This window comes from Streptomyces sp. NBC_00344 (assembly GCF_036088315.1).
Lineage (GTDB): Bacteria > Actinomycetota > Actinomycetes > Streptomycetales > Streptomycetaceae > Streptomyces.
Genome location: NZ_CP107996.1, coordinates 4,750,743 through 4,808,413, shown reverse-complemented (window position 1 = coordinate 4,808,413; position 57,671 = coordinate 4,750,743). Strand labels below are relative to the sequence as shown.

50 protein-coding genes (1 of these 50 only partly in view) are annotated in these 57,671 nt (G+C 70.2%); 16 read left to right on the top strand and 34 right to left on the bottom strand.

Features of this window, described 5'->3' with window-relative positions; translation table 11 throughout:
- Together OHS16_RS21620 and leuA are read right to left on the bottom strand one after the other, a co-directional pair.
- A protein-coding gene (locus tag OHS16_RS21620; RefSeq protein WP_328538880.1) for a TerB family tellurite resistance protein crosses the window boundary here: on the bottom strand, positions 1–273 show its beginning. Its footprint begins 423 nt before the window's first position; 273 of the gene's 696 nt are visible here — the first part of the coding sequence; its start codon is at positions 271–273; its stop codon lies beyond the left edge, outside the window.
- Positions 274–519: 246 nt separating this feature from the next.
- The gene (leuA, locus tag OHS16_RS21615) at positions 520–2,277 is read right to left on the bottom strand and encodes a 2-isopropylmalate synthase (protein ID WP_328538879.1); all 1,758 of its coding nucleotides are present in this window, start codon (positions 2,275–2,277) and stop codon (positions 520–522) included.
- A gap of 297 nt (positions 2,278–2,574) precedes the next feature.
- Between leuA and OHS16_RS21610 the strand changes: the two genes are divergently transcribed.
- Both OHS16_RS21610 and OHS16_RS21605 read left to right on the top strand, forming a co-directional pair.
- On the top strand, positions 2,575–3,615 hold the full coding sequence (locus tag OHS16_RS21610) for a M4 family metallopeptidase (protein WP_328538878.1): 1,041 nt from the start codon (positions 2,575–2,577) through the stop codon (positions 3,613–3,615).
- Between the two features lie 27 nt (positions 3,616–3,642).
- On the top strand, positions 3,643–3,909 hold the full coding sequence (locus tag OHS16_RS21605) for a protealysin inhibitor emfourin (protein WP_328538877.1): 267 nt from the start codon (positions 3,643–3,645) through the stop codon (positions 3,907–3,909).
- 69 nt (positions 3,910–3,978) lie between these two features.
- Here the strand turns inward: OHS16_RS21605 and era are convergent, their stop codons facing one another.
- Positions 3,979–4,929 (bottom strand): GTPase Era, encoded by a 951-nt coding sequence (gene era / locus OHS16_RS21600; RefSeq protein ID WP_328538876.1) that lies wholly within the window; start codon positions 4,927–4,929, stop codon positions 3,979–3,981.
- 157 nt (positions 4,930–5,086) lie between these two features.
- On the opposite strand from era, the gene OHS16_RS21595 reads away from it, so the two are divergent.
- Complete coding sequence (locus OHS16_RS21595) at positions 5,087–6,409, top strand: ammonium transporter (RefSeq protein ID WP_443042661.1); 1,323 nt, start codon at positions 5,087–5,089, stop codon at positions 6,407–6,409.
- Positions 6,406–6,744 carry a P-II family nitrogen regulator gene (locus OHS16_RS21590; protein WP_328538875.1) on the top strand — a complete coding sequence of 113 codons (339 nt, stop codon included), beginning with the start codon at positions 6,406–6,408 and terminating at the stop codon, positions 6,742–6,744. The genes OHS16_RS21595 and OHS16_RS21590 overlap by 4 nt, the downstream gene beginning before the upstream one ends.
- A 212-nt stretch (positions 6,745–6,956) precedes the next feature.
- Here the strand turns inward: OHS16_RS21590 and OHS16_RS21585 are convergent, their stop codons facing one another.
- On the bottom strand, positions 6,957–7,310 hold the full coding sequence (locus tag OHS16_RS21585) for a cytidine deaminase (RefSeq protein ID WP_328538874.1): 354 nt from the start codon (positions 7,308–7,310) through the stop codon (positions 6,957–6,959).
- 37 nt (positions 7,311–7,347) lie between these two features.
- Entirely contained in the window at positions 7,348–8,253 is a 906-nt protein-coding gene (locus OHS16_RS21580; RefSeq protein WP_328538873.1) for a helix-turn-helix transcriptional regulator, read from the bottom strand.
- An 84-nt stretch (positions 8,254–8,337) separates the two neighbouring features.
- Between OHS16_RS21580 and OHS16_RS21575 the strand changes: the two genes are divergently transcribed.
- Positions 8,338–9,804: an MFS transporter gene (locus tag OHS16_RS21575; protein WP_443042660.1), complete on the top strand. Its 1,467-nt coding sequence runs from the start codon at positions 8,338–8,340 to the stop codon at positions 9,802–9,804.
- Between the two features lie 132 nt (positions 9,805–9,936).
- On the opposite strand, the gene OHS16_RS21570 is transcribed toward OHS16_RS21575, so the two are convergent.
- The 8 genes from OHS16_RS21570 to OHS16_RS21535 all read right to left on the bottom strand — a co-directional run bounded on the left by OHS16_RS21570 (position 9,937) and on the right by OHS16_RS21535 (position 18,359).
- Positions 9,937–11,175 (bottom strand): PP2C family protein-serine/threonine phosphatase, encoded by a 1,239-nt coding sequence (locus OHS16_RS21570; RefSeq protein ID WP_328538871.1) that lies wholly within the window; start codon positions 11,173–11,175, stop codon positions 9,937–9,939.
- Between the two features lie 437 nt (positions 11,176–11,612).
- Entirely contained in the window at positions 11,613–11,966 is a 354-nt protein-coding gene (locus tag OHS16_RS21565; RefSeq protein WP_328538870.1) for an MmcQ/YjbR family DNA-binding protein, read from the bottom strand.
- On the bottom strand, positions 11,963–13,252 hold the full coding sequence (locus OHS16_RS21560; protein ID WP_328538869.1) for a hemolysin family protein: 1,290 nt from the start codon (positions 13,250–13,252) through the stop codon (positions 11,963–11,965). The genes OHS16_RS21565 and OHS16_RS21560 overlap by 4 nt, the downstream gene beginning before the upstream one ends.
- On the bottom strand, positions 13,249–13,746 hold the full coding sequence (gene ybeY / locus OHS16_RS21555; protein ID WP_328538868.1) for an rRNA maturation RNase YbeY: 498 nt from the start codon (positions 13,744–13,746) through the stop codon (positions 13,249–13,251). The genes OHS16_RS21560 and ybeY overlap by 4 nt, the downstream gene beginning before the upstream one ends.
- Before the next feature lie 27 nt (positions 13,747–13,773).
- Positions 13,774–14,781: a PhoH family protein gene (locus OHS16_RS21550; protein WP_328538867.1), complete on the bottom strand. Its 1,008-nt coding sequence runs from the start codon at positions 14,779–14,781 to the stop codon at positions 13,774–13,776.
- Between the two features lie 127 nt (positions 14,782–14,908).
- The gene (locus tag OHS16_RS21545; protein ID WP_328538866.1) at positions 14,909–15,997 is read right to left on the bottom strand and encodes a carbohydrate kinase family protein; all 1,089 of its coding nucleotides are present in this window, start codon (positions 15,995–15,997) and stop codon (positions 14,909–14,911) included.
- 62 nt (positions 15,998–16,059) lie between these two features.
- Positions 16,060–17,409 (bottom strand): glucarate dehydratase family protein, encoded by a 1,350-nt coding sequence (locus OHS16_RS21540; RefSeq protein WP_328538865.1) that lies wholly within the window; start codon positions 17,407–17,409, stop codon positions 16,060–16,062.
- On the bottom strand, positions 17,406–18,359 hold the full coding sequence (locus OHS16_RS21535) for a 5-dehydro-4-deoxyglucarate dehydratase (protein WP_328538864.1): 954 nt from the start codon (positions 18,357–18,359) through the stop codon (positions 17,406–17,408). Before OHS16_RS21535 ends, OHS16_RS21540 begins: the two co-directional genes overlap by 4 nt.
- Before the next feature lie 68 nt (positions 18,360–18,427).
- Here OHS16_RS21535 and OHS16_RS21530 point away from each other — a divergent pair, with 68 nt between their 5' ends.
- Positions 18,428–19,210, top strand: a complete 783-nt coding sequence (locus OHS16_RS21530) for an IclR family transcriptional regulator (RefSeq protein ID WP_328538863.1) — start codon at positions 18,428–18,430, stop codon at positions 19,208–19,210.
- A 10-nt stretch (positions 19,211–19,220) separates the two neighbouring features.
- On the opposite strand, the gene OHS16_RS21525 is transcribed toward OHS16_RS21530, so the two are convergent.
- The 9 genes from OHS16_RS21525 to hrcA form a co-directional block, all read right to left on the bottom strand.
- The gene (locus tag OHS16_RS21525; protein WP_328538862.1) at positions 19,221–20,261 is read right to left on the bottom strand and encodes an adenosine deaminase; all 1,041 of its coding nucleotides are present in this window, start codon (positions 20,259–20,261) and stop codon (positions 19,221–19,223) included.
- 29 nt (positions 20,262–20,290) lie between these two features.
- On the bottom strand, positions 20,291–21,211 hold the full coding sequence (locus OHS16_RS21520; protein ID WP_328538861.1) for a ribonuclease Z: 921 nt from the start codon (positions 21,209–21,211) through the stop codon (positions 20,291–20,293).
- Between the two features lie 5 nt (positions 21,212–21,216).
- Positions 21,217–21,576, bottom strand: a complete 360-nt coding sequence (locus OHS16_RS21515; protein WP_328538860.1) for a histidine triad nucleotide-binding protein — start codon at positions 21,574–21,576, stop codon at positions 21,217–21,219.
- A gap of 113 nt (positions 21,577–21,689) precedes the next feature.
- Positions 21,690–24,932 carry a S41 family peptidase gene (locus tag OHS16_RS21510; protein ID WP_328538859.1) on the bottom strand — a complete coding sequence of 1,081 codons (3,243 nt, stop codon included), beginning with the start codon at positions 24,930–24,932 and terminating at the stop codon, positions 21,690–21,692.
- A gap of 244 nt (positions 24,933–25,176) precedes the next feature.
- Positions 25,177–25,692 carry a hypothetical protein gene (locus OHS16_RS21505; protein ID WP_328538858.1) on the bottom strand — a complete coding sequence of 172 codons (516 nt, stop codon included), beginning with the start codon at positions 25,690–25,692 and terminating at the stop codon, positions 25,177–25,179.
- 228 nt (positions 25,693–25,920) lie between these two features.
- Positions 25,921–26,679: a 16S rRNA (uracil(1498)-N(3))-methyltransferase gene (locus tag OHS16_RS21500; protein WP_328538857.1), complete on the bottom strand. Its 759-nt coding sequence runs from the start codon at positions 26,677–26,679 to the stop codon at positions 25,921–25,923.
- A complete protein-coding gene (locus OHS16_RS21495; protein ID WP_328538856.1) occupies positions 26,676–27,749 on the bottom strand; it encodes a nitronate monooxygenase in 1,074 nt (357 codons plus the stop codon). Before OHS16_RS21495 ends, OHS16_RS21500 begins: the two co-directional genes overlap by 4 nt.
- Positions 27,750–27,816: 67 nt before the next feature.
- Positions 27,817–28,953, bottom strand: a complete 1,137-nt coding sequence (gene dnaJ, locus OHS16_RS21490; RefSeq protein ID WP_328538855.1) for a molecular chaperone DnaJ — start codon at positions 28,951–28,953, stop codon at positions 27,817–27,819.
- A complete protein-coding gene (gene hrcA, locus OHS16_RS21485; protein WP_328538854.1) occupies positions 28,954–29,964 on the bottom strand; it encodes a heat-inducible transcriptional repressor HrcA in 1,011 nt (336 codons plus the stop codon). It lies immediately after the preceding gene.
- Positions 29,965–30,126: 162 nt separating this feature from the next.
- Between hrcA and OHS16_RS21480 the strand changes: the two genes are divergently transcribed.
- Positions 30,127–30,855, top strand: coding sequence for an MBL fold metallo-hydrolase (locus tag OHS16_RS21480; RefSeq protein WP_328538853.1), 729 nt, complete (start codon positions 30,127–30,129; stop codon positions 30,853–30,855).
- Positions 30,856–30,865: 10 nt separating this feature from the next.
- Positions 30,866–31,681 (top strand): DUF3097 domain-containing protein, encoded by an 816-nt coding sequence (locus tag OHS16_RS21475; protein WP_328538852.1) that lies wholly within the window; start codon positions 30,866–30,868, stop codon positions 31,679–31,681.
- A gap of 141 nt (positions 31,682–31,822) precedes the next feature.
- Here the strand turns inward: OHS16_RS21475 and hemW are convergent, their stop codons facing one another.
- The 3 genes from hemW to lepA all read right to left on the bottom strand — a co-directional run bounded on the left by hemW (position 31,823) and on the right by lepA (position 37,177).
- Entirely contained in the window at positions 31,823–33,055 is a 1,233-nt protein-coding gene (gene hemW / locus OHS16_RS21470) for a radical SAM family heme chaperone HemW (RefSeq protein ID WP_328538851.1), read from the bottom strand.
- A gap of 123 nt (positions 33,056–33,178) precedes the next feature.
- Positions 33,179–35,059, bottom strand: a complete 1,881-nt coding sequence (locus OHS16_RS21465; RefSeq protein WP_328538850.1) for an AMP-dependent synthetase/ligase — start codon at positions 35,057–35,059, stop codon at positions 33,179–33,181.
- 243 nt (positions 35,060–35,302) lie between these two features.
- Positions 35,303–37,177: a translation elongation factor 4 gene (lepA, locus tag OHS16_RS21460; RefSeq protein ID WP_328538849.1), complete on the bottom strand. Its 1,875-nt coding sequence runs from the start codon at positions 37,175–37,177 to the stop codon at positions 35,303–35,305.
- A 229-nt stretch (positions 37,178–37,406) separates the two neighbouring features.
- Here lepA and rpsT point away from each other — a divergent pair, with 229 nt between their 5' ends.
- Positions 37,407–37,673 (top strand): 30S ribosomal protein S20, encoded by a 267-nt coding sequence (rpsT, locus tag OHS16_RS21455; RefSeq protein ID WP_328538848.1) that lies wholly within the window; start codon positions 37,407–37,409, stop codon positions 37,671–37,673.
- Positions 37,674–37,879: 206 nt separating this feature from the next.
- On the opposite strand, the gene OHS16_RS21450 is transcribed toward rpsT, so the two are convergent.
- From OHS16_RS21450 to OHS16_RS21435, 4 genes are all read right to left on the bottom strand, one after another.
- Positions 37,880–38,707, bottom strand: a complete 828-nt coding sequence (locus tag OHS16_RS21450; RefSeq protein WP_328538847.1) for a 4'-phosphopantetheinyl transferase family protein — start codon at positions 38,705–38,707, stop codon at positions 37,880–37,882.
- Positions 38,708–38,712: 5 nt separating this feature from the next.
- Positions 38,713–40,452, bottom strand: coding sequence for an acyl-CoA dehydrogenase (locus OHS16_RS21445; RefSeq protein WP_328538846.1), 1,740 nt, complete (start codon positions 40,450–40,452; stop codon positions 38,713–38,715).
- A 4-nt stretch (positions 40,453–40,456) separates the two neighbouring features.
- Positions 40,457–42,202 (bottom strand): fatty acyl-AMP ligase, encoded by a 1,746-nt coding sequence (locus OHS16_RS21440; protein ID WP_328538845.1) that lies wholly within the window; start codon positions 42,200–42,202, stop codon positions 40,457–40,459.
- Positions 42,203–42,304: 102 nt separating this feature from the next.
- Positions 42,305–42,538 (bottom strand): DUF6059 family protein, encoded by a 234-nt coding sequence (locus tag OHS16_RS21435; protein WP_328538844.1) that lies wholly within the window; start codon positions 42,536–42,538, stop codon positions 42,305–42,307.
- Positions 42,539–42,925: 387 nt separating this feature from the next.
- Between OHS16_RS21435 and OHS16_RS21430 the strand changes: the two genes are divergently transcribed.
- Positions 42,926–43,540 (top strand): response regulator transcription factor, encoded by a 615-nt coding sequence (locus OHS16_RS21430; protein ID WP_328538843.1) that lies wholly within the window; start codon positions 42,926–42,928, stop codon positions 43,538–43,540.
- 99 nt (positions 43,541–43,639) lie between these two features.
- Here the strand turns inward: OHS16_RS21430 and OHS16_RS21425 are convergent, their stop codons facing one another.
- The 5 genes from OHS16_RS21425 to OHS16_RS21405 form a co-directional block, all read right to left on the bottom strand.
- The gene (locus OHS16_RS21425) at positions 43,640–45,892 is read right to left on the bottom strand and encodes a sensor histidine kinase (protein ID WP_328538842.1); all 2,253 of its coding nucleotides are present in this window, start codon (positions 45,890–45,892) and stop codon (positions 43,640–43,642) included.
- 160 nt (positions 45,893–46,052) lie between these two features.
- Positions 46,053–48,428, bottom strand: a complete 2,376-nt coding sequence (locus OHS16_RS21420; protein WP_328538841.1) for a sensor histidine kinase — start codon at positions 48,426–48,428, stop codon at positions 46,053–46,055.
- A 91-nt stretch (positions 48,429–48,519) separates the two neighbouring features.
- Positions 48,520–49,164, bottom strand: a complete 645-nt coding sequence (locus OHS16_RS21415; RefSeq protein ID WP_328538840.1) for a hypothetical protein — start codon at positions 49,162–49,164, stop codon at positions 48,520–48,522.
- 50 nt (positions 49,165–49,214) lie between these two features.
- Entirely contained in the window at positions 49,215–51,494 is a 2,280-nt protein-coding gene (locus tag OHS16_RS21410; protein WP_328538839.1) for a TOMM precursor leader peptide-binding protein, read from the bottom strand.
- On the bottom strand, positions 51,494–51,667 hold the full coding sequence (locus tag OHS16_RS21405; protein ID WP_328538838.1) for a hypothetical protein: 174 nt from the start codon (positions 51,665–51,667) through the stop codon (positions 51,494–51,496). Before OHS16_RS21405 ends, OHS16_RS21410 begins: the two co-directional genes overlap by 1 nt.
- A 273-nt stretch (positions 51,668–51,940) precedes the next feature.
- On the opposite strand from OHS16_RS21405, the gene OHS16_RS21400 reads away from it, so the two are divergent.
- The 6 genes from OHS16_RS21400 to OHS16_RS21375 all read left to right on the top strand — a co-directional run bounded on the left by OHS16_RS21400 (position 51,941) and on the right by OHS16_RS21375 (position 57,413).
- Positions 51,941–52,759 carry an AfsR/SARP family transcriptional regulator gene (locus OHS16_RS21400; protein ID WP_328538837.1) on the top strand — a complete coding sequence of 273 codons (819 nt, stop codon included), beginning with the start codon at positions 51,941–51,943 and terminating at the stop codon, positions 52,757–52,759.
- A gap of 152 nt (positions 52,760–52,911) precedes the next feature.
- A complete protein-coding gene (locus OHS16_RS21395; RefSeq protein ID WP_328538836.1) occupies positions 52,912–53,682 on the top strand; it encodes a cyclase family protein in 771 nt (256 codons plus the stop codon).
- On the top strand, positions 53,679–54,524 hold the full coding sequence (locus OHS16_RS21390) for a thioesterase II family protein (RefSeq protein ID WP_328538835.1): 846 nt from the start codon (positions 53,679–53,681) through the stop codon (positions 54,522–54,524). The genes OHS16_RS21395 and OHS16_RS21390 overlap by 4 nt, the downstream gene beginning before the upstream one ends.
- Positions 54,525–54,584: 60 nt before the next feature.
- Positions 54,585–55,856 (top strand): beta-ketoacyl-[acyl-carrier-protein] synthase family protein, encoded by a 1,272-nt coding sequence (locus OHS16_RS21385; protein WP_328538834.1) that lies wholly within the window; start codon positions 54,585–54,587, stop codon positions 55,854–55,856.
- Positions 55,853–57,100 (top strand): ketosynthase chain-length factor, encoded by a 1,248-nt coding sequence (locus OHS16_RS21380; RefSeq protein ID WP_328538833.1) that lies wholly within the window; start codon positions 55,853–55,855, stop codon positions 57,098–57,100. The genes OHS16_RS21385 and OHS16_RS21380 overlap by 4 nt, the downstream gene beginning before the upstream one ends.
- A gap of 55 nt (positions 57,101–57,155) precedes the next feature.
- Positions 57,156–57,413 (top strand): acyl carrier protein, encoded by a 258-nt coding sequence (locus tag OHS16_RS21375; RefSeq protein WP_328538832.1) that lies wholly within the window; start codon positions 57,156–57,158, stop codon positions 57,411–57,413.
- Positions 57,414–57,671 lie beyond the last annotated feature (258 nt).

Below are 57,671 nucleotides of genomic sequence, written 5' to 3'. Positions count from 1 at the left end.
CATGGCGGAGAAGCGGGTGGTGGTGGGGTGGTCGAGCGCCTCGGTGGTGAACCGGGTCTCGCAGGCGGCGCATTCGATCACCGGCCCGGTGCGGCCGCGTGCCAGCAGCGGGAGGCCCAGGACGGTGAGACGGCGACGTCCGGTGCGCCGGAGGTAGTTGCGGTCCCCTCCGCAGTCCGCGCAGAAGAACTCGCCGTCGCCGACGGTCTCCCAGGAGGTGCGGACGGCCCAGATGATCGACTTCTTGCCGCTTCGTCCTCGGCTTGGCAGCACGGTTCACCTCCGTAACCCCTCGGCAACGTTGCCGCGTGGACGTGATGTTAGCCACATTGATGATGTGACGTCAGCCCCTGGCCGGAGAAGACTCGGCCCCGGCCACCGCCCGAGGTGGCAGGGGCCGGGAAAAGTGCCAGGTCAGAAGGGAATTACGGGGTCAGGATCAGCCGGAGCATGTAATCGGTCACGTACGTGCGGTGATGACCGTGATCACGACCCCGGTCCGGGGCCGTGATCGCGCGGTCAGCGGGCGGCCCGGTTGACCGCGGAGACGACCGCCTTCAGCGAGGCGCGCGTGGTGTTGGCGTCGATGCCGATACCCCACATCACCTTTCCGTCGATCGCGCACTCGATGTAGGAGGCGGCCAGCGCGCTGGCACCCTCGCTCATCGTGTGCTCCTGGTAGTCCAGCAGCCGCGCGTCCACACCGGTCGCCGACAGCGCGGCGAAGAAGGCGGAGATCGGACCGTTGCCCGTGCCGGTCAGCGCGGTCTCCACACCGTCGACGACCGCCTCGACCGTCAGGGTGTCCCTGCCGTCCGTGTCGGTGGTCGTCTGTCCGGAGCGCAGCTGGATACGGCCCCACCGGGTTCCCGAGTCGCCGGGGCTCGGCAGATACTCGTCCTGGAAGATCGACCAGATGTCCTGCGGGGTGACCTCGCCGCCCTCGGCGTCGGTCTTCGCCTGAATGATCTTGGAGAACTCGATCTGCATGCGACGCGGCAGGTCCAGCTTGTGGTCGTTCTTCAGGACGTAGGCGATTCCGCCCTTGCCGGACTGCGAGTTGACCCGGATGACAGCCTCGTAGGAGCGGCCCACGTCCTTGGGGTCGATCGGCAGGTAGGGGACGGCCCATTCGATGTCGTCGACCGTGCGGCCCTGAGCCCCGGCTTCGGCCTCCATCGCGTCGAAGCCCTTCTTGATGGCGTCCTGGTGGGAGCCGGAGAAGGACGTGTAGACCAGATCGCCCGCGTAGGGGTGGCGGGGGTGGATCTCCATCTGATTGCAGTACTCGGCGGTCCTGCGCACATCGTCGATCTGCGAGAAGTCGATCTGCGGGTCGACGCCCTGGCTGAACAGATTCATGCCCAGCGTCACCAGGTCGACATTGCCGGTGCGTTCGCCCTGCCCGAACAGGCAGCCCTCGATACGGTCGGCGCCCGCCATGATGGCCAGTTCGGCGGCGGCGACGGCCGTGCCGCGGTCGTTGTGCGGGTGGACGGACAGGCAGACGTACTCGCGACGGGACAGGTTGCGCGACATCCACTCGAAGCGGTCCGCGTGCGTGGACGGTGTGGAACGCTCCACGGTGGCAGGCAGGTTGAGGATGATCTCGCGGCCGGCCTCGGGCTGCCATACGTCCATGACGGCTTCACAGACCTCCAGCGCGAAGTCCAGCTCGGTGTCGGTGAAGATCTCCGGGCTGTACTGGTAGCCGAAGGTCGTCTCGGGGCCCAGGATCTTCTCGGCGTACTCGACCACCAGACGGGTGCCGTCCACGGCGATCTGCTTGATGTCGTCCTTGGAGCCGCGGAAGACCACCCGGCGGAAGGTCGGCGCCGTGGCGTTGTAGAGGTGAACACTCGCCCGGTGCGCGCCGCGCAGCGACTCGACGGTCCGCTCGATCAGGTCCTCACGGGCCTGGGTCAGGACGGAGATCGTCACGTCCTCGGGGATCGCGCCCTCTTCCTCGATGATGGAGCGCACGAAGTTGAAGTCGGTGTCGCCGGATGCGGGGAAACCGACCTCGATCTCCTTGTAGCCCATCCTCACCAGCAGGTCGAACATCTCGCGCTTACGGGCCGGCGACATGGGGTCGATCAGGGCCTGGTTGCCGTCACGCAGGTCGGTGGACAGCCACCGCGGCGCCTTGGTGATCCGGCTGTCGGGCCAGGTGCGGTCCGGGATCTCCACTGCCTCGTACGGGCGGTACTTGTGGACCGGCATCCCGGACGGCTGCTGGGTCTGGGTGGCATTGGTGATCGGCGTCGGATTCGACATCTGCGCAGGGCTCCTCGGGTGTCCAGCGGTGGGACGGCCGACTGTGTCGCTGCAGCACCAGACTCCGCGGGGAGGGGGTCGGCCTACGACTACAGGCCCTCGCCGCGGCAGCTAAGGAGAAGCAGCCCGAAACGCATGATGAACGGCAGCCTAGCCCAGCGGTGCCCGGAATGCCGCCGCCGTATCAGTATGCGGGATGCACAGCAGGTAACGGCCAAACGATGACCCATCACTCGTTTTCGGCAATTCAGGTAGCAACCAGTGACAGAGCGACGACACAGTGCCACATTGCACACCATGAACGCGCATCCTGTCTTCTGCACGATCGTGCCGCCCCACATCCTCGACAAGCTGGCCCGCGCCGACGATCCGGCGCTCGCCGAACCGGCCCGCCGCACCCTGCGCGCCGACTCCGCCCACCGCACCCGCCGGCTGACCGCGACCCTCGCCGCACCCGGCACCCCCCGTGACACTCCCCGGCGCACCGTCTACGACGCCCGGCACCGCACCACGCTGCCCGGCCACAAGGTGCGCGGCGAGGGTGACGACGCCGGAAAGGACGCGACCGTCAACCGCGCGTACGCCGGGCTCGGCGCCACCTTCGAGCTCTACCTGAAGGCCTTCGGACGGCACTCGATCGACGACAACGGCCTGCCGCTCGACGCGAGCGTCCACTACGACGAGAAGTACAACAACGCCTTCTGGGACGGCACGCAGATGGTCTTCGGGGACGGCGACGGCGAGATCTTTCTCGACTTCACCATCCCGGTGGACGTCATCGGCCACGAACTCACCCACGGGGTCACCCAGTACACCGCGAATCTCACCTACTCCGGTCAGTCCGGCGCGCTCAACGAGTCGGTTTCGGACGTCTTCGGGTCCCTCATCAAGCAGTACGCCCTGGGACAGACCGCGGACCAGGCGGACTGGCTGATCGGCGCCGGGCTGCTGGCGTCCGGCGTCTCCGGGGTCGCGCTGCGCTCGATGAAGGCCCCGGGGACCGCGTACGACGACGACGTGCTCGGCAAGGACCCGCAGCCGGCGACGATGAGCGGCTACGTCACCACTGACGACGACAACGGCGGTGTCCACCTCAACTCGGGCATCCCCAACCATGCCTTCTACCTGCTGGCCCGGGAGCTCGGCGGCAAGGCGTGGGAGCGGGCGGGGCACGTCTGGTACGACACGCTGACCGGCGGCGATCTGCCCGCCGAAGCGAGCTTCTCGGACTTCGCCCGGCTGACCGTGGCCGCCGCGACGGCCCGCTTCGGCGGCGGCGCGGAGCAGGAAGCGGTCGTGAAGGCGTGGTCGCAGGTCGGTGTCCCGACAGGCGCGTAGCAAACCGACGACGGGTAGAAGGTTCCCATGCGTATCGAGGTAAGCCGCACGGGAGGATTCGCCGGTATCGCGCGGCGGGCAGAGGTGGACACCTCTGCCCGGCCCGACGCGGACGAGTGGCACGTCCTGGCCGAACAGGCGCTCACCACCGGCCAGGACGCGCCACCCGCCGGGGTACCGGACGGCTTCCACTACCGGATCACGGTGGACGGCCGGACGGTCCACTGCGCGGATCCGCACCTCAGCGACGCGCAGCGGGCACTGATCTCGCGGGTGCTGAAAGAAGGTGCCTGAGCCCACGACGCCCGTGCCGGGCGGGCGCCCGTGCCCGGCACGGGCCGCCGTTCGCGTCCGGCTGCGGACTCAGAAGCCCAGCTTGCGCAACTGCTTCGGGTCGCGCTGCCAGTCCTTGGCGACCTTGACATGCAGGTCGAGGAAGACCGGCGTGCCCAGCAGGGCCTCGATCTGCTTGCGGGACTTCATGCCGACATCCTTCAGGCGGGCGCCCTTGGGGCCGATGATGATGCCCTTCTGGCTGGGCCGCTCGATGTAGACGTTCGCGTGGATGTCGAGCAGCGGCCGGTCCGCCGGGCGGTTCTCCCGCGGCAGCATCTCCTCGACCACAACGGCGATGGAGTGCGGCAGTTCGTCCCTCACGCCCTCCAGCGCGGCCTCCCGGATCAGCTCCGCGACCATCACCATTTCGGGCTCGTCGGTGAGGTCGCCCTCCGGGTAGAGGGGCGGGCTGAGCGGGAGCAGCGGCGCGATGAGGTCGGCCAGCAGCGACACCTGCTTGTCGCCGACGGCGGAGACCGGGATGATCTCGGCCCATTCGAAGCCGAGCTCCGCGGCGAGCTGATCGATCGCGATGAGCTGCTCGGCGAGCTGCTTGCCGTCGACCAGGTCGGTCTTGGTGATGACCGCGATCTTCGGCGTCTTTTTGATTCCGGCGAGCTCCTTGGCGATGAACTTGTCACCGGGGCCGAGCTTCTGGTCGGCGGGCACGCAGAAGCCGATGACGTCGACCTCGGCCCAGGTCGTGCGGACGACGTCGTTGAGGCGCTCACCGAGCAGGGTGCGCGGCTTGTGCAGCCCCGGTGTGTCCACCAGGATCAGCTGCGCGTCGGGGCGGTGCACGATGCCGCGCACCGTGTGGCGTGTGGTCTGCGGACGGCTGGAGGTGATGGCCACCTTCTTGCCGACGAGAGCGTTCGTAAGAGTGGACTTGCCCGCATTGGGGCGGCCGACGAAGCAGGCGAAACCGGCCCGGTGGGAGGCTTCGGAAGACTGGGTGTGAACGCTCATGGCGCCCATTCTCCCCGATCGGCCGGGACCCGCCGACCAGACGGCCCGCAGTGAGTTCCCGGTAACCCGCCCGCAACACGAAATCTGGACGAAACATGCGTGCAGCCACCCGGAAACGCGGAGCGGCGACCCTCTATCGGACCGTACTGGGAGAGGTGACCCCCCTGTGACGCATGCAACGGCTGCGACACCCCTGACCACCCTGGCGGCCGGTATCGACACCGGCGACACCGCCTGGCTGCTCGCCGCGACCGCGCTGGTGCTGCTGATGACGCCGGGCCTCGCGCTGTTCTACGGCGGCATGGTCCGCACCAAGAGCGTGCTGAACATGCTGATGATGAGCTTCGTCTCTATCGCGCTGGTGACCGTGGTGTGGCTGGTGGCCGGCTACTCGCTCGTCTTCGGCGGCGACGCCTTCGCCGGACTGATCGGTGGCCTCAGCCACCTCGGTATGGCCGGAATCGGCCCCTCCGACGTCCAGGGCACCGTCCCGACGCTGCTGTTCGCGACGTTCCAGCTCACTTTCGCGATCATCACGGCCGCGCTGATCAGCGGGGCGATCGCGGACCGGGCGCGGTTCGGAGCCTGGCTGATCTTCGTCCCGGTGTGGACGCTGCTCGTATACATTCCCGTCGCGCACTGGGTGTGGGGGCCCGGCGGCTGGATCGCGGCGGATCTCAAGGCGCTGGACTTCGCCGGCGGGATGCCGGTCGAGATCTGCTCCGGAGCCTCCGGGCTCGCCCTGTGTCTGGTGCTCGGGCCACGGCTCGGCTTCAAGAAGGACGCCATGCGGCCGCACAACATGCCGATGGTGGTGATGGGCGCCGGGCTGCTCTGGTTCGGCTGGTTCGGCTTCAACGCGGGCTCCGCGCTCGGCGCCAACGGCCTGGCGGCCGCGGCCTTCCTCAACACGCTAGCCGCGGGCTGCACCGGCCTGCTGGGCTGGCTCTTCGTCGAGCAGCGCAGGGACGGCCACCCGACCACGCTGGGGGCGGCATCGGGCGCGGTGGCCGGCCTGGTGGCGATCACTCCGTCCTGCGGCTCGGTCGGGCTGATCGGGGCACTGGTGGTCGGACTCGTCGCCGGGGTGCTCTGCTCGTACGCCGTCGGATGGAAGTTCAGGCTCAACTACGACGACTCGCTCGATGTCGTCGGGGTGCACCTGGTCGGGGGCATCGTCGGCACGATACTCATCGGTCTCTTCGCGACCTCCGCCATGACCGGCGGCGCCGAAGGACTGCTGTACGGGGGCGGTTTCGGCCAGCTCGGCCGGCAGGCGGTCGGCGTGGTGGCCGTCGGGGTGTACGCCTTCGCCGTGACCTACGGCATCGGCAAGGCGATCGACCGGCTGGCCGGCTTCCGGGTGGAGGAGGAGCACGAGTATCAGGGCCTGGATCTGACGGTGCACGCCGAGAGCGCCTACGATCACGGCGTGCTGGGACACGGTGCCCCGCTCTCCGCCTCCGCAACGCAGAAGGTCAAGCCATGAAGCTGGTCACCGCAGTCGTCAAGCCGCACAAGCTGGACGAGGTGAAAACCGCCCTCCAGGAACTCGGAGTCAACGGACTCACCGTCACCGAGGCAAGCGGTTACGGGCGCCAGCGCGGGCACACCGAGGTCTACCGGGGCGCCGAGTACCGGATCGACCTCGTGCCGAAGGTCCGTATCGAGGTCGTGGTCGACGACGCCGAGGCCGACGCGGTCATCGACGCCGTGGTGGATGCGGCGCACACCGGGAAGATCGGGGACGGCAAGGTCTGGGCCGTGCCGGTGGAGACGATGGTCCGGGTCCGGACGGGTGAGCGCGGCCGCGACGCGCTCTGAGACGGGTCCACCGGCGGTCCACGAGCCTGTTGTCCGCAGGGCCCGTTGTCCCAGAGGCCCGTTGTTCCTGGGCCCTCGCTGTTCCAAGGGCCCGCTGCCGGGCCGGCCTGCCGATGACCGGGCCGTGAAGACAACGGCCGCCGCATGGCTGAGGGCGGTGCGCGGCGATCGGCCGCGCACCGCCCTCAGCCATCAGCACGTACGACCGGTGGTCAGCCCGCGGTCACCGTGGACCGCAGAGTGCCGTCGGGGCCCGCGAGCAGGACCGGTGTCTCCGGGCCGCCCAGGTCCCTCACCGCGGCGCGGTCCTCGTCCGCCGCCTCGGCGGCCTCACCGACCACGGCTGCCGCCTCCAGGGACTGCGCACCGCTCGCCACCGCCATCGCGACGGCGGTGCGAAGCGCGGAGAGCTTCAGCGATTCGAGGGCCACGGTGCCCGCGACATAGGTGCGCCCGGTCTCGTCCCGTACGGCGGCGCCCTCGGGCACCCCGTTGCGTGCCCGGGCGCTGCGCGCCAAGGTGATGATCTTGCGGTCCTCTGCGTCGAGGTCGGTGTTGTCGCTCATGCGCCGAGCATAGGGCGGGCCGGCCGGCCGATGACGGTCAGCCTGCGACCGGATACATCGACCCTCTGCGGCCCTCCGGCGAGGCCAGCCACTGGAGCCTCGACTCCGTGCCGGTGTCGGGCAGCGGCGTGTGCAGCACGATCGCCAGGTCCGGGCGGGCGGGCACTCTCAGCTGAGTGGACTCCACATGCAGCGTGCCGACCACCGGGTGCTCCAGCTGCTTCTGGATCTGGCCGCCCGGTGCGATGTCCCGGCGTTCCCACAACTCGGCGAATTCGGGGCTGAGTTCCTTTGCCTCGTCAACCACGGCCTGGAAGCCCTCGTCGTCCGGGCACTCCGAACAGGCGGACCGGAACTGCGCGACCACCTGGTGGGCGATGGCTTCCCACTGGCGGTTGCGGGACCGGTAGACGGGATCGGTGAAGAAGGCGATCAGGCAGTTCTGCACGATGTCGGGGCGCATGGCCAGCACCATCGCCGCCGCGTCGTTGTAGAGGACCGTGTTCCAGTACCGGTCCATGATGTGCGCGGGGAAGGGCATCCAGGCGTCGATCAGCCGCTGCAGCCCGTCGCACATGTTCACGTCCGCCGGGTCGACCTCGGCCGGGGGCGGGTTGAGACCTGCCAGCACATACAGATGACGGCGCTCGACGCTGCTCAGCCTCAGTACCCGTCCCACCGAGTCGAGCACCTGCGGCGACACGGTGATGTCCCGGCCCTGTTCGAGCCACTGGTACCAGGAGACCCCGACGCCGGCGAGGACGGCGACCTCCTCACGGCGCAGCCCCGGGGTGCGGCGCCGGGCTCCGCCGTCCGGCAGTCCGGCCTCGGCCGGGGTGATCCGGGCGCGCCGGCTCATCAGGAACTCCCTGAGCTCACTGAGCCGGTGTGGTTTGGTGCCGGGCCTGAACCCCTCCGGCTTGATCTCCGTCGGACTCGCCACGCCATCCCCCTGTACGGCTGCCTGGTGGTGCGGCCACCAGCATAAGTTGCCGCTCCCCACGATTGCTCCCGAAGCACGAGGCTCATGGGCATGGCGACAGACACCGCATCAACCCGCATCACGACCCCCGACCCCGCCCCGCACACCGCTCCCGAGCGGCTCTCCAGCCGGGCCAGGCTCGTTCTGTTCGTGCTGTGCGCCGCCCAGTTCATGGTGGCGCTCGACTTCTCCGTACTGAACGTGGCACTGCCGGCCCTCGGCAGGGATCTCGGCATGAGCCAGGCAGGCCTGCAATGGGCCGTCACCGCCTTCGCCCTGCCGTCCGGTGGCTTCCTGCTCCTCTTCGGCCGGATCGCCGACCTGTTCGGACGGCGCAGGCTGTTCCTCGGCGGACTCGCGGTCTTCGGCGCCGCCTCACTGATCGCCACCTGCGCCTGGAACCAGGAGGCCTTCCTGGCCGGGCGGGCGCTGCAGGGGCTCGGCGCCGCGGTCATCGTGCCGACCGGGATGTCCCTGCTGACCACCACCTTCCCCGAAGGCCCGCTGCGTGACCGGGCGCTGGGAATCAGCGGCACGCTGCTCTCGCTGGGCTTCACCGCCGGCATGGTGCTGGGCGGCGTGCTGACCGACACGCTGGGCTGGCGGTCCACCATGGGGCTGCTCGGCGCGGCGTCGGTCATCGTGCTGGCGCTGGCGCCGGGACTGCTGACCGAGTCGCTCCCCCACGGCCGCAAGGGCATGGGAGGTGCCCCCGTCCCCGAGCGGCCGCGTCTCGACGTGCCGGGTGCCGTCGCCGTCACCGGTGGTCTGCTCGCTCTGATCTACGCCCTGTCGACGGCGGCGCAGAGCGGCTTCGGCCACGCGGACGTCCTCGTCACTCTGGTCCTCGGTGTCGTCCTGCTGGCTGCCTTCGTGGTCATCGAGTCCCGCTCCGCCGTCCCGCTGGTGTCGCTGCCGATGCTGAAGCGGCGCACGGTCGCGTGGGGCAACCTGGGCGGCCTTGTCACCTTCTCGATGATGTCGACCGTCATCTTCGTGCTGACCCTGTACTTCCAGGAGGTGCTGAACCTCTCCAGCCTCGAAACGGGACTGATCTTCGGCGTCCAGGGCGTGGCTTCGGCCTTCGCCGGTGCCTTCGCCCCCAAGGTCATCGGCAGGTTCGGCGCACACCGGGTGCTGGTCGGCTCCCTGCTCGTGCAGGGCCTGTTCATCGGCTCGATGGCCGGCATCGGCGCCCACTCGGGTGTCTGGCTCGCGACGATCGGCGTCTCGACCGCCAGCATGGCTCACCTGGGCGCGATCATCTCGTACGGACTGACCGTCACATCAGGTGTCCCGGACGACGAACAGGGCCTGGCCACCGGCCTGGTCACCACCACGCAGCAGGTCGGCATCACCATCGGTATTCCGCTGCTGGGTGTACTGGCCACCACCCAGTCCACCCTCTTCGGTGGGGTGCGGACGGTGCTCGGTATCGACGCGGCGATCGTGATCGGAGCCGCACTGCTGGTCGCTGCCGGCCTGGGAACGCGCGGAGAGAACCGCAGTTGACGAGGGCGAGCGGGGCCACAGGCCGTATCCGGTGCACACCGGATACGGCCTCAGGCCGTTCGTCGCCCCGCCCGGAGCGACGGTCCCCGCCCCCGCTGGCGCTGACTCAGGACCGGCACTCCGCGGCCCTGGTCACGGCCGCGGCTTCGTGCGGCCGCCTGAGGCTTGCTGAGTGTCCGCGCCGGAGCTGACGTGTCGCTCGGTCTCCCGGGGGCCGTGCCAGTCCAGGCACATCACGGTGGCATCATCGTCGAGCCGGCCGCCGGCGGCCTCCAGGACTGCGGACGTCAGCGCCAGTGAGGTCTCCCGCGGGTGCAGGTCCCGGGTGCGCTCCAGCAGGGCGGGCAGATCGACCTTCTCCGCATGACGTTCGAGCATGCCGTCGGTGAACATGAGCAGACGGTCGCCCGGGCGCAGATCGAGGTCCTGAATGCGATAGGGGTGGGGCGCGGGCAAGGCCAGCCCGAAGGGATGGTCCACCTCGCAGGTGATCGCCTCCACAGCCCCCTCGCGCATGCGCAGCGGCCAGGGGTGGCCGGCGTTGACGAGCTGGGCCTGCCCGGTGTCGAGGTTGATGCGCAGCAGCTGTCCGGTGGCGTGACCGCGGCCGTGGTCGGCCAGGGCCTGGTCGGCTCGGCGGGCTTGCTCGGCCAGGTCGGCTCCTGCGCGGCGGGCGCCGCGCAGGGCGCCCACCAAGACCGTGGCGGCCAGGGCGGCGTCGATGTGATGTCCCATGGGGTCGGTCACCGACAGGTGCAGGGTGCCGCGGTCCATGGCGTAGTCGAAGGTGTCGCCGCTGAGGTCTTCGGAGGGCTCCAGGCTCCCGCACAGCGTGAACTGTGCGGCCTCGCACGAGAGCGACAGGGGCAGCAGCTGGTACTGGATTTCTGCAGCCAGGGTGGGAGGCCTGGAGCGTTTGCCCCAGGTGTAGAGGTCGGTGAAGCGCCCGTTGGCGATCACGATGTAGGCCAGGATGTGGGCGGCTTCCCCGATCTCGTCGAGGACGTCCGCTCCGACTTCGGTCGGCAGGAGCAATTCCAGCAGACCGATGGCGTCCCCCCGGTTGGTGACCGGAACGATCACACGCTGTTCCTGGCCGATCGCCTCCTGATACAGCCGCTGGGTACGGATCACATGCTCGTAGACAGTGCCGAACAGGGGGATCCGCTCCGTTTCGCGCCCGCCGTCCACGGCGCCGGCTGTGGACAGCCGCGCCACAGCCTTTCCTGTCAGGTCCACGATGAGGAAAGAGACCTTCGTCGCCTTGAAACGCAACCGCAGATCCTCTGCGACCACGTCGACGGCCTCCACGGGCGCTGCCGTCTCCGCTGCCGTCAGCAACCGGGCGAGTTCGCTGTGCCCACGACGCACGACCCGCTCCCTTCCCCACCCCTTCCCCACCAGTCTGGGGACCCTCACGGTGGCCGTCAATCTGTGGCAGCCACGGTGGGGAACGCGGTCACTCCATGCGTTCGCAGAAATGCGCAGTCGGAGAGATCACGGTCCTCCGCCGGAACCGGTCCGGCCTTCCCTGATCTTCACGCCCGCGACCTGCGCACCCGGGGCGGCGCTGTCCCGCAGATCGCCCGCGAGCTCGTCATTCCCTCGGGCAGGAACAAGCGGGTGGGAACAAGGGGCGAGCACCCCTCGGCCGCCACCGTCCACCGCCTCCTCGCCGGAGACGACAACGCCGACGAGTGAGCCGGGGCGCCACTCAGGGCTTCAAGATCACCTCATCGCCCCTTTGCCGCGCACCTCGGTCGGACCCCGGCAGCGGGCCCGGAACAGGTGCGGCCGGGGCCGGGGGGTCAGGGCCGGTCGAGGCGAAGCCGTTCGGCCTTCGGCAGCCCCGCCACCACCAGGTCGTACGAGTCCTCGATGAGTTCACGGACCAGCCGGTCGGGCACCTGGCCGACCGTCACCGTGTTCCAGTGGCGCTTGTTGAGATGCCAGCCGGGAACGATCGCCCGGTGGGCGGCGCGCAACCGCACCGCCTCGTCCGGATCGCACTTGAGGGAGACCGTGAGGGGGTCGCCGTCCAGATGGGTCAGCGCGAAGACCTTGCCGCACACCTTGAACACCGAGACCTCGGGGTTGAAAGGGAATTCCTCGGTGGCGGCGTTGAACTCCAGGCAGAAGGATCTGAGTTCCTGCGGTGTCACTCCGCTGTCTCCTCTGCCGGAACCGGCTCGGCCAGCACGGTGACGATCTTGTTGCGGCGGCCGGCCGGGGACTCGGCGGTGAGCCGCAGCCGCCGTCCGTCCGGAAGATCGACCACCGCGGACGCCCCGGCGATCGGGACCCTGCCCAGCGCCTTGGCCAGCAGGCCGCCCACCGTCTCCACGTCCTCGTCGTCGAACTCGTCGAGGCCGTAGAGCTCACCCAGATCGTCGATGTCCAACCGGGCGGTGACCCGGAAGCGCCCCTCGCCCAGCTCCTCGACCTGGGGCAGCTCACGGTCGTACTCGTCGGTGATCTCGCCGACGATCTCCTCGAGAATGTCCTCGATGGTGACGATGCCCGCGGTGCCGCCGTACTCGTCGATGACGACGGCGACGTGGTTGCGGTCCTGCTGCATCTCACGCAGCAGATCCCCGGCGTTCTTGGTGTCGGGCACGAACACCGCCGAGCGCATGGCGGTGGAGACCAGATCGCTCTCCGCTTCCCGGCTGATGTGTGTCTTCCTGACCAGGTCCTTGAGATAGACGATGCCGACGATGTCGTCCTCGTTCTCACCGGTCACCGGGATCCTGGAGAAGCCCGAACGCAGCGCCAGAGTGGTGGCCTGACGGATCGTCTTGGAGCGTTCGATGCAGACCAGGTCGGTGCGCGGGACCATCACCTCGCGTACGAGAGTGTCGCCCAGCTCGAAGACGGAGTGCACCATCCGGCGCTCGTCGTCCTCGATGAGGGACTCCTGCTCGGCAAGATCGACCATCGCGCGCAGTTCGGCCTCGGAGGCGAACGGCCCCTTCCGGAAGCCCTTTCCGGGAGTGAGCGCGTTGCCGATGAGGATCAGCAACTGCGGCACCGGGCCCATCACCCGGGCAAGCGGCAGCAGCACATAGGCCGCCGCCGTCGCGGTGTTGAGCGGGTGCTGGCGGCCGATGGTGCGCGGCGAGACACCCACCGCGACATAGCTGACGAGGACCATCACACCGATGGCCAGGGCCAGGGCCTGCCAGGTCTCGGTGATCTCCCGCAGACAGACATAGGTGACCAGGGAGCCGGCGGCCATCTCGCAGGCGACCCGGACCAGCAGCGCCAGGTTGAGATAGCGGGTCGGGTCGGCGGCGATCTGCGCCAGCTTCTCGCTGCCGCGCCGCCCGGAGCGGGCGGCCTCGGCGGCGCGGAAGGTCGACGTACGGGCGATGCCCGCCTCGGCGCTCGCCGCCAGCCAGGCGATGACGACCAGGGCGACCGCGCCGACGATCAGCTGTGCGCTCATGAAACGGTCGGCGCCGGGGAAGGACCTGTCAGCCCCTTCTCCGTCCGCCAGCCGTCGACGATGGCTGCCTGGAGACCGAACATCTCGGCCTTCTCGTCGGGCTCCTCGTGGTCGTATCCGAGCAGATGCAGCACTCCGTGGACGGTGAGGAGCTGGAGCTCCTCGTCCATGGAGTGCTGGGTCGGGGCTTCCTCGCCCTGCTGCTTGGCGACCTCGGGACAGAGCACGATGTCACCGAGGAGCCCCTGCGGGGGCTCCTCGTCGTCCTTGGCCGGCGGACGCAGCTCGTCCATCGGGAAGGACATCACATCGGTCGGACCCGGCAGGTCCATCCACTGGATGTGCAGCTGCTCCATGGCGGCGGTGTCCACCACGATCACCGAGAGCTCGGAGAGCGGGTGGATCCGCATCCGGGCGAGGGCATGGCGGGCGATGTCGAGGATCGCCTGCTCGTCGACCTCGGTTCCGGACTCGTTGTTGACGTCGATCGACATGGTGCGCGGTGACTCTTTCAGTTCATGTCACAGCCTGTGTTGGCTGTCGTGCTTCTCGTACGCGTCGACGATACGGCCGACGAGCTTGTGCCGGACGACATCCTGGGAGGTGAGCCGGGAGAAGTGCACATCGTCGATGTTCTCCAGGATGTCCTGGACCTGGCGCAGACCGCTCTTGGTTCCGTTCGGCAGGTCGACCTGGGTGACATCGCCGGTGACGACGATCTTGGAGTCGAAGCCGAGCCTGGTGAGGAACATCTTCATCTGCTCGGCGCTGGTGTTCTGCGCCTCGTCGAGAATGATGAACGCGTCATTCAGCGTGCGACCGCGCATGTAGGCCAGCGGCGCCACCTCGATCGTCCCGGCCGCCATCAGCCGCGGGATCGAGTCCGGGTCCAGCATGTCGTGGAGTGCGTCGTAGAGCGGGCGCAGATACGGATCGATCTTGTCGAAGAGCGTGCCCGGAAGAAACCCGAGCCGCTCGCCCGCCTCGACCGCGGGCCTGGTCAGGATGATCCGGCTGACCTGCTTGGACTGCAGGGCCTGCACTGCCTTGGCCATGGCGAGATAGGTCTTGCCGGTGCCCGCGGGACCGATGCCGAACACGATGGTGTTCTTGTCGATGGCGTCGACATACCGCTTCTGGTTGAGCGTCTTGGGGCGGATGGTGCGACCGCGGCTGGAGAGGATGTTCTGGGTGAGTACCTCGGCGGGTGTCTCGCCCCCGGGTTCCCCATCGCCGCTCTCGCTTGTCCGGAGCATGGCGATCGAGCGTTCCACTGCGTCCTCCGTCATCGGCTGCCCGGTGCGGAGCACCAGCATCATCTCGTCGAACAGGCGCTGGATCAGGGCGACATCCGCCGCCCCTCCCGTGGCACTGATCTCATTGCCCCGGACATGGATGTCGGCCGCCGGGAACGCCGCTTCGATCACGCGCAGCAACGAGTCGCCCGACCCGAGGAGCATCACCATGGGGTGTGCGGCCGGAATCCTGATCTGGGCACGTGCCTGCGGCTGTGTGGGTGACTGAGTCATGGGCCGGCCCTCGGGCCTGCGCATACCTCCCGTTGCAGGGCCGTCGCTGCTCGACAACCTCTGGACCACCAGCCTACGGCTCCGCACTGACAACGCCGAGAGGTTTTAGCCCACCGTGCGTGCCGTTTCACGGCGCGCGGAAGCCGATCGTCGGTACGGCCCTGCGCAGGGGCCAGGACCGGGCCGCCGCGGGCAGCAGGTCCTCGAGGAAGGCGTAGCGGCGCAGCGCTGCCAGGTCCTGCCCTTCACAGGTCCGCACCTGCTGCCACCAGGCGGCCACCTCGGCCCAGCCGGGCGCCGACAGCGAGCCGCCGAACTCCTGCACCGACAGCGCCGCGGTCAGTCCGGCGAACGCGAGGCGGTCGGCGAGCGGCCAGCCCGCCAGCGTGCCGGTCACGAAGCCGGCGACGAAGACGTCGCCGGCGCCCGTGGGGTCGAGCGCCTCGACGGCGATGGCGGGCACCGATGCGGCCTCGCCGGTCGAGCCGTCCACCGCGTAGGCACCTTCCGCGCCCAGCGTGACCACCGCGAGCGGCACCATCTCGGCCAGGGCGTGCGCCGCGGCGCGCGGGCAGTCGGTGCGGGTGTAGCGCATCGCCTCCTCGGCATTGGGCAGAAAGGCCTCGCAGTGCCGCAGGTCGGGCAGGGCCGCCAGATCCCAGCGTCCGGTCTCGTCCCAGCCGACGTCGGCGAAGACCTTCGTGCCGCGGCTCGCGGCGCTGGCGACCCACTCCTCCCGGCTGCCGGGGCCGAGCGATGCCACCGCCGCCCTGGCCCGGGGCGGGCAGTTGGGATAGCTCCCGGCGGGCGGCGGGGCCTGGTGGCCGTGCGAGACCATGGTCCGCTCGCCCTCGTACGCCATCGACACGGTGACCGGCGAGTGCCAGCCGGGCACCGTGTGGGACCGCGAGAGGTCGATCTGTTCGCCCTGCTCCAGGGCGTCCCAGCAGTATTCGCCGTAGTGATCGTCGCCGAAGGCGGCGGCGAGCGAGGTGCGCAGTCCGAGCCGGGCCAGCGCGGTGGCCATGTTGGCCACCCCGCCGGGGCTCGATCCCATGCCGCGCGCCCAGGACTCGGTACCGCGTACCGGGGCGCTGTCCAGTCCGGTGAAGATGATGTCCAGAAAGACCGTGCCGGTGAGGAAGACGTCGCACTCGGGGTCCTGGGGGGCGCGCAGCCCGTCCAGCGGGTCGAGAGTCTTGTTGTCGTAGACCACCCTGCGCTCCCCGGTTGCGGTGCAATCAGGCCAGTCTGCCCGATCCCTCGCCCCGGCCGCTGTCACCAGCGCGGCAGAACCGGCCCCGTCCAGTCCTCGTACCCTGTGCCCTTGCGCATGGCGGCCGCGTCGTCACGGTCGCGCATGGTGCCGTCGTCGTCGAGCCAGCGGCGGTGCAGAGCGGCGAGTTTCTCGCGGTCGAGTTCGACGCCGAGGCCCGGGGCCCCGGAGACCGGGAGGCGGCCGTCCGTGAAGACATGACGGGCGGTGATCACGTCGTCCGTCTGCCACGGGTAGTGGCTGTCGCAGGCGTAGTCCAGGTTGGGCACGGTGGCGGCCACATGGGTCATCGCGGCGAGGCTGATACCCATATGGGTGTTGGAGTGCATGGAGAGTCCGACACCGAAGGTGCGGCAGATCGCGGCCAGTTCACGGGTGGCGTGCAGTCCGCCCCAGTAGTGGTGGTCGGAGAGAACGACCTGGACCGCGTCGGTGAGGAATGCCTCACGGATCTCCGGGACCGTCGTCACACACATGTTGGTGGCGAGGAGGACGCCCTCCTGCCGTCCGCCGGCCCCCCTGCTCCCCGCGCCTTTGACGGCCGCCGAGACCTCGGCCATGTTCGCCGTGCCGGAGGTCGGGTCCTCCAGGTATTCGAGCACGTCGGCCAGTTCGGCCGCGACCTTCAGCGAGGTCTCGGGGGACCAGCCGCCGTTGGGGTCGAGCCGCAGCGGGTGGCCCGGGAAGGCCTCGGCCAGGGCCTTGATCGCTGCGATCTCCTCGGCCGGCGGGAAGACCCCGCCCTTGAGCTTGAAGGAGGTGAAGCCGTAGTCGTCCACGAAGCGCCGCGCCTGCGCGACGATGCCGGCAGGGTCCACGGCCTCTCCCCAGGAGTCCCGCTCCCCCGCACCGTCCGGGTGTTCGGCCCAGCGGTAGAAGAGATACGCGCTGTACTCGACGGTGTCGCGCACCTTTCCGCCGAGCAGCGCGTGCACCGGAAGCCCCTGGACCTTGCCCAGCGCGTCGAGGCAGGCCACCTCGAAGGCCGAGAAGACGGACAGCCGCAGTTTGTCGGCGGTCTGGATACCCCGCAGGCCCCCCACGTCGACCGCGTCCTCGACCCGCGCCTCGTCGATGCCGACCTGCTGGGCGAGGGCGGCCAGGCCGTTGAAGTCGGCGATGGAGTGCCCGGGCAGCAGCTCCGCGTACGGGCGTGCGATGTCCAGGTACTTGGTGTCGCCGTAGGTTTCACCGATGCCGGTGACCCCGTCCTCGGTGACGATCTCGACGACCAGCCGGGGGGTGTACGGCTGGTGCACACCGTGCACATTGAGCAGCGGCGGGTCCGAGATCAGCACCGGCGTGAGCCGGACTTCGGCGATCGTCAGGTTCCTGGAGGGCTTCTGCGTCATCGGGTGGCTCCTGCGAGGTCGAGTCCGGTGTTGAGCAGCGCGTCGAGGGCCGCGAGGTCGTCGCGTCCCGGGTCGGTCAGCGGCGCGCGCACCGGCCCCACCTGATGGCCGCGCAGCCGTGCCGCGGCCTTGACCAGGGACACCGCGTAGCCGGGGACCCGGTCGCGGAGCTCGACCAGCGGCACGTAGAAGCCGCGCAGCAGGGTGTCGATCCGGTCGTGATCGCCCTTGGCGAGGGCCGTGAAGAAGGCCCCGGCGATCTCGGGTGCGAAGGCGTGGACGGCGGAGGAGTAGGCGGGAACGCCGACGGTGGCGTAGGCGCGTGCCTGGATCTCGGCGGTGGACGCGCCGTTGAAGAACAGGAAGCCCTCGGGCGCCGCGAGCGTCAGCCGCTGGAGCCGGTCGAGGTCGCTGTGCCCGTCCTTGAGTCCGACGACCCCGGGGATCGCGGCGATGCGGCGCAGTGAACCGGCGGTGAAGGTGACCTGGCCGCGCTGGTAGGCGATGAGCGGCAGCCGGGTCCTGGCGGCGATCTGCTCCAGCTGCGCGACCAGTCCGTCCTGCGGTGCGGCGACGAGATAGTGCGGCAGGACGAGCACGGCGTCGGCGCCCGCCTCCTCCGCGATCCGCGCGAATCTGACGGCCTGGGCCCAGCCGTAGCCGATGCCGGCGACCACCGGGACGCGCCCGTCGGCCGCCTCGACCGTGGCCGTGACGACCCGGCGGTACTCGTCCTCGTCGAGCGAGAAGAACTCGCCGGTGCCGCAGGCCGGGAAGACAGCGCCGGGGGCGGCCGCCAGCTGGGTCTCCAGATAGCTCCGGTAGCCGTCGACGTCGAGTTCGCCTTCGGCCGTGAAGCTGGTCAGCGGGAAGGAGAGGACCCCGCGGGCCATGCCCGTCCTGAGCCGGTCCACCGCGACTGTCTCCGTATGTAGATGCTGTCTACGCATGAAGATGGACATTAGATAGATGAACGCCGGGCGTCAAGAGTGCCCGCGCGACGTCTTAGGATCTGCGCATGCCAGAGACCGGAGGGGTACGCGAGGTGAAGTCGGCGGGTCGCACCGTCGAGCTGCTCGAAGTGCTGGCCGCACGGGGCGACCGGCCGGCCAGGCTGCTCGAACTCGCCGAGGAGCTGGGCGTGCCCCGCAGCTCCATGTACGCGCTGCTGCAGACCCTCATCGACCGCGGCTGGGTCCGTACCGATGCGACCGGATCGCTCTACGGTATCGGCATCCGCGCCCTGCTGACCGGCACCAGCTATCTCGACACCGATCCCCGGGTGCGGGTGGCGAAGCCGTATCTGGACGAGGCGTCAGCGGCGCTGGGCGAAACCATCCACATGGGCCGGTTCGACCGCGGTGACATCGTCTACCTCGCCACCCGCGAGTCGCACGAGTATGTGCGTACCCTCAGCCGCGTCGGCCGCAGGCTGCCCGCGCACGTCGGCGCGCTGGGCAAGGCCCTGCTCGCCGAACGGGACGAGAGCGCGCTGCCGGACGGCGATCTCGAACGCTTCACCCCGAACACCCTCCCCGACCGGGCGTCGCTCGCCGCCGATCTGCTGCGGGTGCGCGAGCGGGGTTACTCGATCGACCGCGAGGAGGGGGTCTCCGGCATCGTCGGCTTCGGCTTCGTGCTGCGTTACGACCGTCCCGCTGTCGACGCGATCAGCTGCTCGGTGCCGGTCGCCCGGATGACGGACGAGCACGAGCGGCAGATCGTCGCGACGATGCGCGAGGTAAGGGAGAAGATCGAGACGGCGGTTCCAGCGCTGCCGGGCGCGCCCGACTGGCGCTGAGCCGCCGCGGTCAGCCCAGGTCGAGATCGGCGTCGAAGTCGTACTCCTCCACCTCGGCCAGGTAACGCGCCCTGCGGTCCTCGTCGTCGTCCAGGAAGGCGGCCAGGAAGGAATTGCGGGCCAGGGTCCGCAGCTCCTCGCGGCCGAGCCCCAGCGCCTCGTGCACGGCGTGGAAGGTGTCGCCCGCATAGCCGCCGAAATACGCCGGGTCGTCGGAGTTGACGGTGCAGAGCAGCCCGGCGTCCATCATCCGCCGCAGCGGGTGCTCCTCCAGGGTGTCCACCGCACGGAGCCTCACGTTCGACAGCGGGCACAGCGTCAGCGGCACCCTGTCCCGCACCAGCCGCTCCACCAGCGCCGGGTCCTCGATCGACCGCAGGCCGTGGTCGATGCGCTCCACCCCGAGGATGTCCAGCGCCTCCCAGACGTACGCGGGCGGCCCCTCCTCGCCCGCGTGCGCGACCTTGCGCAGCCCGAGCGCACCGGCCGCCTCGTACACCTCACGGAATTTCGACGGCGGGTGCCCGACCTCGGCCGAGTCGAGACCGACCGCCGCGATCCGGTGCAGATGCGGCTGGGCGGCCTCCAGCGTCCGCAGCGCCGAGTCGGCCGAGCTGTCCCGCAGGAAGCACATGATGAGCCGGGTGGAGATTCCGTGCCGCTCCTCGCTGCGCTCGAGCGCCCGCGAGATCCCCTCCGCCACCGTCGCGAACTCCACCCCGCGTGCCGAGTGCGCCTGCGGGTCGAAGAAGATCTCCGCGTGGCGTACCCCCTGGGCGGCCGCGCGCGCCAGATAGGCGTCGGTGAGCTCCTCGAAGTCCTCGGCGGTGCGCAGCACGGCCATCAGCCCGTAGTACAGGTCGAGGAACGACTGCAGATCGCTGAAGAGATAGGCCTTGCGCAGCGATTCGGTGTCCGGGTAGGGCAGCTCGACGCCGTTGCGGGCGGCGAGTGCGAAGGCGAGCTCGGGTTCCAGCGTGCCTTCGATGTGCAGATGGAGTTCGGCCTTGGGCAGGCGGTGCACAGGAAGGCGGTCAGGGAGGTGGTGCATGGGGGGATCTCGCTCAGCTCGATGAGGGTTCAGGTTGCGGGGATGTGCCGGGTGGGGACGGGGACACGCATGAGATCGGCGGCGATGGTCAGCTCCCCGTCGAATCCGGCGGCGCGCGCCTGCCGCCCGAATTCATCGGGGTCGGGGTACCGCTGGGAGAAGTGGGTCAGTACGAGATGCCGGACGCCCGCGTCCCGCGCCACCCGGGCCGCCTGGCCGGCGGTCAGATGGCCGTGGTCGGCGGCCAGCTGTTCGTCCTCGTCGAGGAAGGTCGACTCGATGACCAGCAGATCGCAGCCCTCGGCGAGACGGTACACACCGTCGCACAGCCGGGTGTCCATGACGAACGCGAACCGCTGCCCGCGCCGCACTTCACTGACCTGGTCGAGGGTGACGCCGTCGGCCTCGCCCTCCCGCTGGAGCCGGCCGATGGCCGGCCCGGTCACCGAGTGCGCGGCCAGTTTCTCGGGCAGCATCCGCCGCGCGTCGGGTTCGGTCAGCCGGTAGCCGTACGCCTCGACGGGGTGCGAGAGCCGGTGCGCCTCCAGGGTGTATCCAGAGGTCTCGGCCAGCACCCCGCCGTCGCCGGTGGCCGGCAGCTGCGCCAGCTCGGCCGTCTCCCGGTACGCGGTGGCGTGACGCAGCCGGTCGAAGAAGTGCTGTCCGCTCGACGGGTAGTGGGCGGTGATCCGGTGCGGGACCCGGTCCAGACTGATCCGCTGGATCACCCCGGCCAGGCCCAGCGAGTGATCGCCGTGAAAGTGCGTCACACAGATCCGGTTGATGTCGTGCGCGGCGACGCCGGCGTGCAGCATCTGGCGCTGGGTGCCCTCGCCCGGATCGAAGAGGATGCCCTCGCCGTCCCACCGCAGCAGATACCCGTTGTGGTTGCGGTGCCGGGTGGGCACCTGGCTCGCGGTCCCCAGCACCACCAGTTCGCGTACGGACAACGCAGCTATCCGGGGGGCCAGTTGAGACCGCGGCCGCCCAGCACATGGGCGTGCGCGTGGAACACCGTCTGACCGGCACCCGACCCCGTGTTGAAGACGACGCGGTAGCCCGTGCCGTCCACCTTCTCGTCCGCGGCGACCCGGCCTGCCTCCTCCAGCACGTCCGCGGCGATCCGCGGTTCGGCGGCGGCGAGGGAGGCCGCGTCCGGGTAGTGCACCCGGGGAATCACCAGGACGTGCGAGGGGGCCTGGGGATTTATGTCGCGGAAGGCCACGGTCGTTTCGCTCTCGCGGACGACGGTCGCCGGGATGTCCCCCGAGACGATCTTGCAGAACAGGCAGTCGGACTGCGGTTCTCCCGCCATGCGGCGACTCCTCGGTGGTCGTGTTGATCAGTACGTGCCCATGCTAGCCGGGAGGCCGGTGGCGGCACGGAGGGCTCGGGGGGGCGTCACCAGGCCGCACCCCCCGGCCGGGGTTACGGCAGCGGGGGCGGGGTCTTCGCCGGGTTCTCCGCCAGCGCCGCGAGTGCGATCCGGATCGCCTCGTCCAACTGGGGGTCCCGCCCCGCCGCATGGTCCTGCGGCGCCTGCGCCACTTCGACATCCGGGTCCACACCGTGGTTCTCGACACCCCAGCCGTAGCCCTCGAGCCAGAAGGCGTACTTGGGCTGGGTCACCAGCGTCCCGTCGACGAGGCGGTACCGGCTGTCGATGCCGACGACGCCGCCCCAGGTCCGGGTGCCCACCACGGGGCCGATGCCCAGCGCCTTGATCGCGGCGTTGACGATGTCCCCGTCCGAACCCGAGAACTCGTTGGCCACGGCGACCACGGGGCCTCGCGGCGCGTCTCCCGGGTAGCTGTACGGGGTCATACCGCGCGGGAGGTCCCAGCCCACGATCCGGCGGGCCAGCTTCTCCACGACCAGCTGCGAGGTATGACCGCCGCGGTTCTCCCGGACGTCCACCACCAAGCCGTCCCTGGCCACCTCCACCCGCAGATCACGGTGCAGCTGGGCCCATCCGTTGCCGACCATGTCGGGGACGTGCAGATAGCCGATGCGGCCACCGGAGTGTTCATGGACGTACGCCCGTCGTCCGGCCACCCAGTCGTGATAGCGCAGCGGCTCCTCGTCACCCGTCGGGACGACCACCACATGGCGCGGGTCACCGCCGTCGACCGGTGCGACCGTGAGCTCGACCGGCCTGTCCGCCGAGCCGGTGAGCAGCGGTCCCGGGCCGGCGACCGGGTCGACGGGCCGGCCGTCGACGGCCAGGACCGCGTCTCCGGCGCGCATCGCCACCCCGGGCGCGCCGAGCGGGGCCCGCGCACGCGGATCGGATGTCTCCGCGGGAAGGATCCGGTCGATGTGCCAACGGCCGTCGGAGCCTCGGGAGATGTCCGCGCCCAGCAGCCCCTGGCGGGCCGAATCGTCGCGCCAGCCGGCCGGCGGTGTCACGTAGGCGTGCGAGGTACCCAGCTCGCCCTGCACCTCCCACAGCAGGTCGACCAGGTCGTCATGGGTGGCGATGCGCTCCAGGATCGGCCGGTAGCGGGCCAGCACCCCGTCCCAGTCGATGCCCCCCATGTCCGGCAGCCAGAAGTTGTCACGTGCGATGCGGCCGTTCTCGTCGTACATCTGCCGCCATTCGGCCGCCGGGTCGAGGGTGCGGCGGATACGGGCGAGGTCGACGGTGATGCTGCTGTCGGAGTCCTCGTCGTCGGAGGACGGGGCCCGGCTGTCGGACGGGACGACGCGCAGCGAGCCCTCCGTCTGCAGCACCAGCCGTTTGCCGTCGCCGCTCACCTCGAAGTGATCGGCGTCGGACGCGATCTCCTCGCTGCGCAGCTTCTCCAGGTCGTACCGCTCCAGCACCGTGCGCGGCCAGGGTGCGTCAGGGGTGGCCCTGGTCGTGCCCAGGACTCCGCGCAGCGGATGGCGCAGCCAGAGCAGGCCGTCCTTGGCGGCACGCAGCGTGGAGTAGCTCGCCGCCTCCACGGGCAGCGGCACGATCCGGTCGGCGAGCCCTTCGAGGTCGATACGGGTGACCGGCAGTGCGCTGGGTGCGTCGTGCTCGTCGGCGTCCCTGTCCTTCTCGGCGGCACGGCCGTGGCGCTGCGGGCCGAACGGCGAAGGCGTGGTGGCGGCGAGCGTCAGCAGATGCGGACGGCAGGCGCCGATGAACGCCAGGTCGAAGACGTGTGCGTCATAGATCGGGTCGAAGGCCCGCTCGGAGAGGAAGGCGAGGTGCTTGCCGTCGGTGGTGAACGCGGGCTGGAAGTCCCGGAAGCGCAGCGGTGTCGCCTCGGCGACGGAGAGGTCCGCGAGGTGCGCGAGCTTCAGCTGACGCAGCGGCTGCGGACCGGGGTGCGACCAGGCGAGCCAGGCCGAGTCGGGAGAGAAGACCAGCCCCGATGCGTCGCCGTCAGCACTGCGGTCGACCTCGTGCACGTCGCCGGACTCCCGCTCGACGATCAGCACCCGCCCGTCGTGCGCGGCGACCGCGAAGCGGCTGCCGTCGGGGGCGGCCGCCAGACTCAGGACCCGGCCGATACGTCCCTGGGCGAGTCGGCGGGGCGCGGCTTCCGGGGCGGCGCCGGTGGCGGGCGCGCACTCCAGGGCGTCCTCGCCCTCGGCGTCGGTGACCCAGACGACGTGCTCGGTGCCCTCGGACCTGAAGGTGCGCGGCAGCCGGGCGCGTACCCCCGGCTCGGTGGCCAGCGCGCGTGCCGGGCCCTCCCGGTGGGTGACCCAGTGGACGGCACCCCTGGACTCGACGGCGCTGCCCCGGCCCGTGCGGTCCGGGGACACCGCACCGATGCGGTGCACGCCGCTCACGGGGTGCGGCTGCAGATCGGCCCGCTGTCCGCCGGGCCTGATGTCCAGCCGGCGCGGCTCGGCCCCCTCGAGGTCGTCGACGATCCACAGCTCACCCGCGGATGCGTACACCACACGGGCCCCGTCGGTGGCCGCCTGGCGGGCGTAGAACCCGTCAACTCCGCTGTGGCGGCGCAGATCCGAGCCGTCCGGGCGGGACGAGTACAGCGCGCCGACCCGCTCGTGGTCGGAGAGGAATGCCACCCTCCCCGGCGCCGTCCCCCGCGCTCCGGCGTCCGATGCGTCCTCCCCCACCCACATCGGGCACTCGATGTTCCCTTCGATGTCCTGGTGGAGCCGTACGAAGTCGCCCCCGGCCTCCCCGGTCCACAACTTGCCCGCGGTGCCGCCCCGGTAGCGCTTCCAGTGGGCGGCCTCGCGCCCCATGGTGGCCGAGAGCAGCAGCACCCGCCCGCCGGGCCCGTACGCGAGGGAGCCGACAGGGCCGTACGGCAGGGTCCTCGCCGGACCTCCGTCGACCGGCACGGCCCGCGCCCAGCTGCGGCGCAACGAGGCCTGGCCGTAGGTGCTGATGGCCAGCACCTCGCCCTCCGGCGTCCAGCCGCGGACGGATGTCCTGGCGTCACCCCAGTAGGTCAGGCGCTTCGAAGGGCCGCCATCGGCCGGCGCGAGATGCACTTCGGGCGCCCCGTCCCGGGTGGACGTCCAGGCCACCCACCGGCCGTCGGGAGATATCCGTGGATGGTCGACGGGCCGGTTGTCGGCGCTGACACGCCAGGCGCGGCCGCCGCCGAGCGGGGCCATCCAGACGTCGTCCTCTGCGGTGAAGGCAATCAATTCGCCCTGGATATGCGGAAACCGGAGATAAGCAGGCTGCGTCACATGGATCACCCTAAGGGCTGTCCGTAGTCCCTGGTGGATTACGTACGGCGCCGGATGCGGTGCATCGCAAGGCGGCGGAACATCCGCATACGTGGCGTATTCGGGTGCTCCCGATGCGGCGGGACGGCGTCGCTGCCGTCCTGCGCCCGCCACGGACGACGGGACAGCCCTCAGGCCGTCATCCGGCCGTCGGAGCCGGAGTTGCGGTTCTCCCGGGAGCGCCCCCGGCCGGCCGGGCGGGTGGTCACTTGCCCGGGTACTGCGTCACCGTCACCGTGACGGTGACCGTCGGCCGGGCCCCGCCTCCTGTGCCCGGCGGGTTCGCCCCGCTGCTCGTCGGGGCGGCGTCGCAGTTGCCCAGAAGTGTTGCCCGGAAGGCGAGTTCGCCACCTACCCGGCCCGTCAGGTCCCCACGCACACACCGGCCGTCGACCGCCTTGGTCACCTTGCCCTTGACGGTGATGTCCTTGCCGTTCTTCGTCCTGCCCTGGCAGTCGACCTTCGCCACACTCCGCGCGGAGGCGGACGGCGAGGGCGTCACCCTGGTGTGCCCGTAGTCGGCCTTCCCGTCGTCGGCGGTACAGCTCAGCCACTGGACCCCCACACCGTGGTGTTCCAGGGCGCTCGTCGCGGTGCGGTCGGTCGTGTAGGCGACCGAAGCGGTGTCCAGTCCGCCGACCGGGTCGCAGGCGGTGACGCCGGCGACAGCCGCGGCAGCGGCGGCGGCCGCGAAAACCGGCCCGTAGTGTGCTCGTCTCATTGCCCCCATGAAGGGCAGGGTCCCACCGGCGCGGGTGAGCCGGTAGGTGTCTTGCGGCCACATCACCCGGGTGGGCGAGGGGAAAACAGCCGCGTTCCTCCGTAACGCCCGGCTCCCGGGGGCGCTATGGGCGACCTTCGCCCCGTCGCGACACCCGGCACGCACTCCCGCTGCCCGCTCATCAATGGACGGACAACGCCCGCCTGCGCACCGGGGGCGCGAAGTGCACTACCCCCAGCGCCCGGTACGCCCCAGCAGGAGCGCTGCCGCTGCGGTCCCCGCGGTGGATGTCCTGAGCACACTCGCGCCCAGCCGGCTGGTCCTCGCCCCCGCATCCGCGAAGACCGCCAGTTCCTCCGGGGACACTCCCCCTTCGGGGCCGACGACCAGCACGATCTCCCCCGCGGAAGGCAGCTCCACCGCGGCCAGTGGGGCGCTCCCGTAGTCCCGGTCCTCGTGCAGGACAGCGGCGAAGTCCGCTTCGGCCAGAAGTGCGGCAACCTGTTTGGTGCTCGCCGCGTCCGCGACCTCGGGGAAGCGCGTCCGGCGCGACTGCTTGCCGGACTCCCTGGCCGTACTGCGCCATTTGGCAAGGGACTTGGCGCCCCGCTCGCCCCGCCACTGGGTGATGCAGCGGGCGGCCTGCCAGGGCACGATCGTGTCGACGCCGGTCTCCGTCATCGTCTCGACCGCGACCTCGCCGCGGTCCCCCTTGGGGAGTGCCTGGACGACGGTGATCCTCGGCACGGGCGGCGGCTCCTCGTGCCGGGTGCCGAGTTCCACGACCAGACGGTCCTTGCCCTCGGCCGCCAGGACCACGCAGTCCGCCCACCGGCCGCGGCCGTCGGTCAGCACGATGTCCTCGCCCGCCCGCAGCCTCTTCACGGACACCGCGTGCCTGCCCTCGGGGCCCTGCAGTACGAAGGTGCCGCCGGGGCCCGGTCCGGCACTGCCGAGGTCCTCCGCGACGAAGACAGGGGCGGTCACGGCCTGCCCCGCTCCGCCGACGCGGCGCGCGCCGCCTCCAGTTCGGCGACCAGCACGTCGACCAGCCGGCCGGCCGGCAGGTCACGGGCCAGCCGGTGCCCCTGTCCGGCCCACAGCGCCATGCCCTGGGCATCGCCCACCCCGGCCGCGGCCTTGCGCAGTCCCGCGGTGAGGTGGTGCACCTGCGGATAGGCGGCGGGCGCGTACGGACCGTGCTCGCGCATGAAACGGTTGACCAGCCCCCGGGCCGGGCGGCCGGAGAACGCCCGGGTGAGCGCCGTCCGCACGAACAGCGGATTGGTCAGTGCCTGCTTGTGCAGCACATGGGCTCCGGACTCGGGGCACGCCACGAACGCGGTGCCGAGCTGCGCCGCGTCCGCGCCCGCCGCGAGCACCGCGGCGACCTGGGAGCCGCGCATCAGGCCCCCGGTCGCGATGACGGGCAGCTGAACGGTCTCCCGCACCAGGGTGATCAGTGCGAGCAGCCCGATCCCCGTCCCGTCGGTCTGCGGGTCGTCGCGGTGGGTGCCCTGGTGCCCGCCGGCCTCCACACCCTGGACGCAGACAGCGTCGGCACCGCACCACTGGGCGGCCTGGGCCTCTTCGGGGGTGGTGACGGTGACAATCGTGAAGGTGTTGACCCGGTCGAAGGCGTCGAGGACATCGCGCGACGGGCATCCGAAGGTGAAGGAGACAACCGGTACGGGGTCGTCCAGCAGTATGGCGAGCTTGGCCTCGTAACCGTCGTCCGAGCTGCCGAGCGCGTCCCCGAGCGAGGTTTCGTACCAGGTCGCCTCACCGGCGAGCTGATGGCCGTAGACCTCGACGGCGGAGGGGTCGGCGCTCTCCGGCTGCGGCATGAAGAGATTCACCCCGAAGGGCAGTCCGGTGAGACCGCGCAGCTGTTTGATCTCCTCGTACATGCCGTCGGCGGTCTTGTACCCGGCGGCGAGAAATCCGAGGCCGCCCGCCTCGCTGACGGCCGCGGCGAGCTGCGGGCCCGAAGCACCGCCCGCCATGGGGGCCTGCACGATCGGATACCGGCAGAGATCGGCGAGTGCGGAGGACATGACTGCATCGTGTCACGTCCTCCGCACCGTATCGAACCGATGTCCCGCGGTCCGCGGGACCGGACGGCTACCGCCCGTTGAACGCGTCCTTCAGCCGGGAGAACAGGCCCTGCTGACCCGGCTGGAACTGCCCGGTGGGCCGTTCCTCGCCGCGCAGCTTGGCGAACTCCCGCAGTATCCGCTCCTGCTCGGGGTCGAGCTTCGACGGGGTCAGCACCTCGACGTGCACGATCAGGTCACCCCGGCCGCCACCACGCAGATGCGTGATGCCGCGCTGGTGCATCGGAATCGACTGGCCGGACTGGGTGCCCGGCCGGATGTCGACCTCCTCCAGTGCGTCCAGCGTCTCCAGCGGCACCTTGGTGCCGAGAGCGGCTGCCGTCATGGGAACGGTCACCGTGCAGTGCAGATCGTCTCCGCGCCGCTGGAAGACCGCGTGCGGCAACTCGTGGATCTCGACGTAGAGATCGCCGGCGGGACCGCCGCCCGGGCCGACCTCGCCCTCACCCGCGAGCTGGATCCGGGTGCCGTTGTCGACCCCGGCCGGGATCTTGACCGTGAGCGTGCGGCGGGAGCGGATGCGACCGTCGCCCGCGCACTCCGGGCAGGGAGTCGGCACGACCGTGCCGAAACCCTGGCACTGCGGGCACGGCCGCGATGTCATGACCTGGCCCAGGAAGGACCGGGTGACCTGCGAGACCTCGCCGCGGCCGCGGCACATGTCGCAGGTCTGCGCCGACGTACCGGGGGCCGCGCCCTCACCGCTGCAGGTCGTGCAGACCACAGCGGTGTCGACCTGGATGTCCTTGGTGGTGCCGAAGGCCGACTCGTTGAGGTCGATCTCCAGTCGGATCATCGCGTCCTGGCCGCGCCGCGTCCTGGACCTCGGCCCACGCTGGGACGCCGTTCCGAAGAAGGCGTCCATGATGTCCGAGAAGTTCCCGAAGCCGCCCGCGCCGAAGCCGCCGGCGCCACCGCCGCCGGCCTGTGACAGCGGGTCGCCGCCGAGGTCGTAGACCTGCTTCTTCTGCGGGTCCGACAACACCTCGTAAGCGGCGTTGATCTCCTTGAAGCGTTCCTGCGTCTTGGGATCGGGATTCACGTCCGGGTGGAGCTCGCGCGCCAGCCGCCGGAATGCCTTCTTGATCTCGTCCTGGGAAGCGTCGCGGCGCACGCCGAGAACGGCGTAGTAGTCCGTGGCCACTTACGACTCCGCCAGGATCTGTCCGACGTAACGTGCCACTGCGCGTACCGCTCCCATCGTTCCGGGGTAGTCCATGCGGGTCGGTCCGACCACGCCGAGTTTGGCGACTGCCTCGTCGCCCGAACCGTAGCCGACGGCGACGACCGATGTGGACGTCAGTCCTTCGTGGGCGTTCTCATGCCCGATGCTCACGGTCATGCCCGAGTCCTCCCCGAGCAGTTTGAGGAGCACGACCTGCTCCTCGAGTGCTTCCAGCACCGGCCTGATGGTCAGCGGGAAGTCATGTCCGAAGCGGGTCAGATTGGCGGTTCCGCCGATCATCAGCCGCTCCTCCGTCTCCTCGACCAGGGTTTCCAGCAGGGTCGAGAGGACGGTCGTGACAGTCCCCCTGTCCTCCTGGTCGAAGGACTCGGGAAGATCCTGCACCAGTTGGGGCACATCTGCGAAACGGCGCCCCACCACCCGGCTGTTCAGCCGGGCCCTGAGGTCCGCCAGCGACGTGTCACCGAAAGGCGCCGGACAGTCGATCATGCGTTGCTCAACCCGTCCGGTGTCCGTGATCAGCACCAGCATCAACCGGGCGGGGGCAAGTGAGAGCAATTCCACGTGCCGGACCGTGGAACGGGTCAGCGACGGGTACTGCACGACGGCGACCTGCCGGGTCAGCTGGGCCAGCAGCCGCACCGTCCGGCCCACCACGTCGTCGAGGTCGACCGCGCCGTCCATGAAGTTCTGGATGGCGCGCCGCTCGGGCGACGAGAGGGGCTTGACGCCCGCGAGCCGGTCCACGAACAGCCGGTAGCCCTTGTCCGTCGGGATGCGCCCTGCGCTGGTGTGGGGCTGGGCGATGAAGCCCTCGTCCTCCAGGGCGGCCATGTCGTTGCGGATGGTGGCCGGCGAGACGCCGAGCCGGTGCCGCTCGGTGAGCGCCTTGGAACCGACCGGCTCCTCGGTGCCCACGTAGTCCTGGACGATGGCGCGCAACACTTCGAGTCTGCGTTCGCTGAGCACCGCGCACACCTCCAGTTGTCGATCGTCGGCGGGGCCTGCCTGGCACTCGGTGCGTTCGAGTGCCAGCGACCTCCCAGTGTACGGCGGAGAGGTTCACCCCTGGCAAGCACGGCCCGTCACGCTATCGCGCCGCTGCGGGCCATTTGCGGATAGCGTCTCGGTATGGACGTCACTTGGGAAGACTCCGGCTGGGAACACCTTGCCGCAGATGTCGGCCGGCGCCGTCTCCCCGGCTGGGACGCGACCGTCGGACTGGTCGCGGGCCGGGATGCGGTACTGCTCTACGACACCGGCTCGTCGCTCGGCGAGGGCTCCGCGATCCGCGCCGGGGTGGCGGAGCTGCTGGGCCGGGAAGTGACGCACATCGCGTTGAGCCACCCGCATTTCGACCACGTGCTGGGGACCGCCGCCTTCCCGGGCGCCCGGGTGTACGGAGCGGTGGGTGCGGACCGGCTCCTCACCCGCGGCTCCCGCGGCGCGGGCGCGCTGCGCGACGACGCGGTACGTCACGGTCTCCCGCAGGCCGAGGCCGACGAGGCGGTGGACCGGCTGGTCGGGCCGCACCATCCCGTCTCCGGTGAACTGTCCCTCGATCTGGGCGGCCGGCAGGTCGTCCTGGCGAACATCGGCCCCGGGCACACCGGCCACGATCTGGTGCTCCTCGTCCCGGGCAGCCCCGATGTGATGTTCTGCGGCGACCTCGTCGAGGAGTCCGGCGAGCCGCAGGCGGGCCCCGACGCGGTGCTGTCGCAGTGGCCTGCCGCCCTTGACCGGTTGCTGGCGCTGGGCGGCGAGGACGCGCTGTACGTGCCGGGCCACGGGGCTGTGGTGGACGCCTCCTTCGTCCGTGCCCAGCGGGATGTGCTGGCAGCGCGCTCACGGGTGTCGTAGCGTCTGCGGAATGCGCAGCTACAGCCCCGACTTCACGCCGCCGTGGAAGAAGCAGACGCCTGCCCCCGAGGTCGCGGCCGAACACGATCTGGTCGTCGAGGAGGTCACCACCGGGTTCTGCGGTGCGGTCGTCCGGTGCGAGAAGACGGCCGAGGGGCCGACCGTCACCCTGGAGGACCGCTTCGGCAAGCACCGGGTCTTCCCGATGCCCCCGCGCGGCTTCCTGCTGGAGGGCCGCCCGGTCACCCTCGTACGGCCCGCGGCGGCGCCGCGGCGCCCCGCCCGCACGGCCTCGGGTTCGGTCGCTGTCCCCGGAGCCAGGGCCCGGGTCGCCCGAGCCGGGCGGATCTACGTGGAGGGCCGCCACGACGCGGAACTGGTGGAGCGGGTGTGGGGCGACGACCTGCGGGTCGAGGGCGTGGTCGTGGAGTATCTGGGCGGTATCGACGATCTCCCCGCGATCGTGGCCGAGTTCGCACCGGCGGCGGACGCCAGGCTCGGGGTGCTGGTCGACCATCTGGTGCCCGGTTCGAAGGAGTCCCGTATCGCGGCGGAAGTCACAGGCGACCACGCGCTGGTCGTGGGCCACCCCTTCATCGACGTCTGGGAGGCGGTCAAACCCGCCGCGGCCGGGATCGAGGGGTGGCCCGCGGTGCCGCGCGGTGAGGACTGGAAGACGGGCGTGTGCCGGGCTCTGGGGTGGCCGGAGAACACCGGTGCGGCCTGGCAGCGGATTCTCTCCGGGGTGCGGTCCTACCGGGACCTGGAGCCGGAGCTGCTGGGACGGGTGGAGGAGCTCATCGACTTCGTGACGGCCCCGGCCTGAACCCTGAACAGTGTGCGGGCTCCGGACCTGGAAGGACGCCGCAACGGCGCCGGATCGCTACGGGAAAGGGGCGGGCCGGAACAGGGCCGGCGGCGCGGTCCGGCCGGGCCGGGGCGTCGCGCTGCGGCCCCGGGCGCGCGCTCAGTCCACCAGGTCCCTGACCACCGCGTCGGCCAACAGCCGCCCCCGCAGCGTCAGCACGGCCCGTCCCTCCTCGAAGGGCCCGGCCGACAGCAGCCCGTCCGCCAGCGCCCGGCGGGCCGCCGCCAGCCCGGCGGGAGCGAGGATGGAGAGCGGGCACCCCTCGAGCAGCCGCAGTTCGAGCAGGATCCGTTCCACCCTGCGGTCCTCGTCGGGCAGGATCTCGCGGCCGGCCCCCGGAGACCTGCCGGAAGCCAGGGCCGCGGCGTAGGCCCCCGGATGCTTGACGTTCCACCAGCGCACGCCGCCCACATGACTGTGCGCTCCGGGGCCCGCGCCCCACCAGTCCGCCCCCCGCCAGTACAGCTCGTTGTGGAGACAGCGCGCCGCGTCGGTGGTCGCCCAGTTGGAGACCTCGTACCAGGAGTAGCCCGCCTCGGCCAGCACGGAGTCCGCGATCAGATAGCGGTCGGCGTGGACGTCGTCGTCGGTCATCGGGACCTCGCCGCGCCGGATCCGCCGGGCGAGCCCGGTGCCCTCCTCGACAATGAGCGCGTAGGCGGAGATGTGGTCGGGACCCGCCCCGACGGCAGCGGCCAGCGAGGCCCGCCAGTCGTCGTCGGACTCCCCGGGCGTGCCGTAGATCAGATCGAGATTGACGTGGCCGAAGCCCGCGGCGCGCGCCTCGGCGACACATTCCTCGGGCCTGCCGGGCGTATGCGTACGGTCCAGGACCTTCAGCACATGCTGCCGGGCGCTCTGCATCCCGAACGAGATCCGGTTGAAGCCGCCCTCCCGCAGAGCCGCCAGATAGGCCGGGCCGACGGACTCCGGGTTGGCCTCGGTGGTGATCTCCGCGTCATCGGCAAGACCGAACTCATCGCGGACCGCACCGAGCATCCGCACCAGGTCGGAGGCGTCGAGCAGGGTCGGCGTGCCGCCGCCGACGAACACCGTCCGCACCGGGCGGGGGTCGTCGCCGAGCACCTTGCGGGCCAGCCTCACCTCGTCGATCAGGTTCGCCGCGTAGCTGTCCTGGGAGGCCGCCACACCGCCGGAACTCCGGAGCTCCGTCGCGGTGTAGGTGTTGAAGTCGCAGTAGCCGCAGCGCGTCGCGCAGTACGGCACGTGCAGATAGAACCCGAGCGGCCGCTCACCCGCGCCTGCCAGGGCATGACCGGGCAGCGCCCCGTCGTCGGGCACGGGCTCACCATCGGGCAGTACGGAAGGCATGCCTCCATTGTCACCCGGCCGGCAGGTCTCCCGGCCCGCGGTGGTGGCAGCGGGCCGGGCCCGAGGGCCGGCCCGCTGCCACCACCGCGGTCCTCCGGGCCGGAACACGGCCCGTGCGACGGGTCAGGCCTCGCGCGAACCCGCGTACATGTCCTCGATGAGCGCCTTGTACTCGCGCTCCACCACCGGGCGCTTCAGCTTGAGGCTGGGTGTCAGTTCACCGTGCTCGATGTCCAGGTCGCGGGGCAGCAGCCGGAACTTCTTGACCGTCTGCCAGCGCTGCAGCCCCTCGTTGAGGCGCGTGACATAGCCCTCGATCAGCGACTCGACGGCCTTGGACGCCACCACGTCGGCGTACGTCCTGCCGCCGAGGCCGTTCTCCTCGGCCCAGCCCAGGATGGTCGGCTCGTCGAGCGCGATCAGCGCGGTGCAGAAGTTGCGGTCGGCTCCGTGCACCAGAATGTTGGAGACGAACGGGCACACCGCCTTGAACTGCCCCTCGACCTCGGCCGGCGCGATGTACTTGCCGCCCGACGTCTTGATGAGGTCCTTCTTGCGGTCCGTGATCCGCAGGTAGCCGTCGGCCGACAGTTCGCCGATGTCGCCGGTGTGGAACCAGCCGTCGGACTCCAGCACCTCGGCGGTCTTCTCCGGCAGCCGGTGGTAGCCCGCCATGATGCCGGGGCCGCGGAGCATGACCTCGCCGTCGCCGGCGATGCGCACCTCGGTGCCGGGCAGCGGCTTGCCGACCGTGCCGGTGCGGTAGGCCTCACCCGGGTTGACGAAGGACGCGGCGCTGGACTCCGTCAGGCCGTACCCCTCCAGGATGTGGATGCCCGCGCCGGCGAAGAAGAACCCGATGTCGGGGGCGAGCGCGGCCGATCCGGAGACGCAGGCGCGCAGCCGTCCGCCGAACGCCTCACGGATCTTGGCGAACACCAGCGTGTCCGCGACCTTGTGCTTGGCGGCCAGGGCGAACGGCGCCGTCGCGTTGCCGGTACGGCGGAAGTTGTCCTGGGTGACCTTCGCGTGCTCGCGGGCCACCTCGGCGGCCCACTGGAAGATCTTGTACTTCGCGCCGCCACCGGCTCTCGCCTTGGCAGCGACGCCGTTGTAGACCTTCTCGAAGATCCGCGGCACCGCCGCCATGTAGGTCGGCTGCACCACCGGAAGGTTCTCGATGATCTTGTCGACCCGGCCGTCGACCGCGGTGACATGGCCGACCTCGATCTGGCCGGAGGTCAGCACCTTGCCGAAGACATGGGCCAGCGGCAGCCAGAGGTACTGGACGTCGTCCTTGGTGATCAGCCCGGTCGAAACGGTGGCCTTGGCCATGTACGACCAGTTGTCGTGCGGCAGCCTGACGCCCTTGGGCTTACCGGTGGTGCCCGAGGTGTAGATCAGGGTGGCGAGCTGATCGGCCGTGATGGCCCCGATCCGCTCCCGCACCGCTTCGGGCTGCTTCTCCAGGAGGGCCGCGCCGCGGGCCTCGAGCTCGGCGAGCGAGATCACCCAGCCGCTGTCGTCCGGGGCGATACCGGAGGCGTCGATCACCACCACATGGGTGAGATGGGGCAGCTCCGCCCGCCGCTCCTGCGCCTTGGCCAGCTGCGCGGCGTCCTCGGCGATCAGCACCCGGCTCTCGGAGTCGGAGAGGATGTACGCGGACTCCTCGGCGTTCGTCGAGGGGTAGATCGTGGTGGTGGCCGCCCCCGCGCACATCACCCCCAGGTCGGCGAGGATCCACTCGACCCGGGTGCTCGAAGCGAGCGCGACGCGCTCCTCCGGCCTGACCCCGAGATCGATCAGACCGGCGGCGACGGCGTACACCCGCTCCGCCGCCTGGCCCCAGCTCAGCGACTTCCACTCATCGGGTCCGTCGCCGGAGGCGGCCGGGACGGGGAAGCGGTACGCCTCGGCGTCCGGGGTTTCCGCGACCCGCTGGGTGAAAAGGGTCGCCACGGAGGGCGGCCGGCTATCGATCAAAGTCTGTGTGTCGCTCACGACGTCGTCCTCCGGGCCTGCGGGCAGCACTGCGCGACTGGCTGGTGGCTGGTATTTGAACTGGCGAGTAACTAAGCATCAGAGTAGAGCGCCCTTCTCCGCCACGTAAGAGGGGCCGGACGTGCGCTTCATAACGAACGGGTCCCCGCGCCGAAGCGCGGAGACCCGTCGCACGCCTTCCGGAACCCGGTCCCGGCCTGCGGTCTGTCTGCTTCTCGGCCGGTCTTCCGGCCTATGTCCCGGCTACTTCTTCGCCTTGCTCTCGCCGCCGGACTCGTCGGTGGACAGCACAGCGATGAAGGCCTCCTGCGGAACCTCCACATTGCCCACCATCTTCATCCGCTTCTTGCCCTCCTTCTGCTTCTCCAGCAGCTTCCGCTTGCGGGAGATGTCACCGCCGTAGCACTTGGCGAGGACGTCCTTGCGGATGGCGCGGACGGTCTCGCGGGCGATGACCCGGGCACCGATGGCCGCCTGGATCGGCACCTCGAAGTTCTGCCGCGGGATGAGCTTCTGGAGCTTGGCGACCAGCCGCACGCCGTAGGCGTACGCCTTGTCCTTGTGCGTGACGGCGGAGAAGGCGTCGACCTTGTCGCCGTGCAGCAGGATGTCGACCTTGACCAGCTGGGCACTCTGCTCACCCGTCGGCTCGTAGTCGAGCGAGGCATAGCCGCGGGTCTTGGACTTCAGCTGGTCGAAGAAGTCGAAGACGATCTCGGCGAGCGGCAGGGTGTAGCGGATCTCGACCCGGTCCTCGGAGAGGTAGTCCATACCGAGCAGGGTGCCCCGGCGGTTCTGGCAGAGCTCCATGATCGCGCCGATGAACTCGCTGGGGGCGAGGACCGTGGCACGGACGACCGGCTCGTGCACCTTGTCGATCTTGCCCTCGGGGAACTCACTCGGGTTGGTGACGGTGTGCTCCGTGCCGTCCTCCATCTCCACCCGGTAGACCACGTTGGGCGCGGTGGCGATGAGTTCCAGGTTGAACTCACGCTCCAGGCGCTCACGGACCACATCGAGGTGGAGCAGCCCGAGGAAGCCGACCCGGAAACCGAAGCCCAGGGCCGCGGATGTCTCCGGCTCGTACACCAGAGCGGCATCGTTGAGCTGGAGCTTCTCCAGGGCCTCCCGCAGGTCCGGGTAGTCCGAGCCGTCCAGCGGATAGAGCCCGGAGAACACCATCGGCTTGGGGTCCTTGTAGCCGCCGAGTGCCTCGGTCGCCCCCTTGTGGAGCGAGGTGATGGTGTCACCGACCTTGGACTGCCTGACGTCCTTGACGCCGGTGATGATGTAGCCGACCTCGCCCACCCCGATACCGTCCGCCGGGGTCATCTCGGGGGACGAGACACCGATCTCCAGCAGCTCGTGGGTGGCGTTGGTGGACATCATCCGGATGCGCTCACGCTTGTTGAGCTGACCGTCGATGACCCGTACATAGGTGACGACACCACGGTAGGAGTCATACACCGAGTCGAAGATCATCGCGCGGGCCGGGGCGTCGGCATTGCCGACCGGCGCGGGAACGTCCCTGACCACCCGGTCGAGCAGCGCGTCCACACCGACACCGGTCTTCGCCGAGACCTTCAGCACGTCCTCCGGCTGGCAGCCGATGAGGTTCGCCAGCTCCTCGGAGAACTTCTCGGGCTGGGCGGCCGGCAGGTCGATCTTGTTGAGCACCGGGACGATGGTGAGGTCGTTCTCCATCGCCAGGTAGAGGTTGGCGAGGGTCTGCGCCTCGATGCCCTGAGCGGCGTCGACCAGCAGGACGGTCCCCTCGCAGGCCGCGAGGGAACGTGAGACCTCATAGGTGAAGTCCACGTGACCCGGGGTGTCGATCATGTTGAGGACATGGGTCGTGCCCTTGTCCTCTCCCGCGGAGGGCGCCCAGGGCAGCCGGACCGCCTGGGACTTGATCGTGATGCCGCGCTCGCGCTCGATGTCCATACGGTCGAGGTACTGAGCGCGCATCTGCCGCTGGTCGACGACACCGGTCAGCTGGAGCATCCGGTCGGCAAGGGTCGACTTGCCGTGGTCGATGTGCGCGATGATGCAGAAATTGCGGATCAGCGCCGGGTCGGTACGGCTCGGCTCGGGCACGTTGGTAGGAGTCGCGGGCACGCAGGGTCCTGATTCTTGAGACGGCGGGCGTCTCGTCTCGGGCGATGGCGGATCGATACGTAGGCACCATGGTCCCATGACTGGGAGGCCGCGGGCCGTCCCGTAGCCCCCGGGGCCCGTTTTGGGGCCGTGGGCGGGCTGCTGGTACCGTGGACAGCTGTGTCTGGTCGCCTATCCGGCGGCAGGACACGACCCAAGATCGAATCATCGAACCTGTAAAGGCTCTTTCGTGGCGAACATCAAGTCCCAGATCAAGCGGAACAAGACGAACGAGAAGGCGCGCCTGCGCAACAAGGCCGTCAAGTCCTCGCTCAAGACCGCGATCCGCAAGGCCCGTGAGACCGCTGCGGCCGGCGACCTCGAGAAGGCCACCGCGGCCGCTCGCGAGGCCTCCCAGAAGCTCGACAAGGCCGTCAGCAAGGGTGTCATCCACAAGAACGCCGCCGCCAACAAGAAGTCGGCGCTGGCGCACAAGGTTGCCGCCCTCCAGGGCTGAGACTTCACCGATCGACCGCCGGCCGGGATTCAGCGGACCCTCTCTACCGCTCCCGTCCGGCAAGCAAGACCGTGCCGCACGCGGACGCGTTCGCCACGCGGGTGCGGCACCACCAGAAGCGTCACAAAGGCCCCGTTCGCTGTCCTTCCCCAGGACGGAACGGGGCCTTCGCGCTGCTCGAGGGCCTGGCCGGCGGTGTCCGGCTCTCAGCGCGCCGTACGGCCGACGAGGTCGACGACCTCGCCCAGGAATCCCTCGTCGAGCATGGTGGAGACCGCCGTGTCGCCCTCGTCCTTGAGACCCGTGTCATGGCAGGCGACGCCGACCAGATAGCCGCCGTCGATCTCGAAGGTGGCAAAGGCCCACTCGCCGTGCGAGGCGGGCTCCCCCTGCGGGGTGAGCAGGGCGGTGGCGTCCGGGTCGAAGCCGAACTGGGTGAAGCCCATCCGCATGCCCTGGCCGAGCGCCTTGGTGTACGCCTCCTTCAGAGTCCACGTGCGGACCAGCCCGCGCTGCTGCTCCGATGCGTCGAGAGCGCCGAGCCAGCGGCGCTCGGCGGGGGTGCAGAGATGACGCTGGACCGCCGAGTACTGGATACGCCGGTCCGCCAGCTCGGTGTCGACACCCACCCGGCCGAGCCGGTTGAGGCCCACCACCAGCAGGTCACGTGTGTGGCTGAGGCTGACCTCGATCTGGTCGCAGCCACGCAGGAACGGCCGGCCGCCGGCCTTCGAGGCGAGTTCCACGGTCTCCGGCGGGGTCTGCAGGGCCGCACCCGCCGTGTATTTCAGCAGCAGCCGGGAAGCGGCGAAGCGCTCGCGGGCCTCGGCGTCCTGAAGCGTGTTGAGGCGCTGCCAGTCCCGGGCACCGAGCAGCGGGCGCAGCTGGGGGTCGGCGAGGGTGGCGGGCAGCCAGTCGCGCCAGTTCGCGTGCACCACGACATGGCCGTGCCAGGCCATGGACTGCCTCACCCGGCTCCAGTGGCTGTCCGGGCCGGGCATCAGAAGGGGTTCGGCGATGCCCGTCCTCTTCATGGGGCTCATGGTGTACCTGCTTCCGCCAGAGGCGCGTCGTGAAGATCGAAACTGCGGCCGGCCCGGAAACGCACCAGCAGCTCCTCCGCCACCCGGTCGACGCAGTCCGGTGGCAGCGGGGGAAGAAGGAGACCGAGGCGCCGTCCGTACCGGTGCAGGGCGAGCACCAGCCAGGCGGGGTCGGCGAGGAAGCCGCCGGTGTACCGGTGCTGCTCCCACATGGCGAGGGCCGCACCGGCGGCGGAGAGCACCGCGTGGCGGTCGGCGAGCGCGGCTGTGGCGGGGCTCGCGAGCACCGCCCGGTCCCCCGGCTCGATGAGCAGGCAGCTGTCGCGCACCGCGAGCAGATCGGCGTGGAAGGCGGCGGCCATCGTGCGCAGTACGCCGCCGTACGGCCCCTGATCGGCGGAGCCTGTCAGGCGCTCGGCCGATGCGGTGAGCGCCGCGGCCAGCAGATCCCCGCCACCGGCGACTTCCAGACTGCCGATGTCCAGGGGCGGCAGCGGGTCGGCGATGCGGAAGAGCGCGGCCGGCGGCTCCGCCTCACACCCCCAGGACTGCCGCGCCAGGACGGGTAGTTGGGGAATCACCACGGCGAGGCAGGATGCGGTGCCCGCGTGCCCGAGACCGGCCGCCGGCAGATCGCGGAGCAGTTTGGTGAGCATGCCCTGATCGGTGTCACGGCTGTAACCGCCGGCGCCGAGCACCGTGGCGAGCTCCTCCAGGTCGTCCCTGAGCAGGTCGGGTACGAGGTACTTCAGCTCGGCCGCGGCCAGATGGGCCGCGGTGGGGAGCAGCGAGAGCGCACGCAGCACCGTGGTGGCCATGCAGTCGCCCGCGAGAAGATCCGCGAACACCCCGGCGAGAACGCCCCGTTGCCGTCTGCCGAGGGTGCCTCCGGCGAGCGCGGCACGGACCGCGGACCGCAGCACGGTGTCGACGGACGCGAGCACGGCGCCGGTGATGAGGGTGCGGTTGAGCTGGAACGTCCGCAGCGAGAGCCGCACGCCCGCCCCGGTGTCTCCCACCAGGGCGTCGCCCGGCACCTCGCACTCGTCGAACTCGTACCCGGCGAAACGGCAGCCGCGCATCCCGGTGGTGGAACGGCGCCGCAGCACCCGCAGCCCGCCGGGAGGGAGCCGGTCCGGCTCCATCAGGAACACCGAGTGGGAGGCGGGCCCCGGCGCGGGGTCGGTGCGTACGTAGGCGACGACCGCGCCCGCGCGTTCGGCGTTGATGACGACGTCCTTGCGGCCGTCGAGGAGATGGCCGCCCGAGTACTCCATGGCGGTGATCTCGCCGCGCAGCATCGCGGTGCCGTGCGCCAGCGAGCGGTGCACGATGGCCGCCCGGCCGCCCGCCGAGAGCAGCCCGGCCACGGTTTCGCGCTGCCGTTGCGAGCCGGCGGCGAACACCGGGGCCGCGGCGAACAGCGAGGTGATGCCGTAACCGAAGGCGAGGGCCACATCGCGGCGGAAGACCGGCCGCAGCATCCGCATCAGCCCGTCGGCGTCGCGCAGTCTGCCGCCGAGGCCGACCGGCACCAGCTCCGCTCCGAAGCCTTCCTGGTCGAGCAGATCCTCTGCGCCGAGCAGGAGTTCGGATGCGCCGTCGGCGGCGAGCAGGGCACGGAAGCCCAGCGGGTTCGACGGGTCGCAGGGGTCACCGAAGCGTGCTTCGAGCCGCTGCGCACGGAGACTTGCGTCCAGGTCGGGGGCCGGGACCCGGACTGCGGTGCCGGGCATGTGCTCAGCCACCTTCCGCGGTGTAGAGGGACGACGACGCGTACAGCGGCCGGAGTTCGCCGCGCAGGTAGAGGTCGCGCATCAGCGAGCGGCGGACCTTGCCGCTCGTGGTGCGGCGTACGGTGCCGGGGCGGACCAGGACCACACCGCCGAGGTCGGCGCCGAACTCCTGCTGGATGCAGCCGCGCACCCGCTCGGCGAGGCCGGCGAGCTGGGCGGGGCTCCAGCCGGCACCCCGGATCTCCTGGATGGCGACGATCTCCTCGCGTTCGGCGGGCGCCGAGAGCACGACCGCTGAGCCGAACGGGGAGCCTGACTGAACCAGCTGGCGTTCGGCCTCCTGTGGGTGCAGGGTCCGGCCGTCGACGAGCAGGGCGTCCTTGATCCGGCCGGTGAGGAACAGCCTGCCGTCCCGCAACGCGCCGAGATCACCGGTGCGCAGGAAGCCGTATTCGCCGCCGGATGTGGCGCAGCCGAAGGCCGCGGAGGTTTCCAGCGGGCGGCGCCAGTAGCCGGCGGCCACGGCATCGCCGCGTACCCAGATCTCGCCCACGGATCCCTCCGGCAGAACGGCTGATGTCGCCGGGTCGACGATCCGTACGGTGACGCCGGTCGCGGGACCGCAGCCGACCAGGGTGCGTACCGGACGGCCGGGCACCGGCGCCCCGAGCGCGCCGCGCTCCAGCGCGTCCGCGGCCACCACGGCCGGTATCGGGGGGCGTTCGTCGCCCAGGCTCACCAGGAGGGTGGCCTCGGCGAGCCCGTATCCAGTGGTGAGTGCGTCCGGGCGGAGGCCGGCGGCCGCGAAGCGGCGCGCGAAGGCGGTGACGGTGACGGATGACACCGGCTCGGAGGCGTTGACAGCGATGCGCAGCGCGCTGAGGTCGAGGCCCGCGAGGTCGTCATCGGTGACCTCGGCCAGGCAGCGGGCGTACGCGGAGTCCGGGGCGGCGGTGACGGTGACGCCGTGCCGGGCCACTTCACGCAGCCAGCGCAGGGGGGCGCGCGCGAAGAGCAGGTGCGGCATCAGCACGGCGGTGGCCCCGAGCCACAGGGGGTGCAGCAGCTGCCCGATGAGGCCGAGGTCGTGGTGGAGGGGGAGCCAGCCGCCGACGCGCGAGCTCCGGCCGGTGCCGAGCGCGGTACGCAGACTCTCCATGGTGGCCAGGAGATTGGCGTGGGTGACCTGAACACCGCGCGGTGCGGCGGTGGTTCCCGATGTGTACTGGATGAGCGCGATGTCGGATCCCGCGACGGCCGGCGGCTCCCATCCCGCGCTGCCGTCCGGCAGGGAGTCGACAGCGAGGCAGACCACCGAGGAGTGCCCGGCCGTCGCGAGACGGCGGGACAGCTCGGGGGCGTGCGCCGACTCGGTGAGGGCGATCGCGGCATCGGTCTCCGCCGCGATCGCCGCCGTTCTCTCGGCGGCCGCCCGGGAGTCGTCCGGCGGCGGGACGGGCACGGCGACCGCGCCCGCGTACAGGCAGCCGAGCAGGGCGGTGACGCTGTGCGGCCCGCCGCCCATCGACACCAGCACGGGTGCGCCCGCCGCGTGGTGGCGCAGCAGCGCGGACGCGACGGACCTGGCCCGTACATCGAGCTCGGCATAGGTGAGCCGGGCGGTGCCGCCACCGCCGTCCTGCGGCTCGCTGCCCGGACCTCCCTCATCCACGCAGAGCAGCGCGGTGTCGGCCGCGCTGCCGGCGAACCGCGCCGCCAGTGCGTGCGTGAAGCTCCTCGCTGTTGTCATCCTCTGCTCCCTGCCGCTCGGACGGATGGTCGGTCCTCCTACTCTCCGCGCCTGCCCTCGACGGGTACTTGAAGATCAACTGTGCTGGGGGCGCCGCACCGGTCATCTTCTGCGCCCTGGCACCTTGTTCAGCAGGTCCTGCAGAAGCAGCAGCTCCTGGCGGCTGAGCGGGATATCGGGCCGCAGCCGTTCGGGGTGGCCTGGCGGCGGGCCGTCCGAGTCGGTGCGCAGCATCAGCCGGAAGCCGCTGTCGAGGGAGTGCAGCCGGGCCCGGGTCCCGTCGGCAGCCGTCAGATACAGATCGACACCGCCGTGAATCATCAGGGCTTCACCCACCGGCCGCAGGCAACGGCCGAGCAGACGGCGCCATCTACCTCTGCGGCGCGCCGTGTTGACACCTGGGGAGCGGTCACGACGCGGGTCCCGGCCATCCGATTCCATCAGGCGGTCCATGTCAGAAAACACCTGCCGAGCTGCGGCGTTCCATCATGTTCACGTCACCTCTCCCTTCGCCCGGCCGCCGGACGGCTGCTGGGTGGAGGGATGATGGGGGGCGCCGGTTGAGGCCCGCTCGGGTTCTGGCTGAAATCCATGGGTGGGGACGGCGCGCGTAACGGTACCCACACAGCAGGCGCGGGATTCGTCCGAGCCAATGTTGCGGGCCCCCGGCTGTTGCATAATCGCTATCGAACGACCCATGATCCAGCACAACGGGGGGGCACCATGGTGCGAGTTCTGATTGCCGAAGACATGCATATGCTGCGCAAAGCATTGGTGTCACTGATTGAACTGGAGCCGGACCTGGAAGTGGTTGCCGAGCTGTCGTCGGGAACGGACATTGTGCCCACCGCGATGGCCATGCGGCCGGATGTAGCCGTCCTGGATATTGATCTTCCCGGGACGGATGGAATCACCGCTGCGGCTGGATTGCACACCTCGGTACCGGAGTGCCGGACCTTGATTCTCACCAGCCTGGGAAGACCCGGAAACCTCAGACGGGCGCTGGCCGCCCATGTCTCGGGGTTTCTCCCGAAGGACTCCGATCCCGACAGTCTCTGCGTCGCGATCCGTCAGGTCGCCGATGGCCAGCGGGTGATCGATCCCCAACTGGCGCTGGCCACACTCGACTCCGGCCCCTCCCCGCTCACCGACCGCGAGCGGGAGGTCCTCCAGCTGGCGTCGGAGGGGATGGAAGCCGGACAGATCGCCTCCCGGCTGCACCTCTCGTCCGGCACCGTACGCAACTATCTGACCTCGGCGGTCACCAAACTCAACGCGCGTAACCGGGTCGATGCCATTCGAATCGCCCGCGAAGCGGGCTGGCTGCACTCGGTCTGAGCAGCGGGTCCCTCGACGCGGCCCGGACCAAACGTTTCTCCGGAAGGATGTCAGGCTGCCCCGGCCGGCCTCGGGTTGTCCTGACAGCCGCAGTCTTCTTCAGACGGCCAGCAGCTCGACCTCCGCCCTCAGTTCGAACCAGCCGTCCGGACGCGGCCCGGCGGTGAGCCGGCCGTTGACCGCCTCGATCCGTGTGGCCAGATTGCCGATGCCGCTGCCGCCGCTGATCCGGGAGTCCAGCGAGGGATCCCTGACACGGTCCACCCCGTCGTTGACGAGGGACAGACGCACCCCACCCGCCGCGCGCTCAGCGGTGATCCGGCAGTGCGCGGCGCTGCTGTGGCGGAGCATGTTCGTCAGACCCTCACGGATGGTGGTGGCAAGCACGGTCTCCACCTCCGCCGGCAGTTCCCCGCAGTCCAGCCGTACGGTGGCGTGGATGCCGACTCCCGCGAGCATCGCTGTCGCCTGCTCCACCTCCGCGGTCAGGCGCATCCGCCGGTCGCCGCCCGCCACCGTACGGACATCCGTGACCGCCCGGCGGGCGATGTCGAGCACCTCGGTCAGTTCCCGTTGTGCCTGTACAGGGCTGGCTGGCACGAGACGGCGTACCAATTCACACTTGAGGGTGATTGCCGAGAGGCTGAATCCGAGCAGATCATGCAGGTCACGGGCGAATCGCAGCCGCTCGGTGGTCACCGCGAGGCGGGCGATCTCGGCTCGGGAGCGGTGCAGTTCGGAGGCGAGCTGGGCCATCCGGGAGAGGCCGAACACCACCAGAGCGCAGATCAGGGTGTACGCCGTCTCGTAGACGAGGTCCCGGAGCGCTCCGTCCGCCTGGTGGAAGGCGACATCGACGGCGACCGTCACCGCGCCGATGAATGGCCAGGCGGCCGCCGGGGGCAGCACCAGGAGCGCGGTGCCCGCGACGAAGCCGGGCAGGCCCAGGCAACGGGGGCCGAGGAACAACCAGGGCACACATTGGAGCAGCAGCATGGCCCCGAGGGCGCCCTGGCGCATCAGTCTCGGCCTGCGGGCGAGGCTGATGAACCTCCACTGGAAGGAGACGGCCAACTGCACCAGGAGCGTGGCGAACAGGCAGAGCATCATCGACACCGTCTCGGCGGGCGGAGGCTGGTACGACAGCGAGATCACCGAGTACGCAAGGAAATAGCCCACCAGTACGGCGAGGGTGATCGCGACCGCCGCCCGCGGGACCATGTCCTGGCGCTCCGGGACGGGAGGCCGCAACGGCGGCTGCCCCGGACCGTCCGATCCAGGAGCCGCGACGGAGCCTTCTCCTGGCGTCTGCTCCACGTCATGAGTGAGCGGCAGAACGGCTTGGAGCCGGAACCAGCCCTGGCTGTCCGGGCCATGGGCGAGAGAGCCGCCGAGTGAACCGATCCGGCAGTCCAGCGAGGCGAGGCCGCCGCCCGGGTCCCGTTTCGGCTGCCGTTCACGCACGATGCCGTCGTTGGACAGGGTCAGCACGACGTTGTCCTCGCGGCGTTCGGCCCGGATCCGGCACCGCCCCGCCTTGCTGTGCCGGAGCAGGTTGGTCAGACCCTCCCGCAAGACGGTGGCGAGGACGGTGTCCACCATGCCGGGCAGTTCCCCACAGGCGAAGTGCAGCGATGTTCGGATTCCTGCCGCGGAGAGCATCGATACCGCCGCGTCCGCCTCGCCGCACAGCGACATCTCCCGGTAGCCACGGCTGACCGAACGCACATCGGCGAGCGCCTTGCGCGACGTACGCAGAATGACAGTCAGCTCCTCCTGAGCCTTCCCGGGCGCTTCCGCGAGCAGCCGTTGAGCCAGCTCGCACTTGAGCGTGACCGCTGAGAGGCTGAGACCGAGGAAGCCGTGCAGATCGCGTGCGAATCGCAACCGCTCCGCCGCCACTGCCAGGCGTGACAACTCCGCCCGCGAATCGTGCAGTTCGACGATCATTTCGGACATTCGCGAGAGCCCGACAATGATCAAAGGGATCAGCACGGCTTCGATCACGTTGTACCCGACGGTGAACACATCGTCCCGCGCGAAGATCACCCAGACAGCGAGAACTCCGGCCGCGCAGAGCGTTCGGCCAAGCCACGCCGGGAACACCAGAATCGCGGAGGCACTGAAGAACGAGAGCATCCCGCACCAGCTCTGCCCGAACACCGCCATCGGAGCGAAGGCGAGCAGCGCCAGCAAGGCCCAGGTCAGATACCGGTGACCTGCCAGTCCCGGAAAGAACCCCGGGAAGGAAACGGCCAGTTGCAATCCCATGATTGCGGAGAAACCGAGCAGCGCACCACCCCACTCCCACAAAGGTGGGTGCTCGGCCCACACGAACGAGCCGTCGATCACGAAGAAACCGAGCAGAACGGCGCCCGTGATCGCCGTCGCAGTGCGCGACGGCAGAGTACGATCGCCGGCTTGCGCAAGATCTCCGTCCGCCCAACCGACTGTGTCAGTCGTCAAAAGTCCCCCAAGACGGTTCACGCCGGCCCTGAAACCGGCCCATCGCTCAAGCGGCCACGCCGAGCAGCTCCACCTCGGCCGTGAGCTCGAACCAGCCGTCGGCGCGTGGGCCCGCGCTCAGCCTCCCGTTGACCGCCTCGACACGCGTCGCCAGGTTGCCGATGCCGCTGCCCCCGCTCGCCTTCGACGCGAGACCGGTGTCGGTGACTCCGTCGACACCGTCGTTGACGAGGGTCAGCCGTACCGCGCCCGCGGCCCGTTCGGCGGTGATCCGGCAACTGGCCGCCTTGCTGTGCCGCAGCATGTTCGTCAGCCCCTCCCGCAAGGTGGTCGCCAGCACCGTCTCCACCTCGCCCGGCAACTCCCCGCACTCCAGGCTGACACTGGCGCGTATCCCCACCCCGGCCAGCATCGCCGTTGCGTTCTCCGCTTCAGCGGACAGGCTCATGTGCTGCCGTCCGTCCGCCACCGCACGGACATCGGCGAGCGTCTGGCGGGCGATCTGCAGTACCTCGGTCAGCTCCGTCTGTGCCTGCACCGGCTTCACCGGCGCCAGGCGGCGCACCAGCTCGCACTTGAGGGTGATCGCGGAGAGGCTGAACCCGAGCAGATCGTGCAGATCACGGGCGAATCGGAGCCGCTCCGTCGTCACCGCCCGACGGGTGATCTCGGCCCGGGACCGGTGCAGTTCATCGGCCAGCCGCGCCATGCGGGACAGACCGAAGACCACCAGGGCGCAGATGAGGGTGTACATCGTCTCGTAGATGAGGTCCTGCAGGGATCCGTCGGCCTGGTGGAAGGCGATGTCGCTCGCGACGGTCACCGCGGCGATCAGCGGCCAGGCGACTGCGGTGCGCAGCACCAGGAGCGCGGAGCCGGCGACGAAGCCGGGCAGCCCCAGATAGGCCGGGCCCAGGAAGAACCAGGGCCCGCACTGGAAGAGCAGCAGAGCGCCGACGGCGCCCTGGCGCAGGACCCAAGGGCTGCGGGCCGCCCAGGCGAACCGCCACTGGAAGGACACCGCCAGCTGGATCACCAGGGTGGCGAACATGCAGAGTTCCATCGGCACGGCCTTGCTCGCCGGCAGTCCGTACGACGTGGCGATCACGGAGTACGCCAGGAAGTACCCCACCAGAACGGCGAACGTGATCGCGGCCGCGGCCCGCGGCATCATGTCACGGTGCCCGAGCCCGCGGGGCTGTACCGCCGGCTGGTCGATGTCGTCCACCGCAGCTGCCGCTTCGGCGGAGGCACACGTCTCCTGCTCCGACTGCCCGGGCATCGGCACCACTGCCTCGAGCCGGAACCAGCCACGGCCGTCACTGCCGTGTGTGAGGACACCCCCGAGCTCCGCGACCCGTACGTCGAGCGCGGCCAGACCGCCGGCGGACGCGTCCTTCGGCGGGCGGCCCCGGCCGATGCCGTCGTTGGCGAGTTTCAGCACGACCGTCCCGTCATGGCGTTCGGCCCGGATCTCGCACTGCTCGGCCTTGCTGTGCCGGAGCAGATTCGTCAGGCCCTCACGCAGCACGGTCGCCAGAACGGTGTCCAGCACGCAGGGCAGTTCGCCGTCGTCGATTCTCAGGGTGGTGCGGATTCCGGCGGCGGCGAGCATCGAGACCGCGGCGTCCACCTCGCCGAAGAGCGACATCTCCCGGTAACCACGGCTGACCGTACGGACATCGGCGAGTGCCTTGCGCGACGTGCGCAGCACCTCGGTGAGTTCGTCGTGTGCCTTGGCGGGTGCGTCCCCGAGCAGCCGGTAGGCGAGCTCGCACTTGAGGGAGATCACCGAGAGGCTGTAACCGAGCACATCGTGCAGGTCGCGTGCGAAGCGCAGGCGCTCCCCCGCGACGGCGAGCCGCGCGAGCTCCGTCCTTGACCGGTGCAGTTTGACGATCATGTCGGACATCCGGGAGAGCCCGATGATGATCAGTGGGATCAGCGCGGCTTCGAGGACGTTGTAGAGAACGGTGCTTCGGTCGCTCCCCCGGTACATCACCCCGACGCTGAGCACCCCGGCGCCGAAGAGCGGCCAGCCGACCACTGCCGGGAACACCAGGACCGACGAGGCGGCGAGGAACTCGGCCATCCCGCTCCAGGCGGTTCCGAACAGGGCGAGCGGCGCGTAGGCGAGCACCGCCTGGAGACCCCAGGTCGCGTAGCGGTACCGGTGCAGCCGCGGAAGCAGCATCGGAAAGGAGTGGCCGAGCTGGAGACCCATGATCGCGGCAAAGCCTGCCAGCGCTACGACGCGTTCCCAGACCGGCGGATTCTCGGCCCAGACGAATACGCAGTCGATCACAAAAAATCCGAGCAGCGCCGCCGCCGTGACGGCTATCGCTTTACGTGGCGGCAGCACGTGGCTGCCGACATCCGCGGAGAGAGTCTCCGCGTGGTCGGCCACTTCGCCTTTCAACATTCCCCCATGGTTCACAATGCCCGGTCAGAAGCACGTCCCGGACCAGATCATAGGTAACCCCGCTTCCGAATCTGTAGTGCCGGAACGGTTCTCACAGCCGGGCCGCGCCCTTCGCGTCCATGAAGGCGAGCATGCCCGCGGCGGCAGCATAGGAGCGGGCCGCCCTGACGATCTGTTCCGGGAGCGGCGAATCCAGCGGTGACCGGAATTGGCCGTAGCGGCCCTGCAGGTGGGTGATCAGCCGCGGCGCGTCGGGGCCGTGCAGTTCGACCCGGTGGTCCGAACCCTCGTACGTGAGCACCGGATCGCTGCCCGGCCTGCGCAGGACCACATCGTCCGGAAGCCGGAACTCGGAGCCGGGCGGCACCCGGGGCAGGCGGAATCTGGCCCTCGGCGACTGGGGCACGACACTCAGGAGCGGCGACGCACCGATCGCCAAGTGCCGCACGATCAGGTGCTGAAGACCGTCGAGGGCGCTCAGCAGCTCACGCGAGTCCTCGTTCCAGTCGCTCTCCGGCACGTCGTAGCCGGGGAAGCCGGGCACCACGTTCCCCAGGGACACCGCGCCGAGCTGCATGCGGTGCAGCGCCTCCCTGAGCAGCGTGCCCGGCTGCTCCAGGGCCAGCTCCCCCCAGGGAGCGCAGAGCACGATGGTCCGACCGAACCGGACCGCTATGTCCTCACGCAGTGACCAGAACTCGCTGAGTTCCAGGGCCGCGAGGCGGTCGATGCGCATGAGTGAGGTCCTTCCACCGGCGGGGCTGGTGTTCGCGTCGGGGTTGCGGTTCAGAGGAAGAGCGGTACGCGGTTGAGGTCCTCGTAGCCGGTCGGTGCGGCCAGTCTGCCGAGCGCCACCGGTACGTCGAAGAGCCGTCCCGGGCCGTAGCGGGCCCAGTGCGGTCTGAGTCCCGGCACCACCACCTTGACGACCGGCAGGCCGACGTCCGGGCGTGTCTGGTCGAGGACGAGCATTTCCATCCCCTTGCTCCGCAGCAGTTCCACGGCCGTCTCGATGTCCTCGTACAGGTCTTCGTGCGGAGTGTAGGGGTGCGTGCCGGGGCCGGTCGGCCCGCAGTCGGCCGGCAGCAGGTAGGGGTGGGATTCGACCGTCGCGGTGGACAGCCATGCGTGCACGTCGGGGTCGTCGGCCACCTCGCGCGGCACGCTCCCGTCCGGGGCGACCACGTGCGGCATCATCTGGTTGAGCTCGGTCAGCGCGCGGCGCAGGGCGATCGCCGGGTCGAAGTGCGCGCCGAAGCCGAACATGATGCCCTGCGGCTGCCCGGTTTCCGTGTCGGTACGCCTGGAAAGGGCGGCCATCACCGGGATGCCGAGGTCAGTGGTGAGATCGAGGACCCAGACCGTGCGGTCCAGCGAGGCGTGCACGCGCTGGAGTTCGGTGATCCATGGGTCGTCGAACGCGTCCAGGTCCACCGCGGGCTGCCGGGTGCGGTTGTACCACCACAGGGCGAGGCCGTCGCGCTCGACCAGTTCCAGGAAGCCCTGCAGTACCGCGTCCTCCAGGGTGCCGCCCGCCGCGGTGCCATTGGACGTGGCGAGACAGGAGAAGGCGCCGGCCGGCTGCGGCACACCGTAGTAGAGAAGCGCGGTGGGCAGCAGCCTGCGCTCCTGCCGTGTCACCGACCACAGCGGGGTCCAGTCGGTCGGCAGCTCCTCGTCGAAAGGATCGGCTACGTGCTGGAAGGGCGCATGGACGAAGTTCCAGGTGTGCCGGTCGGTGAACTGCCGCTCGTCGTAGAGCTGGACCTCATTGGGATGGATGGCCTCGGCGGCCAGCTCGCGGTAGGTGCCGCGGACCGTGGCCTCCCCGCCCTCGTAGTGACCCGAGTGACGCTCCAGTGCCTCGGCCAGGGCACTGACCCTGGCATGGAGTTCCGTGACTCCCTTGCCTCCGCAGGACGCCCGGAGGCCACCCCGGATACCACCGATGCCCTGTGTACCCGCAGCCGGATTGAGCCCGGCGGAGAAGGAGTTGAAGAACTCCGGCCCGCAGGCGTTGCGGGTGATGCCGCGCACAAGACCGGTGAGCGGGTCGACCAGATGGCCGTAGCGGTCCAGGAGTTGCTGTGGCGCGAGGCTCCGGTGGCCGCCGCCACCGGTGTCGCGCTTGATGCGGGAGCGCAGCACCACGGGTGCCTTCACCTGGGCGGCCGTCATGCCGGGTTCACCGCAGGTCGGGCACTGCGGGCGGCGTACGACGGGGTGGAGTTCGCCGGCGAGGGTGAGCCCGTCGAGCGTACGCAGGGACTGCTGGCTGGGATGCCGGTAGCCGGAGAGCCACTTGGCGGCCTCAAGACCGGCCAGCTGGAGCGCGGCCAGCCGGGCGGCGGGCAGCGTGCAGGACGGCCGGGGCACCGGGCCGGACCGGCCCAGCATGCGCTGCACATGGGCCTCCACCGGGCGGGACCGCCACAGCCGTTCGGCCAGGCAGGACCAGCAGGGCCCGTCGTGGTCTCCGAAGAAGGGTCCGATCCACAGTTCGGTGCCCTCGGTCTTCACCGGCAGCCAGCGCCGGCCGGCCGCGCGCAGCTCGGCGTCGACGACGGCGAGCGCGGGTTCCAGGTAGTCGTCACAGAGAACGACCGTGAGCTCGGCGTCATCCGCGGTGGTCGCGAGACCGGTGGCCTTCAGGCAGGCGGACAGTGCGTCCGCGGACGTGCTGCCGACGGAGAGGGCGCGTACCGCACCGTGGTTCAGGGCGTCTGCCGCCCGGTGTCCGTCCAGTCCTGCCGCTTCCCAGTAAGCCTGCTCGGCGGCTTCCTCCGGCGTCACCAGCTGCTCACGGCCGCAGAGCAGTCCCGCGCCGGTCAGCCGGGACACCAGCCGTGCCGCCTGTCCGGCCGGGAGGGTGTCCGCGGCGTCCTGGGCGATGCGCTCAAGGTGGCGGGTGCCGTCAAGAAGGGGGGCGATCCTTGCGACCTGCTCGCCGTGCAGAGCGGTCACTCGCTGCTCGGAGATCAGGTACACCGCTTCGCCGGGTACCTGTTCGACCCGCAGATGCGGCTTGAACCCCAGGAGCGGGGCTGCGGTCCGGACAGCTCCCATCAGGCGCTGCGCCGGGCGTTCTCGGTGGTGCCGGAGACGGGTATCTGGGCAACTCCGGAGCCGATGCAGGGCTGCGGTACCTGGCTGAATGCTGCGTACCGCCCGAACTCCTCGATGACCAGGTCGTCATGGACCGCGGCGGTGAGAGAGGTGTTCGCATACATGGTGGCCATCCCTAGATCAGTGGTCTGCTGGGTCTGATCCGCCGGACTCGACTTTCGCTCGGTCCGACGTGGAGAACTCTGCCGCCGGGCCCGCTCCGCCCCCAGTGCCACGCTCACGGGATGCACATGAAACTTTCACACCCGCCGCCGGGACAGTCACATGCCGGGTTCAGGAGCGCGGCACTGCCGTAAACACCGGCCGGATGACAGCTTTTGAGGGTGCTTGGAGCCGGGTCCGAAACCATCGGGGTCATCCGGCAGGTCCGACACCGGAGGAATCCCATGGAGATCAAGGTTCTCGGCCCGCTCGTGGCCGAGTCGGGCGGCACATCGGTCGTCCCTAGCGCCGGCAAGCCCCGGCAGATACTGGCGCTTCTGTCGGTCTACGCGAATCAGGTCATGCCCGTGCCGACGCTGATGGAGGAGATCTGGGGCGCGGACATGCCGCGCAGCGCTCTCACCACGCTGCAGACCTACATTCTGCAGCTGCGCAGGCTGATCGCCGGTGCGCTCGGCCCGGACAGCACCTACACCGCTCGTGAGGTGCTCGCCACCCGGCACGGCGGCTACCTCCTCGAAGTCACGCCCGGTGCGGTGGACGTGCACGAGTACGACCGCCTGGTGGCCACCGGGCGGGGTGCGGCAGAGCGCGGCGACGACGAGACGGCGGCCGCGCTGTACCGCGAGGCGCTCGGCATGTGGCGCGGTCCCGCGTTGGTGGACGTGCGGCTCGGCCCGCTGCTCGAGATCGAGCTCGTCCGCCTGGAGGAGAGCAGGCTCGGCGTCCTCGAACAGCGGATCGACTCCGATCTGCGCCTCGGCCGCCACATGAATCTGCTCGCCGAACTCACATCGCTGACGGCCCGTCACACCCTGCATGAAGGGCTGCACGCCCAGTGCATGGTGGCCCTGTACCGGTCAGGCCGGCAGTGGCAGGCGCTGGATGTGTACCAGAACCTGCGGCGCGGACTTGCCGACGAGCTGGGGCTCGACCCGTCGACCCGGCTGCAGCAGCTCCACCACGCGGTCCTGTCCGGTGACCCGGCGCTGGACTCGCATCTGGCCGGACGCCGCCCGGTGCTCGACCTCTTCGCCGCCTGAGCGGCGCGGGCAGCACGGACTGCCCGGGCACCGACCCGTCCGGACCCCGCTCTCCCCACAGGGCGGGGTCCGACGCGTGCGCGGCTCGATCCGGCCTCCAGCCCGGGGACGCACAGTGCCCCCCATCTTCGCCAACGACACTGGGGGTTACCTTGCGAGTCATCGATCTGTCGTCGCCCGTGGATGCGGCCGGCTGGGAGCCGGATCCGATCGTTCACGAGATCATGACGCCCGCCGAGGGCGCCACGCACATGGCGGCGGAGATGAAGAAACACTTCGGCCTCGACTTCGATCCGGCCGACCTGCCCGGCGGTGAGCTGCTGTCCCTGGACACTCTCACCCTCACCAGCCACACGGGCACCCATGTGGACGCGCCGTCGCACTACGGCTCGGTGGGCGAGTACGGCAGGCCTCGGCACATCGACGAAATGCCGCTCGACTGGTTCCTGCGTCCGGCCGTCGTCCTGGATGTCAGCGATGTCGGCATCGGCACCATCGGTGTGCAGCGCATCGAGAAGCAGATCGCCGCGATCGGGTACACGCCGCAGCCGCTCGACATCGTGATGCTGCACACCGGAGCATCGGAACACGCGGGCACGCCCCGGTACTTCACCGACTTCGCGGGCCTGGACGGCGCGGCCACCGACTATCTGCTCGACCTCGGCGTACGGGTCATCGGCACCGACGCCTGGAGTCTGGACGCTCCCTTCGGGCACATGATCAGAACCTTCCAGGAGACCGGCGACAAGTCGGTGCTGTGGCCCTCGCACTTCGCGGGCCGCCGGCGCGAGTACTGCCAGGTCGAACGGCTCACGCAGTTGGACACCCTTCCCACGCACGGGTTCCGGGTGTCCTGCTTCCCCGTGAAGATCGCCGGTGCGGGGGCGGGCTGGACCCGGGCCGTCGCCCTGATCGACGAATGAGAGATCCCGGCGCGACGGACACGGACGGCGGGACGGGCAAGGACACCGTGGCGCCCTGGCTGTTCTGCTTCCATCACGCGGGTGCCGGGATCTCGGCCTTCGCGCGCTGGCAGAAGGTGCTCGGCGACGCGGCCGAGGTGGTACCCGTACTGCTGCCGGGCCGCGGGCCGCGGGCCAAGGAAGACAGAATCACCGATGTCAGCGAGCTCATGAACGAGCTGCGGGAACTGATCACCCCGCTGCTCGACCGTCCGTACCTGCTGTACGGGCACAGCCTCGGCGGTCTGGTCGCCCACGCGCTGACCCGGACCATCGAGGACGACGGGCTGCTGCCGCCGGCCCGCCTGGTGATCGGCGCGGTGCCGCCCCCGCATCTCCGCAACCCGCTGCTGCGCGGCGCCGGCCTGCCCGACTCCGAGCTCCTGGACCTGCTGGTGGAGCTGGACGCGGCGCCGGCCGAGGCCGCCGGACGGGACAGCTCGCTGTGGCGGCGGCACGTGATCCCGGCGCTCCGGGACGATCTGCGGCTCGGTGAGGCGCTCTGCCGGGTCAACGCCGACATGGCGGTGGGCACCCCGCTGCTGGCGCTCGCCGGCCGGGACGACCCCATCGCGCCGCTGACCGACATGGCGGAATGGGCCGACTACTCGGTCTCCCGCTTCCGTCTGCAGACGCTGCCCGGCGGCCACTACTTCGTACGGGAACTCATCGTGCCCGAGCTGCTGCGCGAGGTGGCGCTCGAACTGCGGGAGGCGTTCCAGCCGGAGTACCGGGACGAGTCGAGCGTGCGTCAAGAGGACGGGACAAGACTCCTGCCAACAGCGGACCTATCAGAGAGGTGACGCAGCCGTGCTGCATTCTCCCGGGGCGAACCCCCATGGCCTTCGCATCGAGGGGGCCAGGTGAGCCGACGCGTAGTCATGACCGGAATCGGTGTGGTCGCCCCCGGTGGCGTCGGCACCAAGGAGTACTGGGCCCTGCTCACCGCGGGACGCACCGCGACCAGGGCCGTCTCGCTCTTCGACGCGTCGGCGTTCCGCTCGCGGATCGCGGCCGAGGTCGACTTCGACCCGGTGGCGTCCGGGCTGACCGAGGAGCAGTCCGAACGACTGGACAGAGCAGCGCAGTTCGCTCTGGTGGGGGCCCGTGAGGCGGTCTCCGACAGCGGTCTGGACATGGCGGGCCTCGACCCGTTCCGTACCGGTGTCACCATCGGCAGCGCGGTCGGGGCCACCACGGGCCTCGACTACGAGTACGCGGCGGTCAGCAACAACGGCGCCGAGTGGCTCGTCGACCACGAGCGTGCCGTCCCGCACCTCTACGACTACTTCGTGCCCAGTTCCTTCGCGGCCGAGGTGGCCTGGGAGTTCGGCGCGCAGGGCCCGACCGCTGTGGTCTCCACCGGCTGCACATCGGGTCTCGACTCGGTCGGTCACGCCGTCGAGCTGATCCGCGAGGGCAGCGCCGACGTCATGATCGCCGGGGCGACCGAGGCGCCGATCTCGCCGATCTCGGTGGCCTGCTTCGACGCCATCAAGGCCACGTCGAACCGCAACGAGGAGCCGGAGACGGCTTCCCGCCCCTTCGACAAGTCCCGTAACGGGTTCGTCCTGGGTGAGGGTTCCGCCGTGTTCGTCCTGGAGGAGTACGAGCAGGCGGTGGCCAGGGGCGCGCACATCTACGCCGAGATCGCCGGGTTCGCCTCGCGCTCCAACGCGTACAACATGACGGGCCTGCGCGCCGACGGCGCCGAGATGGCCGAGGCCATCGGTGCGGCTCTCGCCGAGGCCGGGATCCCCGGCACGGACATCGACTACATCAACGCACACGGCTCAGGGACACTGCAGAACGACCGGCACGAGACCGCCGCGTTCAAGCGCAGCCTCGGTGAGCATGCGTACGCGACACCCGTCTCGTCCATCAAGTCGATGATCGGGCATTCGCTGGGCGCCATCGGCTCCCTGGAGATCGCCGCGTCCGCGCTGGCCATCGAGCACGGCATGGTGCCGCCCACCGCGAATCTGCACGAGGCCGACCCCAAGTGCGATCTCGACTACACGCCGGTCCACGCCCGCAAGCGCGACATCAGCACCGTCCTGAGTGTGGGCAGCGGCTTCGGCGGATTCCAGAGCGCGATCGTGCTCACCAAGCCCGAGCGGAGGAAGACGGCATGACGAGCGAGCTCCTGGAACGGCCCGCGCTGAGGTCCGGAACTGCTGTGTTCACCGGGATCGGTGTCGCGGCCCCCAACGGCCTGGGCACGGAGGCCTGGTGGCGGGCGACCGTCGCCGGCGAGAGCGGCATCCGCCCGGTCTCCCGCTTCGACGCCTCCGGCTACCCGGCCACGCTGGCCGGCGAGGTGCCCGGCTTCGACGCCGAGGAGCACATCCCCAGCCGGCTGCTTCCGCAGACCGATCACATGACCCGGCTCGCCCTGACCGCCGCCAAGGAGGCCCTCGAGGACTCCGGCGCCGACCCGGCCGAGATGCCGACGTACTCGGCCGGCGCGGTGACCGCTGCCTCCGCCGGCGGCTTCGAGTTCGGCCAGCGCGAGCTCCAGGCCCTGTGGAGCAAGGGCGGTCAGCACGTTTCGGCGTACCAGTCCTACGCATGGTTCTACGCAGTCAACACCGGCCAGATCTCCATCCGGCACGGGCTCCGTGGCCCGAGCGGTGTCCTGGTCACCGAGCAGGCCGGCGGTATCGACGCCGTGGCCCAGGCACGCCGCCAGCTGCGCAAGGGCAGCAAGCTCATCGTCACCGGCGGCGTGGACGGCGCGGTCTGCCCCTGGGGCTGGACCGCGCAGCTCGCCGGCGGCCGGATGAGCACGGTCCCCGACCCGGCCCGCGCGTTCCTGCCGTTCGACTCCGCGGCGTCCGGTTATGTCGCGGGAGAGGGCGGCGCGATCCTCGTACTGGAGGACGCGGAAGCGGCGCGTGAGCGCGGCGCCCGGATCTACGGCCAGTTGTCGGGCTACGCGGCGACCTTCGACCCGGCGCCGGGCCGGGGCGGTGAGCCGGGCCTGCGCCGGGCAGCCGAACTCGCCATCGCCGAGGCCGGACTCACCGCATCCGACGTCGATGTCGTCTTCGCGGACGCGTCCGGTGTACCGGATCTCGACCGCCAGGAGGAGGCTGCGCTCTCGGCGCTGTTCGGCCCCCGGGGTGTCCCGGTCACGGCTCCGAAGACGATGACGGGGCGGCTTTCGGCGGGCGGGGCTTCACTCGATCTCGCGGCGGCGCTGCTCTCTCTCAGGGACGCGGTGATCCCGCCGACCGTCAATGTCACCGACCCGTTCGCCCCCGACACGCTCGACCTGGTGACCACGGCCCGCCGCGGACCGGTCCGCACCGCCCTGGTGCTGGCGCGCGGAACCGGCGGCTTCAACGCGGCGGCTGTGGTGACCGCTGCCCACTGAACTCCACCTGGTGTGGACAACGTTGTTCTCCGACTTATTGCGAGAGGCGAATTACATGAATCTCAAGGAACTGACCACCCTGCTGCGCGAGTGCGCCGGTGTCGGCGAGGGGATCGACCTCGACGGCGACGTACTGGACGTGCCGTTCGACGACCTGGGCTATGACTCGCTCGCGATTCTCCAGGTGACCGGGGTCATCGAGCGGGACTACGCGATACAGCTGTCGGACGACACGGTGGCCGAGGCCTCGACGCCCCGGATACTGCTGGAGTTCATCAACGAGTGCCTGTCGTCCACCGCGAAGGCCGCGTAGTCTCCCCGCCCGCACAACGGCCACCCGTCCCCGCCCGGGGATGCGGTGGCCGTTGTGCTGCCCGGTGGCCCACCGCGCGCGGGTGTGCGCATCGTGTGTGCCGCGCGCACCCCGGTGAACGCGCACGGTGGTGAACACGCACGGCGGCCCGGTGAGCACGCGCGACCGGCCCGGTGAACACACGTCGCGGTGAACACGCCCGCCGGCGACCACGCACCCCCGCGGGCGCACAGGGAAGTGCCCGCACACCGGGGGAAT

Excerpts from the sequence above, each read along its gene's own strand:
- leuA (WP_328538879.1), bottom strand. The coding sequence starts at position 2,277 with ATGTCGAATCCGACGCCGATCACCAATGCCACCCAGACCCAGCAGCCG.
- OHS16_RS21610 (WP_328538878.1), top strand. The coding sequence starts at position 2,575 with ATGAACGCGCATCCTGTCTTCTGCACGATCGTGCCGCCCCACATCCTC.
- OHS16_RS21605 (WP_328538877.1), top strand. The coding sequence starts at position 3,643 with ATGCGTATCGAGGTAAGCCGCACGGGAGGATTCGCCGGTATCGCGCGG.
- era (WP_328538876.1), bottom strand. The coding sequence starts at position 4,929 with ATGGGCGCCATGAGCGTTCACACCCAGTCTTCCGAAGCCTCCCACCGG.
- OHS16_RS21590 (WP_328538875.1), top strand. The coding sequence starts at position 6,406 with ATGAAGCTGGTCACCGCAGTCGTCAAGCCGCACAAGCTGGACGAGGTG.
- OHS16_RS21585 (WP_328538874.1), bottom strand. The coding sequence starts at position 7,310 with ATGAGCGACAACACCGACCTCGACGCAGAGGACCGCAAGATCATCACC.
- OHS16_RS21575 (WP_443042660.1), top strand. The coding sequence starts at position 8,338 with ATGGGCATGGCGACAGACACCGCATCAACCCGCATCACGACCCCCGAC.
- OHS16_RS21560 (WP_328538869.1), bottom strand. The coding sequence starts at position 13,252 with ATGAGCGCACAGCTGATCGTCGGCGCGGTCGCCCTGGTCGTCATCGCC.
- ybeY (WP_328538868.1), bottom strand. The coding sequence starts at position 13,746 with ATGTCGATCGACGTCAACAACGAGTCCGGAACCGAGGTCGACGAGCAG.
- OHS16_RS21550 (WP_328538867.1), bottom strand. The coding sequence starts at position 14,781 with ATGACTCAGTCACCCACACAGCCGCAGGCACGTGCCCAGATCAGGATT.
- OHS16_RS21540 (WP_328538865.1), bottom strand. The coding sequence starts at position 17,409 with ATGACGCAGAAGCCCTCCAGGAACCTGACGATCGCCGAAGTCCGGCTC.
- OHS16_RS21535 (WP_328538864.1), bottom strand. The coding sequence starts at position 18,359 with ATGCGTAGACAGCATCTACATACGGAGACAGTCGCGGTGGACCGGCTC.
- OHS16_RS21530 (WP_328538863.1), top strand. The coding sequence starts at position 18,428 with ATGCCAGAGACCGGAGGGGTACGCGAGGTGAAGTCGGCGGGTCGCACC.
- OHS16_RS21525 (WP_328538862.1), bottom strand. The coding sequence starts at position 20,261 with ATGCACCACCTCCCTGACCGCCTTCCTGTGCACCGCCTGCCCAAGGCC.
- OHS16_RS21515 (WP_328538860.1), bottom strand. The coding sequence starts at position 21,576 with ATGGCGGGAGAACCGCAGTCCGACTGCCTGTTCTGCAAGATCGTCTCG.
- OHS16_RS21505 (WP_328538858.1), bottom strand. The coding sequence starts at position 25,692 with ATGAGACGAGCACACTACGGGCCGGTTTTCGCGGCCGCCGCCGCTGCC.
- OHS16_RS21495 (WP_328538856.1), bottom strand. The coding sequence starts at position 27,749 with ATGTCCTCCGCACTCGCCGATCTCTGCCGGTATCCGATCGTGCAGGCC.
- OHS16_RS21480 (WP_328538853.1), top strand. The coding sequence starts at position 30,127 with ATGGACGTCACTTGGGAAGACTCCGGCTGGGAACACCTTGCCGCAGAT.
- OHS16_RS21475 (WP_328538852.1), top strand. The coding sequence starts at position 30,866 with ATGCGCAGCTACAGCCCCGACTTCACGCCGCCGTGGAAGAAGCAGACG.
- hemW (WP_328538851.1), bottom strand. The coding sequence starts at position 33,055 with ATGCCTTCCGTACTGCCCGATGGTGAGCCCGTGCCCGACGACGGGGCG.
- OHS16_RS21450 (WP_328538847.1), bottom strand. The coding sequence starts at position 38,707 with ATGAAGAGGACGGGCATCGCCGAACCCCTTCTGATGCCCGGCCCGGAC.
- OHS16_RS21445 (WP_328538846.1), bottom strand. The coding sequence starts at position 40,452 with ATGCCCGGCACCGCAGTCCGGGTCCCGGCCCCCGACCTGGACGCAAGT.
- OHS16_RS21440 (WP_328538845.1), bottom strand. The coding sequence starts at position 42,202 with ATGACAACAGCGAGGAGCTTCACGCACGCACTGGCGGCGCGGTTCGCC.
- OHS16_RS21430 (WP_328538843.1), top strand. The coding sequence starts at position 42,926 with ATGGTGCGAGTTCTGATTGCCGAAGACATGCATATGCTGCGCAAAGCA.
- OHS16_RS21420 (WP_328538841.1), bottom strand. The coding sequence starts at position 48,428 with ATGTTGAAAGGCGAAGTGGCCGACCACGCGGAGACTCTCTCCGCGGAT.
- OHS16_RS21415 (WP_328538840.1), bottom strand. The coding sequence starts at position 49,164 with ATGCGCATCGACCGCCTCGCGGCCCTGGAACTCAGCGAGTTCTGGTCA.
- OHS16_RS21410 (WP_328538839.1), bottom strand. The coding sequence starts at position 51,494 with ATGGGAGCTGTCCGGACCGCAGCCCCGCTCCTGGGGTTCAAGCCGCAT.
- OHS16_RS21405 (WP_328538838.1), bottom strand. The coding sequence starts at position 51,667 with ATGGCCACCATGTATGCGAACACCTCTCTCACCGCCGCGGTCCATGAC.
- OHS16_RS21400 (WP_328538837.1), top strand. The coding sequence starts at position 51,941 with ATGGAGATCAAGGTTCTCGGCCCGCTCGTGGCCGAGTCGGGCGGCACA.
- OHS16_RS21390 (WP_328538835.1), top strand. The coding sequence starts at position 53,679 with ATGAGAGATCCCGGCGCGACGGACACGGACGGCGGGACGGGCAAGGAC.
- OHS16_RS21380 (WP_328538833.1), top strand. The coding sequence starts at position 55,853 with ATGACGAGCGAGCTCCTGGAACGGCCCGCGCTGAGGTCCGGAACTGCT.
- OHS16_RS21375 (WP_328538832.1), top strand. The coding sequence starts at position 57,156 with ATGAATCTCAAGGAACTGACCACCCTGCTGCGCGAGTGCGCCGGTGTC.